36 protein-coding genes and 1 pseudogene (1 of these 37 running past the window's edge) are annotated in these 40,398 nt (G+C 50.0%); 25 read left to right on the top strand and 12 right to left on the bottom strand.

Annotated features, from left to right (window positions below; translation table 11 throughout):
- Positions 1-165: 165 nt before the first annotated feature.
- On the top strand, positions 166-864 hold the full coding sequence (locus GBAG_RS20625) for a FadR/GntR family transcriptional regulator (RefSeq protein ID WP_034499908.1): 699 nt from the start codon (positions 166-168) through the stop codon (positions 862-864).
- A gap of 42 nt (positions 865-906) precedes the next feature.
- Positions 907-2,289, top strand: coding sequence for a multidrug transporter subunit MdtD (gene mdtD, locus GBAG_RS20620; protein WP_034499906.1), 1,383 nt, complete (start codon positions 907-909; stop codon positions 2,287-2,289).
- Here the strand turns inward: mdtD and rbsR are convergent.
- The 7 genes from rbsR to kup all read right to left on the bottom strand — a co-directional run bounded on the left by rbsR (position 2,286) and on the right by kup (position 10,164).
- Entirely contained in the window at positions 2,286-3,278 is a 993-nt protein-coding gene (gene rbsR / locus GBAG_RS20615) for a ribose operon transcriptional repressor RbsR (RefSeq protein WP_034499902.1), read from the bottom strand. The two genes, mdtD and rbsR, sit on opposite strands and share 4 nt — an antisense overlap.
- A 2-nt stretch (positions 3,279-3,280) precedes the next feature.
- Positions 3,281-4,210, bottom strand: a complete 930-nt coding sequence (gene rbsK / locus GBAG_RS20610; protein WP_034499900.1) for a ribokinase — start codon at positions 4,208-4,210, stop codon at positions 3,281-3,283.
- A gap of 72 nt (positions 4,211-4,282) precedes the next feature.
- Complete coding sequence (gene rbsB, locus GBAG_RS20605) at positions 4,283-5,170, bottom strand: ribose ABC transporter substrate-binding protein RbsB (RefSeq protein WP_034460716.1); 888 nt, start codon at positions 5,168-5,170, stop codon at positions 4,283-4,285.
- Positions 5,171-5,198: 28 nt separating this feature from the next.
- Complete coding sequence (gene rbsC, locus GBAG_RS20600; protein ID WP_034499898.1) at positions 5,199-6,164, bottom strand: ribose ABC transporter permease; 966 nt, start codon at positions 6,162-6,164, stop codon at positions 5,199-5,201.
- The gene (gene rbsA, locus GBAG_RS20595; protein WP_034499896.1) at positions 6,161-7,675 is read right to left on the bottom strand and encodes a ribose ABC transporter ATP-binding protein RbsA; all 1,515 of its coding nucleotides are present in this window, start codon (positions 7,673-7,675) and stop codon (positions 6,161-6,163) included. The genes rbsC and rbsA overlap by 4 nt, the downstream gene beginning before the upstream one ends.
- A gap of 7 nt (positions 7,676-7,682) precedes the next feature.
- Complete coding sequence (gene rbsD, locus GBAG_RS20590; protein ID WP_034499893.1) at positions 7,683-8,102, bottom strand: D-ribose pyranase; 420 nt, start codon at positions 8,100-8,102, stop codon at positions 7,683-7,685.
- Positions 8,103-8,295: 193 nt separating this feature from the next.
- The gene (gene kup / locus GBAG_RS20585) at positions 8,296-10,164 is read right to left on the bottom strand and encodes a low affinity potassium transporter Kup (protein ID WP_034499891.1); all 1,869 of its coding nucleotides are present in this window, start codon (positions 10,162-10,164) and stop codon (positions 8,296-8,298) included.
- 225 nt (positions 10,165-10,389) lie between these two features.
- Between kup and ravA the strand changes: the two genes are divergently transcribed.
- The gene (gene ravA / locus GBAG_RS20580; protein ID WP_034499925.1) at positions 10,390-11,883 is read left to right on the top strand and encodes an ATPase RavA; all 1,494 of its coding nucleotides are present in this window, start codon (positions 10,390-10,392) and stop codon (positions 11,881-11,883) included.
- Positions 11,883-13,334: an ATPase RavA stimulator ViaA gene (viaA, locus tag GBAG_RS20575; RefSeq protein ID WP_034499890.1), complete on the top strand. Its 1,452-nt coding sequence runs from the start codon at positions 11,883-11,885 to the stop codon at positions 13,332-13,334. The genes ravA and viaA overlap by 1 nt, the downstream gene beginning before the upstream one ends.
- Positions 13,335-13,337: 3 nt before the next feature.
- Here the strand turns inward: viaA and asnA are convergent, their stop codons facing one another.
- Positions 13,338-14,330: an aspartate--ammonia ligase gene (gene asnA / locus GBAG_RS20570; RefSeq protein ID WP_034499889.1), complete on the bottom strand. Its 993-nt coding sequence runs from the start codon at positions 14,328-14,330 to the stop codon at positions 13,338-13,340.
- 156 nt (positions 14,331-14,486) lie between these two features.
- Here asnA and asnC point away from each other — a divergent pair, with 156 nt between their 5' ends.
- The 13 genes from asnC (at position 14,487) to GBAG_RS20505 (ending at position 25,942) form a co-directional block, all read left to right on the top strand.
- Positions 14,487-14,945, top strand: coding sequence for a transcriptional regulator AsnC (asnC, locus tag GBAG_RS20565; protein ID WP_034499887.1), 459 nt, complete (start codon positions 14,487-14,489; stop codon positions 14,943-14,945).
- 89 nt (positions 14,946-15,034) lie between these two features.
- A complete protein-coding gene (gene mioC, locus GBAG_RS20560; protein WP_034499885.1) occupies positions 15,035-15,484 on the top strand; it encodes an FMN-binding protein MioC in 450 nt (149 codons plus the stop codon).
- 372 nt (positions 15,485-15,856) lie between these two features.
- Positions 15,857-17,746, top strand: a complete 1,890-nt coding sequence (gene mnmG, locus GBAG_RS20555; protein WP_034499884.1) for a tRNA uridine-5-carboxymethylaminomethyl(34) synthesis enzyme MnmG — start codon at positions 15,857-15,859, stop codon at positions 17,744-17,746.
- A 59-nt stretch (positions 17,747-17,805) separates the two neighbouring features.
- On the top strand, positions 17,806-18,429 hold the full coding sequence (gene rsmG / locus GBAG_RS20550) for a 16S rRNA (guanine(527)-N(7))-methyltransferase RsmG (RefSeq protein ID WP_034499882.1): 624 nt from the start codon (positions 17,806-17,808) through the stop codon (positions 18,427-18,429).
- Positions 18,430-19,047: 618 nt separating this feature from the next.
- Complete coding sequence (atpI, locus tag GBAG_RS20545) at positions 19,048-19,428, top strand: F0F1 ATP synthase subunit I (protein WP_034499880.1); 381 nt, start codon at positions 19,048-19,050, stop codon at positions 19,426-19,428.
- Positions 19,429-19,436: 8 nt separating this feature from the next.
- On the top strand, positions 19,437-20,255 hold the full coding sequence (gene atpB / locus GBAG_RS20540; protein ID WP_034499878.1) for a F0F1 ATP synthase subunit A: 819 nt from the start codon (positions 19,437-19,439) through the stop codon (positions 20,253-20,255).
- Between the two features lie 48 nt (positions 20,256-20,303).
- Positions 20,304-20,543 carry a F0F1 ATP synthase subunit C gene (atpE, locus tag GBAG_RS20535; RefSeq protein WP_000429386.1) on the top strand — a complete coding sequence of 80 codons (240 nt, stop codon included), beginning with the start codon at positions 20,304-20,306 and terminating at the stop codon, positions 20,541-20,543.
- A gap of 61 nt (positions 20,544-20,604) precedes the next feature.
- Entirely contained in the window at positions 20,605-21,075 is a 471-nt protein-coding gene (gene atpF, locus GBAG_RS20530; protein ID WP_034499875.1) for a F0F1 ATP synthase subunit B, read from the top strand.
- Positions 21,076-21,089: 14 nt separating this feature from the next.
- Positions 21,090-21,623 (top strand): F0F1 ATP synthase subunit delta, encoded by a 534-nt coding sequence (gene atpH, locus GBAG_RS20525; protein WP_034499873.1) that lies wholly within the window; start codon positions 21,090-21,092, stop codon positions 21,621-21,623.
- A gap of 12 nt (positions 21,624-21,635) precedes the next feature.
- Positions 21,636-23,177 carry a F0F1 ATP synthase subunit alpha gene (gene atpA, locus GBAG_RS20520; protein WP_034499870.1) on the top strand — a complete coding sequence of 514 codons (1,542 nt, stop codon included), beginning with the start codon at positions 21,636-21,638 and terminating at the stop codon, positions 23,175-23,177.
- A 50-nt stretch (positions 23,178-23,227) separates the two neighbouring features.
- A complete protein-coding gene (atpG, locus tag GBAG_RS20515; RefSeq protein ID WP_034499867.1) occupies positions 23,228-24,091 on the top strand; it encodes a F0F1 ATP synthase subunit gamma in 864 nt (287 codons plus the stop codon).
- Between the two features lie 28 nt (positions 24,092-24,119).
- Positions 24,120-25,502 (top strand): F0F1 ATP synthase subunit beta, encoded by a 1,383-nt coding sequence (gene atpD, locus GBAG_RS20510; protein WP_034499864.1) that lies wholly within the window; start codon positions 24,120-24,122, stop codon positions 25,500-25,502.
- Between the two features lie 20 nt (positions 25,503-25,522).
- Positions 25,523-25,942: a F0F1 ATP synthase subunit epsilon gene (locus GBAG_RS20505; RefSeq protein ID WP_034499861.1), complete on the top strand. Its 420-nt coding sequence runs from the start codon at positions 25,523-25,525 to the stop codon at positions 25,940-25,942.
- A gap of 67 nt (positions 25,943-26,009) precedes the next feature.
- Here the strand turns inward: GBAG_RS20505 and GBAG_RS20500 are convergent, their stop codons facing one another.
- On the bottom strand, positions 26,010-28,187 hold the full coding sequence (locus GBAG_RS20500; RefSeq protein ID WP_034499859.1) for a right-handed parallel beta-helix repeat-containing protein: 2,178 nt from the start codon (positions 28,185-28,187) through the stop codon (positions 26,010-26,012).
- A gap of 338 nt (positions 28,188-28,525) precedes the next feature.
- On the opposite strand from GBAG_RS20500, the gene glmU reads away from it, so the two are divergent.
- Both glmU and glmS read left to right on the top strand, forming a co-directional pair.
- Positions 28,526-29,896 (top strand): bifunctional UDP-N-acetylglucosamine diphosphorylase/glucosamine-1-phosphate N-acetyltransferase GlmU, encoded by a 1,371-nt coding sequence (gene glmU / locus GBAG_RS20495; RefSeq protein WP_034499856.1) that lies wholly within the window; start codon positions 28,526-28,528, stop codon positions 29,894-29,896.
- A 241-nt stretch (positions 29,897-30,137) separates the two neighbouring features.
- Positions 30,138-31,967 (top strand): glutamine--fructose-6-phosphate transaminase (isomerizing), encoded by a 1,830-nt coding sequence (glmS, locus tag GBAG_RS20490; protein WP_034499854.1) that lies wholly within the window; start codon positions 30,138-30,140, stop codon positions 31,965-31,967.
- Positions 31,968-32,039: 72 nt separating this feature from the next.
- Here the strand turns inward: glmS and GBAG_RS20485 are convergent, their stop codons facing one another.
- Positions 32,040-33,311 (bottom strand): MFS transporter, encoded by a 1,272-nt coding sequence (locus GBAG_RS20485; protein ID WP_034499851.1) that lies wholly within the window; start codon positions 33,309-33,311, stop codon positions 32,040-32,042.
- A 319-nt stretch (positions 33,312-33,630) separates the two neighbouring features.
- On the opposite strand from GBAG_RS20485, the pseudogene rluF reads away from it, so the two are divergent.
- The 6 genes and pseudogenes from rluF to phoU all read left to right on the top strand — a co-directional run.
- A pseudogene (gene rluF, locus GBAG_RS20480) lies at positions 33,631-34,353 on the top strand (23S rRNA pseudouridine(2604) synthase RluF); the annotation flags it as partial.
- Positions 34,354-34,496: 143 nt separating this feature from the next.
- Positions 34,497-35,537 (top strand): phosphate ABC transporter substrate-binding protein PstS, encoded by a 1,041-nt coding sequence (pstS, locus tag GBAG_RS20475; protein WP_034499849.1) that lies wholly within the window; start codon positions 34,497-34,499, stop codon positions 35,535-35,537.
- A gap of 122 nt (positions 35,538-35,659) precedes the next feature.
- Positions 35,660-36,622 carry a phosphate ABC transporter permease PstC gene (gene pstC / locus GBAG_RS20470; RefSeq protein ID WP_034499846.1) on the top strand — a complete coding sequence of 321 codons (963 nt, stop codon included), beginning with the start codon at positions 35,660-35,662 and terminating at the stop codon, positions 36,620-36,622.
- On the top strand, positions 36,619-37,509 hold the full coding sequence (pstA, locus tag GBAG_RS20465) for a phosphate ABC transporter permease PstA (protein ID WP_034499844.1): 891 nt from the start codon (positions 36,619-36,621) through the stop codon (positions 37,507-37,509). The genes pstC and pstA overlap by 4 nt, the downstream gene beginning before the upstream one ends.
- A 47-nt stretch (positions 37,510-37,556) precedes the next feature.
- Positions 37,557-38,330 (top strand): phosphate ABC transporter ATP-binding protein PstB, encoded by a 774-nt coding sequence (gene pstB / locus GBAG_RS20460; protein ID WP_034499921.1) that lies wholly within the window; start codon positions 37,557-37,559, stop codon positions 38,328-38,330.
- A gap of 14 nt (positions 38,331-38,344) precedes the next feature.
- Entirely contained in the window at positions 38,345-39,070 is a 726-nt protein-coding gene (gene phoU, locus GBAG_RS20455; RefSeq protein WP_034499841.1) for a phosphate signaling complex protein PhoU, read from the top strand.
- Between the two features lie 48 nt (positions 39,071-39,118).
- On the opposite strand, the gene GBAG_RS20450 is transcribed toward phoU, so the two are convergent.
- Both GBAG_RS20450 and GBAG_RS20445 read right to left on the bottom strand, forming a co-directional pair.
- Positions 39,119-39,541, bottom strand: a complete 423-nt coding sequence (locus GBAG_RS20450) for a hypothetical protein (RefSeq protein WP_034499839.1) — start codon at positions 39,539-39,541, stop codon at positions 39,119-39,121.
- Between the two features lie 2 nt (positions 39,542-39,543).
- On the bottom strand, positions 39,544-40,398 hold the 3' portion of the coding sequence (locus GBAG_RS20445) for a hypothetical protein (RefSeq protein WP_034499837.1). It continues 312 nt past the right edge of the window; 855 of the gene's 1,167 nt are visible here — the last part of the coding sequence; its start codon lies beyond the right edge, outside the window; its stop codon occupies positions 39,544-39,546.

Genomic DNA, 40,398 nt, shown 5'->3' with positions numbered 1-40,398 from the left:
CCGGATGCTGACAAGTGTTTATTGCAAAAAAATTACCAAGCGTCTTTTTTTTCGCCAAAAGCACTGTAAAAGCCGCAGAACACGGGATATTTGCTGTTTTAAGCATCAGAAAAGTAGACCTGGTGGCATACTAATAAAAGAAACAAAGCTAAAGGAACTGCATTCATGTCTCTATCTGCACAACAACTCGCGGCGCAAAAGAACCTTTCCTATGTTCTGGCGGAGAAACTAGCACAAGGCATTCTCAGAGGTGAGTATGAAGCGGGCAGTATTTTGCCCGGTGAAATCGAACTGGGTGAACTCTTCGGTGTGAGTCGCACGGCTGTACGAGAAGCAGTAAAGACGTTAACCGCGAAAGGGATGGTTTTACCACGCCCCCGCATCGGGACTCGCGTTATGCCTCGCAGCCACTGGAATTTCCTTGATAAGGAACTACTAACCTGGTGGATGACAGAAGAGAACTTTAATGACGTGGTGGATTATTTCCTTGTTATGCGTAATAGCCTGGAACCACAAGCCTGTGCAATGGCCGCAATAAATGGCAGTGAAGAACAGAAAGCCACCCTTAATGAAATGATGGCTGAGATGGTAAAGCTAAAGGGTGAATTTGACCGTCAACGCTGGATAGAAGTCGATATGGCGTACCATGAGCAAATCTATGCAATGAGTGGTAACCCTTTCCTTTGTTCTTTCGCTAACTTATTCCGTTCTATTTATTACAATTACTTCACCGCAATAACTAATAACGAAGTTATTAAGCTCGACTTGCACCAGGCAATCGTTGATGCCATTACCCAGGGCGACAGCCAGGCTGCGTTAATCGCTGGTCAGACACTGTTGAAAGAACCGTTCGCTCAAGGGTAAAGACTCGCCTTCTCCTGGATGCGTTAAAACATCAGGATAAAAATGACCAAAACAGCTCGCAGTATGGCCGGGTTACCGTGGATAGCGGCGATGGCATTCTTCATGCAGGCGCTGGATGCCACTATTCTCAATACTGCATTACCCGCAATAGCTCATAGCCTTGGGCGTTCGCCGCTGGCAATGCAATCCGCGATTATCAGTTACACCTTAACCGTTGCGATGCTGATCCCTGTCAGCGGCTGGCTTGCTGACCGCTTCGGTACACGTCGCGTGTTTATGTTCGCCGTTTCCCTCTTCACTCTCGGCTCGTTTGCCTGCGCGATGTCCAACTCGCTGGGTGAATTAGTCGTGTTTCGTGTGATTCAGGGAATCGGCGGGGCAATGATGATGCCGGTCGCGCGCTTAGCATTATTACGCGCCTATCCGCGTAGCGAATTGCTGCCCGTATTAAACTTCGTCACCATGCCAGGGCTTGTTGGCCCAATCCTCGGCCCATTGCTCGGCGGCGTTTTAGTTACGTGGGCGAGCTGGCATTGGATTTTCCTCATTAATATACCTATCGGAATTCTTGGCCTTATCTACGCCCGCAAGTACATGCCAAACTTCACGACTCCACGACGCGGCTTTGATATGACAGGCTTTCTTTTATTTGGCTTGAGTCTGGTATGCATTTCTAGCGGGATGGAGTTATTCGGCGAACGCATTGTTGCCAGTTACATCGGTATTCTGACGATATTAAGTGGGCTTGCTCTGCTGGCAGCGTATATCTGGCACGCTCGTCGCCACCCGACACCGCTGATCGCTTTGCCGATGTTTCGCACCAGAACTTTCTCTATAGGGATCATCGGCAATCTTGCTTCGCGGCTGGGTACCGGCTGCGTACCCTTCCTGATGCCTTTAATGCTACAAGTCGGTTTTGGTTATTCTGCCTTGATTGCCGGATGCATGATGGCTCCAACCGCCATTGGCTCGTTACTGGCAAAATCGACCGTAACTCAGGTATTACGTCGCCTTGGCTATAGAAAAACGTTAGTCGGTGTCACGCTGGTGATCGGTTTACTGATTGGGCAATTCTCATTGCAGTCGCCAGGAATGGAAGTGTGGATGCTAATTTTGCCGCTGTTTATTCTGGGGATGGCGATGTCTACGCAGTTCACGGCAATGAATACGATTACGCTCGCCGACCTCACCGATGAAAACGCCAGTAGCGGCAACAGTGTGCTGGCCGTAACGCAACAGTTGGCGATCAGTCTTGGCGTGGCGGTAAGTGCAGCGGTGCTTCGGTTGTATGAAGGAGTAGAAAGCATTAATACCGTTGAGCAGTTCCACTACACCTTCCTGACGATGGGAGCAGTGACGTTGGTTTCCGCTCTGGTGTTCTTACTATTACGCCCTAAAGACGGGCGCAATATGATCAAGCGTTAAACGGAACCGCGCTCCACCAGCTCTGGCGTCAAAAATAGACGCTGCTGTTCAAGGGTGGGTTGCGCCATTCGATGTATCAATACATCAACGGCCAACTCACCCAGCTCATCTTTAGGCTGATGAATGGTCGTTAACGGTGGCGTCATATATCGCGCCAGTTCGATATCATCGTAACCCACAACCGCCATATCCTGCGGAACCTTCAACCCCGCCTGGTACAAAGCCTGATACGCCCCAACCGCCATGGCATCATTGCCAGTAAATACGGCATGTGGCGGTTGCTCCAGCGCAAGCAGCGAGTTCATCGCGGTGAAACCGCCCTGAAACTCAAAGTCACCGATGATTTCATAACCTTCATGAATTGTAAGCCCTGCGCGATTCATCGCGTTGCGATAGCCTTCAAGGCGTAAGCGCGCTGGTGTTTTATCTTGCGGACCAGTAATGCAGGCGATCCGGGTATAACCATTATCAATGAGATGTTGCGTTGCCGTGTCGCCGCCCAGCAAGGAGTTATCCTGAATGACGTCGCTTTCACCCTCAAAAGGAGACCAGTCCATCATCACCGTGGGAATAGAAGGATAGCGACTCATAATAGCGGGCGAAGGGAGATGAGTTTCGGTACATAAAAGAAGAAGACCATCGACGCGCTTTTGCAGCAGTGTTTCCAGATTGCGATTCATTCGCTGCTCGTCGCCTTCGGTATTACATAACACCAGGCTATAACCGCGCTCAAAACAACTGCGTTCAACACCACGCACCAGTTCAGAATAAAACGGGTTACTACTGGCGGTGATTAACATGCCAATAGTGTGTGTTTGGTTAAGCTTGAGACTACGCGCCAGTGCAGAGGGCGCATAGTTAAGAGTCTTGATTGCCGCATCGACCTTTGCGCGAACGGCATCACTCACAAAGCGGTCGTTATTAATGACGTGCGAAACGGTAGAAGTCGAGACCCCTGCCATCTTCGCGACGTCTTTCATGGTGGCCATGATTATCCTTGCTGTTGCAAAAACTCGTCGATTTCGTGACGCCACGGCACCGAAGGCTGCGCACCTTTACGTGTTACGGCAATTGCAGCGGCGGCATGAGCAAAACGAATTGCCTCATTCATCGGCTTATCTTCCAGCAATGCAGTAACCAATGCGCCATTAAAGGTATCGCCCGCAGCGATGGTATCCACAGCTTTCACCTTAAAGCCCGGAACACGCTGGCCTTTACCGTTTTCACTCAGCCAAACGCCACGGCTGCCGAGCGTAATAATGACGGTTTCAATACCTTTCGCATGCAGCGCCTGAGCTGCAACCGCCGCATCGTCATCATTTTCGACGCGCACACCTGTCAGTTTTTCCGCTTCGGTTTCATTTGGCGTGATCATGTCCACCAGCGCGAGCATCTCGTCTGATAATTCACAAGCTGGTGCAGGGTTGAGCACGACTTTAGTTTGGTTCTGATGCGCAATTTTCGCCGCAGCCAGCACGCTTTCCAGCGGCGACTCAAGCTGCATTAAAAGTGCCGAAGCTTCTGCAATTTTTTTATTCTGTTCTGCCACAAGCGTTGGCGTTAATGCTGCGTTCGCCCCAGCGTGAATACCAATCACGTTTTCTCCCGCACTATTCACGAAGATCAGCGCCACACCCGTTGCGGCATCTTTAATTGTGCTAATCGGGGAAGTATCGATGTTATCACTAGCCAATTGTTTACTAACGCGGCTGCCGGTGTCGTCGTCACCCACACAGGCGATAAAGGCAATATCCGCACCGCTGCGCCCGGCAGCAACTGCCTGGTTGGCCCCTTTTCCACCGAACGCGACCTGATACTCTTGCCCGGTAACGGTTTCACCTGGCGTCGGAAAATGTTCGAGGTTAAGGATATGGTCAGCATTAATGCTGCCAAGGACAACGAGCTTGCCTTTAGTTTTCATTTTTTATCAGTCCAGTTAATTGCGCCACCCCAGTACTGGAGTGGCGCGGTGCCCTGCTTTTCTATTGTTGTCTTATTTAGTAACCAGCTTCAGGTCAACCGGGATTTTAGAGTCGACTTTCTCGCCTTTCAGAACTTTGTCTGCGGTTTCTACACCAATAACGCCAATCTGATCGGCCATCTGGGCAACCGTCGCGCCCAACTTACCGCTTTCAACTGCTTTTACGCCGTCAGCAGTGCCGTCGAAACCAACCACCAGAACGTCAGATTTACCGGCAGTTTGCAGTGCACGCAGAGCACCCAGCGCCATTTCGTCATTCTGAGCAAATACCGCCTGCACGTCAGGATGGGCTGTCAGCAGGTTCTGCATGACGTTCAGGCCTTTAGTGCGGTCGAAGTCAGCAGGCTGGCTCGCCAGAACGGTAAATTTGTGTGCAGCAGTCGCTTGTTTGAAGCCTTCACCACGTTCACGCGCAGCAGATGCACCGGCGATACCTTGCAGTTCAATAACTTTCGCGCCTTCACCCAGTTTCTTAGCGATGAAGTCACCCGCCATTTTACCACCGGCAACGTTATCAGAAGCGATGTGACTCACTACGGTGCCCTGGTTTGCCATACGGTCGAGCGTAATTACAGGGATTTTAGCCTGGTTCGCCATTTTCACCGCATTGCCGACAGCATCGGAATCAGTTGGGTTGATAAGCATCAGCTTGGTGCCTCGAACCGTCAGATCCTGCACGTTCGCCAGCTCTTTCGCCGGGTTGTTTTGCGAATCCAGAACAATCAGGTTGTAGCCCAGTTTGTCGGCTTCTTTCTGCGCGCCGTCTTTCAGGGATACGAAGAATGGGTTATTCAGCGTGGATACAACCAGCGCGATGGTGTCTTTGGCCATCGCGTTTGCACTTACGGTGGCACTCAGTGCAACAGCAGAAACCAGAGTAGCCAGCTTTTTCATATTCATAGTCAGATGTCCTGTAGGGTTATGATTGTTACTGCTTTTTGTTGTCCACCAGCACCGCCAGTAAAATAACCACTGCTTTGACGATCATCTGGTAATAAGAAGAAACACCTAATAAATTCAGTCCGTTATTCAGAAAGCCTAAGATCAGCGCACCGATCAGCGTTCCAACGATTCGCCCTTTCCCACCAGCAAGGCTGGTGCCGCCAAGCACTACCGCAGCGATGGCATCCAGCTCATAGCCAGTACCTGCCGTCGGTTGCGCAGAAGAAAGACGTGCCACTTCGATGATCCCGGCCAAAGACGCCAGCAGACCGCAAAGTGAATAAACGATAATTTTAACTTTGTTAACGCTAATACCGGACAGACGCGTCGCCGCTTCGTTACCGCCCAGCGCATAGATATAACGACCCAGACGAGTGTGGTGCAGCATGTACCACGCAGCCAGGAAGACCACGCCCATAATCCACACCGGAGTAGGGATACCCAGCGGACGACCAATACCAAACCAGCCAAACACATCGGCGTTATCGGAGAAACCCGTGTTAACCGGGCTACCGTTGGTGTAAACCATGGTCACGCCGCGCAGAAGGAGCATCATCACCAGTGTTGCGATAAATGCCTGCACTCGCCCTTTCGCGACAATCACGCCAGTCACAGCACCGATTGCCGCCCCAAGTGCCAGCGCCCCGGCAACCGCCACCAGCGCATTCACCTCTAAGCCAACAATCGAGGCTGCTACCGCTCCGGTTAGCGCCAGTAAAGAACCGACGGACAGGTCGATTCCCGAAGTCAGAATAACCAGCGTCATCCCGACCGCCATAATGGCGTTCACAGAGGTTTGTTGCAGGATATTGAAAAGGTTATTGACGGTGAAAAAGTTCGGGCTAAGGCTCGATACAACTGCGATCAACACCAGCAGTGCAATCAGTGATTTTTGCTCTAACAGCCACGCTTTGGTGAACCAGCGACGGGTCGGAATAGACTGGGTACTCATTTTACAGACTCCTGATTCACGCGATTTAACTTGCCGACGGCCGCCGCCATCAATATTTCCTGGGTCGCTTCTTCACGGGTAAATTCCCCACCAGGATGCCCTTCATGCATCACCATAATTCGGTCACTCATACCGAGGACTTCCGGCATTTCTGACGAAACGAGAATGATGCTTAACCCATCGGCTTTGAACTGATTGATTAACTGATAAATTTCTTTTTTCGCCCCCACGTCAACGCCGCGTGTTGGCTCATCAAGAATCAACACTTTCGGGCGCGTCATCAGGCCACGGGCAATCGCCACTTTTTGCTGATTACCGCCAGAAAGCAGGCCAATCGGTTGTTCCATCGACGGGGTTTTCACGTTGAACAAACGGATGAAATCCTGCACCGCTTGCTGTTCATCTTTGTGCCGCAGGCTACCCACGTTATGGCTGAAATAGCGCAGCGCGGTCAGCGACATGTTCTCTTTTACCGACATGCCGAGCACCAGCCCGTCACGTTTACGGTCTTCAGAGATATAAACGATGCCGTTTGCCAGGCCATCTTGCGGTGAGCGCGTCACCACTTCACGACCATCAAGCGCAACATAGCCGCCGGTACGCGGCAATGCGCCATACAGCACTTTCATTAATTCAGTGCGACCCGCGCCCATCAAACCGGCAACGCCGAGGATCTCGCCTTTGCGCAAGTTGAAACTCACGTCATGCACGCCAGGCCCGGAGAGGTTATCGACGCGCAGCAGGATTTCACCGGGTTGCTTATGCAGACGAGGATATTGGTCTTCAAGTTTGCGCCCGACCATCATTTCGATAAGCGTATCTTCGGTCAGCGTCACCACTTCACGCTCGGCAATAAACTGCCCATCGCGGAACACGGTCACGTCGTCGCAAATCTCGAAGATTTCCTTCATACGGTGCGAGATATAAACGATGCCGCGCCCCTGAGCTTTCAGCTCGCGGATCACGCGGAATAAAGAGTCGGTTTCGGTATCGGTCAAAGCATCGGTTGGCTCATCCATCACAATGACTTTCGACTCAAAGCTCAGAACCTTGGCGATTTCGACCATCTGCTGATCGCCGATCGACAAATCACCCACCAGCTTTTGGCTGTTAAAGCGCAGGTTGAGTTTGGCCAGCAACTTGTCTGCTTCGGCATACATCGTTTTCCAGTCGATTTTGCCGAAACGGTTAACGAACTCACGGCCAAGGAAGATGTTTTCCGCAATGCTTAACTGCGGAATCAGGTTGAGTTCCTGGTGAATAATACCGATGCCCGCTTCCTGTGATGATTTCGGGCCATTGAACGTGGTTTCTTTGCCAAGCCACAACAGCGAACCCGCATCACGCTGATAAATGCCAGTCAGCACTTTCATCATGGTGGATTTGCCTGCGCCGTTTTCACCCACCAGCGCCATCACGCGCCCGGCGTATACATTCAACGCCGCCCCAGAAAGGGCTTTCACGCCTGGGAACGATTTATCGATCCCTTTTAATTGCAGTAACGGTTCCATGCCGGCCTCAGAAAGTTACGCCAGCACAGAGAATGATATTCGCATACGGGGAACACTCCCCGCTGCGAATAACCGCCTGGCTTTCAGCGGTGAGTTGCTTGAACTGCTCATGACTGATGTAACGAATAGAAATGGTGTTTCCCTGGTGTTGTTGCAGTTGCTCGATGTAACTAAGCAACGTTTCGTGGAGTTGGGGATTATGTTGTTTAATTTCCGAAGCTAAGACGGCAGCTTCAACCTGCATCTCTTGTGTTACGACTTCAACGACCTGCATAAAACCCGGTACGCCGTGAGTCAGTGCCAAATCTATACGCGGTGTATTGCGTGGAATGGGCAACCCGGCATCGGCAATCACCAGCGTGTCTGTGTGGCCAAGACGAGAAATAACAGACGAGATATCAGCGTTGAGAACAGTGCCTTTCTTCATTTTCTTACTCCACTAGCGAAACGTTTCGCTGAGGTAAAGTGTAGGAAATGTAGTGATGGGAAAACAACCAGCGCGTGACGAAAATGTGATCACCATCGAAACGTTTCGCTGTTCTGTTTCAAAAGGGAAGAAATGAGAGCGCGCACAATCAAAAAGACAAAAAAACGCCCCTTCGATTGAAGAGGCGTTGGGATTAAATCTCGACCTGGGTTCCTAACTCGATAACCCGATTTGGCGGGATTTCGAATTGGTCAGGTGCGCGCAAGGCGTTGCGTTGCAGTGCGAGGAACAGTTTGCCGCGCAGTCTCAGATACCACGGGCGTTTACCGATAATCAGTGACTCATGCGACATAAAGAATGATGTCTCCATCATTCGACAACTTAACCCTTCCAGGCCACAACGATGGAACACCTCTTCCACGTTTGGCGTTTCGCGCCAGCCATAGCTTGCGACTACGCGCCAGAAGGTTGGCGAAAGCTGTTCGATAGAAACACGACGTACATTATGAACGTACGGCGCATCTTCAGTTCTCAGCGTCAGCAGTACCACGCGCTCATGCAGCACTTTGTTGTGCTTGAGGTTGTGAAGCATCGCAAAAGGAATCACGTTCAGCGCACGCGACATATAAACAGCGGTGCCCGGAACACGTACTGGCGGTGATTTTTCCAGGGAGGCAATCATCGCTTCCAGTGAATTTCCGTGCTCATGCATACGACGCAGCAGGCGGAAACGCTCGCTTTTCCAGGTCGTCATAATGATAAACATCACCAGTGCCAGGCAAAGTGGCAACCAACCGCCGGAGAAGATTTTCACAACGTTCGCAGAGAACAGCGGAATGTCGATGCACAAGAATGCAAAGCCCATCAGCAACACAGCAACTTTGTTCCAGTGCCAGTTTTTGGTCGCGACAGTACAACAAAGAATGGACGTCAGGACCATCGTACCCGTTACTGCGATACCGTACGCTGCCGCCAGATTACTGGAATGCTCAAAGCTCACAATCACAATCACCACGGAGATATAGAGGAGCCAGTTAATTGCTGGCACATATATCTGCCCGGACTCCATTTCCGAGGTATGAATGATGCGCATTGGCGACAGATATCCCAGACGTACAGCCTGGCGAGTCAACGAGAACACACCGGAAATCACGGCCTGTGAGGCGATAACCGTGGCAAGCGTTGCCAGAATCATCAGCGGGATCAGCGCCCAGTCTGGAGCCAGTAAGAAGAATGGGTTCTTAATCGCTTCCGGCGTTTTGAGCAGCAGTGCGCCCTGGCCGAAATAATTCAGCACCAGAGACGGCAACACGACGGAAAACCATGCAATACGAATAGGCAATTTACCGAAGTGGCCCATATCGGCATACAGCGCTTCAACACCCGTAATAGAAAGAACGACCGCGCCGAGTGCGAAGAATGAAACGGTTTTATATTCCAGGAAGAAGTGCACAGCCCACGCCGGATTCAGCGCCTGAAGCACTTCCGGGTTGGCCATAATACTGCGTGCGCCCAACACGGCCAGCACCAGGAACCAAAGCATCATGACGGGAGCAAACAGCTTGCCCACCATACCCGTGCCGTGTTTTTGAATCATAAACAGCAGCGTCAGGACCACTATCGACAGCGGGACAATATAGGCATCGAGTTGCGGGGCAGCTATCTCAAGCCCTTCGATGGCCGACATAACCGATATTGCCGGAGTAATGACCACCTCGCCATAGAAGAAGCTGCCGCCGATCAATCCCATGATCACCAGCACAGAAGTCATTCTCGCCGAGGTATGACGCCCAGCCAAAGACATCAGCGTCAAAATACCCCCTTCGCCAGCGTTATCCGCACGCATAACAAAGGTCAGATACTTAACCGAGACGACTAAGATTAACAGCCAGAAAATCAGAGACAAAAAGCCAAATACGGCGTCGCGTTCTACGCCAAACCCAAATTGACCAGACAGACATTCACGAAGGGTATAAAGCGGGCTAGTACCGATATCACCGTATACCACCCCAATTGCAGCCAGCGTAATCGCAGGCAATGATTGTTTATTATCAGCGCTCATAGACTAATCTTTTGTTGGAATCCCGAAAGCGTGTGCTTAGTCCCTTGGCCCACAAAAAGGCGCACAGTATGCACGATAATCAAGGAAATCGTACCCCTAAATACAACAGGCTTAACTTATGTCAGGGAAAAAAGAGCCGCTCATCAATCCATTAACGATAATATAGATGAACGATATACTCGATTTTCTGAACTCTGGTAACCGCGTAAGGATGCAATGCTAATTATGGCTCAATCACATTTATTGGCTGAAAGAATTTCACGGCTTAGCCAGGCACTGGAAAAAGGGTTGTTTGAACGCCAACACGCGGTGCATCTTTGCCTGCTGGCAGCATTGAGCGGCGAAAGTGTTTTCTTGCTTGGCCCGCCTGGAATCGCCAAGAGTTTGATTGCCCGCCGTTTGAAGTTCGCATTCCAGAAGGCACGCGCCTTTGAGTACCTGATGACTCGCTTTTCCACGCCGGAAGAGGTGTTTGGTCCATTATCCATTCAGGCGCTAAAAGATGAAGGACGCTATGAACGCCTGACCGCCGGTTATTTACCAGAAGCGGAAATCGTGTTTCTCGATGAAATCTGGAAAGCTGGCCCTGCGATTTTGAACACCCTGCTGACTGCCATAAATGAACGCCGGTTCCGCAATGGCGCCAGCGAAGAGAAAATCCCCATGCGTTTGCTGGTGGCGGCATCCAACGAACTCCCCGAAGCCGACAGCAGCCTGGAAGCCTTGTATGACCGAATGCTGATTCGCCTGTGGCTCGATAAAGTGCAGGACAAAGGTAATTTCAGATCCATGCTCACCAGTCAGCATGATGAAAACGACAATCCGGTGCCGGAAAACCTGCAAGTTTCTGACGAAGAGTATTTTCAGTGGCAGAAAGAGATCGGCTCTGTTTTGTTGCCAGATGCTGTCTTTGAACTGATTTTCACTTTACGCCAGCAGTTAGAGAACGCGTCGGGTGCACCTTATGTTTCTGACCGTCGCTGGAAGAAAGCTATTCGCCTGCTGCAAGCCAGCGCCTTCTTTAGCGGCCGAAATGCTGTCGCACCAATTGATTTAATCCTTCTGAAAGATTGTCTGTGGCATGACACCGCGGCAATGAATTTGATGCAGCAACAGCTGGAAATATTGATGACCGGGCACGCCTGGCAACAGAATTCCATGCTCAGTCAATTAGCGGTTATCGTGCAGCGCAGGATTCAATTACAACAGCAGCACAGTGACCGTGAAGCTATTACGGTGACCAAACAAGGTGGAATGTTTACTCGTCGTCCACAGTACCAACTGCCTGACTATCTGACTGGCGAAACGCTGACATTACTGCTCCAGCAACCGCTGAAACTCCATGATATCGAAGTTCTCCACGTCTCTGTCTCTCGTGAAGCCTGTGCGCAATGGCTAATAAAAGGAGGCGAGTTACGCGGCAAACTCAACGGTATTGGTTTTGCCCAGGTGCTGAATATGGAAGTTGATAGTAGCCAACATCTGGTATTGCGCGATATCAGCTTGCAAGGCACACGCCTGATGATGCCGGGTAAACAACAGCAAGGGGTCCCTGAAGAGATCAAACAGCAATTTGACTCTCTTGAAGAGACCCTCCATCAGCAACATGAGCGTTTTAACGATCAGCAAAAATGCCTGTTTATCCACAACGAATGGCTCGGAAAGATTGAAGCCAGCCTGCAGGATGTGGCCGAACAAATTAAACAGGCGCGGCATTAATGCTCAGCGTTGAAGCTCTTGATGTCATCCTCGCGATCAGCGAGGGTGAATTAATAGAAAGCGTCATTATCGCGCTTTTAGCAGCACCGCAGCTGGCGCTGTTCTTTGAGAAATTTCCGCGGATGAAAAACGCGGTGACCAAAGATATCCCTCGCTGGCGCGAGCTGCTGAAATCCCGTCTGCACGATACCAACGTCCCGCAAGAGTTAGCCCGGGAAGTACAGTGTTATCAAGAAAGTCAGTTGCTCACCACCAGCCAGTTATCTGCAAAACTGCCGGAAATTTTACGCTTGCTGGAAAGCGTTGATTCACCCTTTTTTGCGCAAGCACAAAAGCTGGTGGCGGACACGCCTCGCCTGACAGCGGCACAACAAACGCTATTCCTGCAACGCTGGCGATTGAGTCTGGTCGTGCAGACTACCTCCCTGAATCAGCAATTACTGGAAGATGAACGTGACCAATTGCTGGCCGAAGTTCAGCAGCGCCTGGCGTTAAGCGGCCAACTCGAACCGGTTCTGGTCGATAGTGATAACGCTGCCGGGCGGCTTTGGGACATGAGCGCCGGTTCGCTTAAGCGTGGGGATTATCAGCTCATCGTGCAATACGGCGATTTCCTTGCCAGTCAGCCTGAACTGCTGAAAATTGCAGAGCAACTTGGGCGTTCAAAAGAAGCGAAAGCCGTACCCAGAAAAGATGCGCCGACCGAAATCTGGCGCATGCTAGTCCGCGAGCCTGCAACCGTACCAGAACAGGTTGATGGCCTTCAGCGCAGCGATGACATCCTGCGCTTGTTGCCGCCAGAACTGGCAACGCTTGGCATTAGCGAACTGGAATTTGAGTTCTACCGCCGGCTGGTGGAAAAGCAATTGCTGACTTACCGGTTACATGGCGATTCATGGCGCGAAAAAGTGGTTGAACGCCCGGTCGTGCATCAGGATTTCGATGAACAACCGCGCGGGCCATTTATTGTCTGCGTCGATACATCCGGTTCCATGGGCGGATTCAATGAACAGTGTGCCAAAGCCTTCTGCCTGGCGTTAATGCGAGTCGCACTTGCGGATAACCGCCGCTGTTTCATCATGCTGTTTTCCAGCGAAGTGGTGCGCTATGAAGTGTGCGGGCGAGATGGCATCGAACAGGCGATCCGTTTCCTGAGCCAGCGCTTTCGCGGCGGTACCGATCTGGCCAGTTGTTTTCGTGCGATCGCTGAAAAAATGCAGGGAAGTGAATGGTTTGACGCCGATGCAGTGGTGATTTCTGACTTTATTGCTCAACGTCTGCCAGATGATGTCGTGACGCAGGTTAAAGATCTACAGCGCAAGCACCTGCATCGTTTCCACGCCGTCGCCATGTCCGGACACGGAAAACCCGGCATCATGCGCATTTTTGACCATATCTGGCGCTTCGATACCGGGATGCGTAGCCGCCTACTGCGTCGCTGGCGGCGTTAATAATTACAACAGTGAATCAACTTTAGCGTGAAGTTCAGATGGCCATACGCCGCACTGAACCTGGCCAATATGCGGCTGTTGCAACATCAACATCACTAAACGAGACTGACCAATGCCGCCGCCGATGGTTTGCGGCATTTCGCCTTTCAGCAGTGACTGGTGCCACTCAAGTTGCAGACGATCTTCATCACCGGTAGTTGCCAACTGATGTTGCAATGCTTGTGCATCAACACGGATCCCCATAGAAGAAAGCTCAAAGGCATCTTCCAGAATCGGGTTCCACACCATAATATCGCCGTTCAGGCCTTTAAAATCACCCTGACTGACCGTTGACCAGTCATCATAATCTGGCGCACGAACATCGTGACGTTTACCGTCAGCCAGCTTACCGCCAATACCAATCAGGAACACCGCACCCAGCTCTTTAGCGATGGCACGCTCACGGCCTTTTGCATCCAGGTCCGGGAAACGAGCCTGGAGTTCTTCGCTATGAACGAAGTGGATTTGTTCAGGCAGGAAAGGCGTCAAAGCGTACTGCTCGCTCACTGCGGCTTCCGTAGCTTTCATCGCCGCCCAGATGCTTTCTACAGTTTGCTTGAGCGTACCAAGATGGCGCTCTCCATCACCCATTACACGCTCCCAATCCCACTGATCGACATACACAGAGTGGATCGGGGTCAAACGGTCTTCATCGGGGCGCAGGGCTTTCATGTGCGTGTAAAGCCCTTCGCCCGCGCTGAAGTCGTGCTGGCCGAGTGTTTTTCTTTTCCATTTAGCCAGCGAATGCACCACTTCAAACTGAGCATCAGGCAAGGTTTTCACCTTCACCTGCACCGCTTTTTCACAACCAGACAGATTGTCCTGAGTACCATCACCCACGCGGCTAAGAATTGGAGCCTGGACTTCCATCAGACCAAGCTTTTCTTCCAGCTGACGGGAGAAATGGGACTTAACAAAACTAATCTGGCGTTGTTTAGCGATGTAGGCAGTTTTCATGGTTTTCTCTTTATTGTGTTGTTTTACTGACGATGATTAAGCAACAAAAACGACACAACATTCAATAATCAACAATAAAAAAGCCTTTACTGTTTTTAATCGACGAATTTAAGGCTATAAAAGATGAACAATCGTTACTAATCATAGGAAAAAGTGATGGATAATTATCAGATCGACAATCTCGATCGCGGCATCCTTGACGCTTTAATGGCAAATGCACGTACGGCTTACGCCGAACTGGCAAAACAATTTGGCGTGAGTCCTGGCACAATTCATGTGCGCGTAGAGAAGATGAAGCAGGCGGGAATTATTACCGGAGCACGCATTGATATCAGCCCTAAACAGTTGGGCTACGATGTTTGCTGCTTTATCGGCATTATTCTGAAGAGCGCTAAAGACTACCCGTCTGCGCTGGCAAAACTCGAAAGTCTGGAAGAAGTCACCGAGGCGTATTACACCACCGGCCACTACAGCATCTTTATTAAGGTGATGTGTCGATCTATCGATGCGCTGCAGCAGGTACTTATCAACAAGATCCAAACAATTGATGAAATTCAGTCCACCGAAACACTGATCTCCCTCCAGAACCCGATCATGCGCACCATCAAGCCTTAGCCGCTAATTTTAATACCCATATTATCCACAGGTAGATCGCAGGCCTTACACAGCGTACAATGCCCATCGTTTCGAAAAGGTGGGCAGCAATGACAGACATTACTCTGATTAGCGGAAGTACCCTGGGCAGTGCCGAATATGTCGCTGAACATTTAGCTGAGAAGTTAGATGAAGCGGGTTTTTCTACCCAGACGCTTCACGGGCCACAGTTTGAAGAACTAGAAACCAGCGGAATATGGCTGATCGTATCTTCTACTCATGGTGCCGGGGATCTTCCTGACAACCTGCAACCGCTTTTTGACACTATAAATGAACAACGCCCGGATCTCAGTGCTGTTCATTATGGTGCAGTCGGTATTGGCAGTCGTGAATACGACACCTTTTGCGGTGCAATTGAAAAATTGGACACCCTTCTGACTGAATGCGGCGCTAAAAGAGTGGGCTCTTTATTGAAAGTGAACATCCTTGATCACGACATTCCGGAAGATCCAGCCGAGATTTGGGTCGGATCATGGAAGAATTTACTCCAGGATTTGTAAAGATCTGACTTTTATCTGTGTATAAGTATGCTTAAAACCTTGGGTTAAGCAGTAGTTATCCCAATAACAACTCCTGTTCACTTTTTGAGTTGTGCATAACTTCCACTTTTGATCCCAGCTTATACGTTCTGGGATCACCGATCATTCACAGCTAATGATCCTCCTTAATCACTTGATCTCTTTACCATAAAAACGGTTATCCACAGAACATGCCGATCCTAATAAGAGATCATAATAAAGAGATCTTTAAATAAAAAAGATCTTCTTTTAATTACCGACGATCCCAAGACTTTCTCGAAAGGCTAAAGTTAAGTTAGAATCGCCAACCCCGGGAATCAGTCATCCCCATTTGCAAAACCGCGAGGCAGTACCATGTTTTATCCAGATCCTTTTGACGTCATCATCATTGGCGGGGGTCATGCAGGCACTGAGGCTGCAATGGCCGCTGCACGGATGGGCCAACAAACCCTTCTTTTGACACACAATATCGACACTCTGGGACAGATGTCTTGTAACCCGGCAATCGGCGGTATTGGCAAGGGACATCTGGTTAAAGAAGTGGACGCACTCGGTGGTTTGATGGCCAAAGCTATCGACCATGCCGGTATCCAGTTTAGGATACTAAACGCCAGCAAAGGGCCAGCCGTACGGGCCACTCGTGCTCAGGCTGACCGCGTGCTGTATCGGCAGGCGGTGCGCACTGCACTGGAAAACCAACCGAACCTGATGATCTTCCAACAGGCGGTTGAAGATCTGATTGTCGAGAACGATCGCGTTGTGGGTGCTGTCACCCAGATGGGGCTGAAGTTCCGTGCCAAGTCCGTGGTTCTGACTGTCGGGACATTCCTGGATGGCAAAATTCATATCGGGCTGGATAACTACAGCGGTGGCCGTGCAGGCGATCCGCCGTCCATCTCCCTGTCTCGCCGTCTGCGAGAACTGCCACTGCGTGTCAGCCGTCTAAAAACCGGTACTCCACCTCGTATTGACGCTCGCACCATAGATTTCAGCGTACTTGCCCAGCAGCATGGGGATAACCCAATGCCGGTGTTCTCGTTCATGGGAAATGTGAACCAACACCCTGCGCAAGTGCCGTGTTACATCACGCACACCAACGAAAAAACGCATGACGTTATTCGTAATAATCTCGATCGCAGCCCGATGTATGCCGGTGTTATCGAAGGCATTGGCCCACGTTATTGCCCGTCTATCGAAGACAAAGTGATGCGTTTTGCCGACCGTAACCAGCATCAGATCTTCCTTGAGCCTGAAGGCTTAACCAGCAATGAAATCTATCCAAACGGCATCTCGACCAGCCTGCCGTTTGACGTTCAGATGCAAATTGTCCGGTCGATGGAAGGGATGGAAAATGCGAAGATCGTTCGTCCTGGTTACGCCATCGAATATGATTTCTTCGATCCTCGTGACCTCAAGCCAACTCTGGAAAGTAAATATATCCAGGGTCTGTTCTTTGCCGGACAAATTAACGGCACCACCGGTTACGAAGAAGCTGCTGCACAAGGTTTGCTGGCAGGTCTGAATGCCGCTCGTTTCTCTGCTGAGAAAGAGGGCTGGGCACCTCGTCGCGATCAGGCTTATCTGGGCGTACTGGTTGACGATCTTTGCACTCTTGGCACCAAAGAACCGTACCGCATGTTTACCTCTCGTGCTGAATACCGCCTGATGCTGCGTGAAGACAACGCCGATCTGCGCTTAACTGCAGCTGGCCGCGAAATGGGGCTGGTGGACGATGCTCGCTGGGCACGCTTTAACGAGAAGCTCGAAAGCATTGAGCTTGAGCGCCAGCGTCTGAAAGACATCTGGCTACATCCGCATTCTGAGAGCGTCGAAGAAGTGAATGCAAAACTCAGCGCACCGTTGTCTCGTGAAGCAAATGGCGAAGATCTGCTGCGTCGCCCAGAAATGACCTATGCTGAAATGATGCAATTATCGGTGTTTGCGCCAGGACTTGAGGATCCACAATCTGCGGAGCAGGTGGAAATTCAGGTTAAATACGAAGGCTACATTGCGCGTCAGCAAGAAGAGATTGAAAAACAGCAACGTAACGAGAATACGTTGTTGCCTGCAACGCTGGATTACCACCAGGTCAGCGGGCTTTCTAACGAAGTGATTGCCAAGCTTAACGATCACAAACCGGTTTCGATCGGGCAGGCATCGCGCATTTCCGGTGTGACTCCGGCAGCAATTTCAATCTTGCTTGTCTGGTTAAAAAAGCAAGGTCTGCTGCGTCGTAGCGCTTGATATAACATATTTCAGGGTCAGGATTTCCTGACCCGTTTTTTTTATGGGTATTTACCGTCGTGCTTAACAAACTGAATCGCCTGCTGGATAGCGCAGGCATTACGCTGCCAGAAAACCAGAAACAACAGTTGGTGGGTTATGTTGAACTGCTCCACAAGTGGAACAAAGCCTACAACCTGACCTCAGTGCGTCATCCTGATGAAATGCTGGTTCGTCATATTCTCGACAGTATCGTGGTTGAACCGCACTTGCAGGGTTCGCGTTTTATCGATGTGGGAACAGGTCCTGGTTTGCCGGGCATACCATTAGCGATTGTGCGCCCTGACTCGCATTTTACCCTGCTGGATAGTCTTGGTAAGCGGGTTCGATTCTTGCGACAGGTTCAGCATGAGCTGCATCTTGAAAACATCACGCCAGTGCAAAGTCGTGTGGAAGAGTTCCCGGCGGAGCCACCATTTGATGGCGTAATCAGCCGTGCTTTTGCATCGATGACCGATATGGTGACCTGGTGTAAGCACTTGCCCGCAGAGAATGGCCGTTTTTATGCGCTTAAGGGTCAGCGTCCGGATGAGGAAATCGCGGCACTGCCTGCTGAATTTAGCGTCGAAGAGGTTATCCGCTTGCAGGTGCCAGAACTGGATGGGGAGCGTCATCTGGTGATGATTAAGCCAAACAAAACTTAATATTTATCAAAAAAAAGCTAAAAAGGATTGTTTCGTTAAGGTTAAAAATACAAGGGGAAATGTCTGACATTTCTCGTTACATTTAACAATAGCTTAACTAGTGTTTGCATTGTTGTTAACTCTAAACGGCTTGTTGATTTTGAAAGTAGTCAACCCTGAAAATATAACCCTGCTAAATATTGTCTGGGTTTCATACTCAGAGGGTTGTTAAAATATTAATAAAAATGTCAATGAATTGTTTTAATGATGTTTCAGGCTATTTTAAATAGAGTAGACAGTAATCAGCTTATTTATCAGGCATCTGTGTTTCGCACTTTATGAGACAGACAAATGTATAATGGCTATGAGATGTTTTATTTGTGATCTGGTGCACGCTTTATTAGGCGGCTATTTCGGTTGTTTGAGGTTTTTAGCAAAATAGTCGGTATAACTCAAAAGTTGAAAAATAACTGTGCTGGAAAATATTTAAACATTTGTTCACCTTTTTGCTACTTATTGTTTGAAATCACGGGGCCGCACCGTATAATTTGCTCGCTTTTTGAGGCTTGACTCAAAGACCTAAAGGCAGTTTTATACCAGCGCGACATACCCCGAAGGGAGCAGGAGTTAGGATAAGCCATGTCTGTGTCGCTATTGAGTAGAAACGTTGCTCGTAAGCTTCTGTTCCTTCAGCTACTTGCAGTGATAGCAATTGGATTGCTGTTTTGCCTCAAAGACCCCGTGTGGGGTGCTTCTGCTTTTGGCGGAGGCCTGGCAGCCTGGTTGCCAAATGCAGTATTTATGAATTTCGCCTGGCGTCACCAGGTGCATACACCATCAAAAGGCCGCCTGGCCTGGACTTTCGCCATAGGTGAAGTGTTAAAGGTGATTGCGAGCTTTACCATACTGGTGGTGGCGTTAGCTGGTTTTAAGGCGGTATTGTTGCCGCTTATTGTGACGTGGGTTTCGGTGCTGGTTGTGCAGATACTCGCACCAGCTGTAATTAACAACAAAGGGTAAGAGGCATCATGTCTGCAGGAGAAATCTCTACACCGCAGGAGTATATAGGCCACCATCTGAATAACCTTCAGTTGGACCTGCGTACTTTCTCGCTGGTTGATCCGCAAAACCCCCCGGCCACCTTCTGGACGCTCAATATTGACTCCATGTTTTTCTCGGTGGTTCTGGGTCTGCTATTCCTGGTGTTATTCCGTAAAGTAGCCAAAACAGCGACGAGCGGCGTACCTGGTAAATTTCAGACTGCGGTTGAAATGGTTATCGATTTTGTTAATGGCAATGTCAAAGACATGTACCATGGCAAAAGCAAGGTCATTGCACCGCTGGCCCTGACTGTGTTCGTCTGGGTATTACTGATGAACCTGATGGACCTGTTGCCAATTGATTTCTTGCCGTTTATCGGCGAGCACATCTTCGGCCTCCCTGCCCTGCGTGTGGTGCCGTCTGCGGACGTGAATATCACCCTGTCCATGGCGTTGGGTGTGTTTATCCTCATTCTTTTCTACAGCATCAAAATGAAAGGCATTGGCGGCTTCACGAAAGAGCTGACGCTGCAGCCGTTCAATCACTGGGCATTTATACCGTTCAACTTAATCCTTGAAGGTGTAAGCCTGCTGTCCAAACCAGTATCACTGGGCCTGCGACTGTTCGGCAACATGTATGCCGGTGAGTTGATTTTCATTCTGATTGCTGGTCTGTTGCCGTGGTGGTCACAGTGGATTCTGAGTGTGCCTTGGGCCATTTTCCACATCCTGATTATTACGCTGCAAGCCTTCATATTCATGGTTCTAACGATTGTCTATCTGTCGATGGCATCTGAAGAGCATTGATTTTACTTACCACTACTGTGTTTTAACTGAAACAAACTGGAGACTGTCATGGAAAACCTGAATATGGATCTGCTGTACATGGCTGCCGCTGTGATGATGGGTCTGGCGGCAATCGGTGCTGCGATCGGTATCGGCATCCTCGGGGGAAAATTCCTGGAAGGCGCAGCGCGTCAACCTGATCTGATTCCTTTGCTGCGTACTCAGTTCTTTATCGTTATGGGTCTGGTGGATGCTATCCCGATGATCGCTGTTGGTCTGGGTCTGTACGTGATGTTCGCCGTCGCGTAGTAAGCATTGCTTAATATATCAAGCAATATCAGAACGTTAACTAACAAAGAGGCATTGTGCTGTGAATCTTAACGCAACAATCCTCGGCCAGGCCATCGCGTTTGTCCTGTTTGTTCTGTTCTGCATGAAGTACGTATGGCCGCCGATCATGGCTGCCATCGAGAAGCGTCAACAAGAAATTGCTGATGGCCTCTCTTCTGCAGAACGTGCCAAAAAGGACCTTGACCTTGCACAGGCCAACGCGACCGACCAGCTGAAAAAAGCCAAAGCGGAAGCTCAGGTGATCATCGAGCAGGCTAACAAACGCCGCTCTCAGATCCTTGAAGAAGCTAAAACCGAGGCAGAGCAGGAACGTGACAAAATCGTTGCACAGGCTCAGGCAGAAATCGACGCAGAGCGTAAACGCGCTCGTGAAGAACTGCGTAAGCAAGTGGCTCTGCTGGCTATCGCCGGTGCCGAGAAGATCATTGAACGTTCCGTGGATGAAGCTGCTAACAGCGACATCGTTGATAAACTGGTCGCTGAACTGTAAGGAGGGAGGGGCTGATGTCTGAATTTGTAACTGTAGCTCGCCCCTACGCCAAAGCAGCTTTTGACTTTGCCGTCGAGCACCAAAGCGTTGATAACTGGCAGCATATGCTGGGTTTCGCCGCTGAGGTGTCTAAAAACGAACAAGTAGCAGAGCTTCTTTCCGGCGCTTTAGCTCCGGATACTCTCTCTGCGTCGTTTATCTCCATCTGTGGTGACCAGTTAGACGCCAATGGCCAGAACCTGATTAAGGTGATGGCTGAAAATGGGCGTCTGAAAGTTCTTCCTGATGTTCTTGAGCAATTCGTTCAATTACGTGCAGCCCAAGAGGCTACCGTTGAAGTCGAAGTGACTTCTGCCAACGTATTAAACGAAGACCAGCTTTCGAAAATCAGCGCCGCGATGGAAAAACGTCTGTCACGCAAAGTTAAGCTGAATTGCAAAATTGACAAGTCTGTAATAGCGGGTGTCATTATCCGCGCAGGTGATATGGTTATTGATGGAAGCGTACGCGGCCGTCTTAATCGCCTGACAGACGTCTTGCAGTCTTAAGGGGACTGGAGCATGCAACTGAATTCCACCGAAATCAGCGAACTGATCAAGCAGCGCATTGCTCAGTTCAGTGTTGTGAGCGAGGCTCACAACGAAGGTACAATCGTTTCTGTAAGTGACGGTATCATCCGCGTACACGGCCTGGCCGATGTCATGCAGGGTGAGATGATTTCCCTTCCGGGAAACCGTTACGCCATTGCACTGAACCTCGAGCGCGACTCTGTTGGTGCAGTAGTAATGGGTCCGTACGCTGACCTTGCCGAAGGCATGAAAGTTAAGTGTACTGGTCGTATTCTTGAAGTACCGGTAGGCCGTGGCCTGTTGGGCCGCGTGGTGAACACCCTGGGTGCACCAATCGATGGTAAAGGTCCGCTTGAGCATGACGGTTTTGCTGCCGTTGAAGCGATCGCACCAGGTGTAATCGAACGTCAATCCGTAGACCAGCCTGTACAGACTGGTTATAAGTCCGTCGATGCCATGATCCCAATCGGTCGTGGTCAGCGTGAACTTATCATCGGTGACCGTCAGACAGGTAAAACTGCTCTGGCAATCGATGCCATCATCAACCAGCGTGATTCCGGCATCAAATGTATCTACGTTGCTATCGGCCAGAAAGCATCCACTATCTCTAACGTGGTTCGTAAACTGGAAGAGCACGGCGCACTGTCTAACACTATCGTTGTTGTTGCGACTGCATCAGAATCTGCTGCACTGCAATACCTGGCACCGTACTCCGGTTGCGCGATGGGTGAATACTTCCGTGACCGTGGTGAAGATGCACTGATCATTTATGATGACCTGTCCAAACAGGCTGTTGCTTATCGTCAGATTTCCCTGCTGCTTCGTCGTCCACCAGGTCGTGAAGCTTACCCAGGTGACGTATTCTATCTCCACTCCCGTCTGCTGGAACGTGCTGCGCGTGTTAACGCTGAATACGTTGAAGCATTCACCAAGGGTGAAGTGAAAGGCAAAACAGGTTCCCTGACTGCGCTTCCGATTATCGAAACGCAAGCGGGTGACGTTTCCGCGTTCGTTCCGACCAACGTAATTTCTATTACCGATGGTCAGATCTTCCTGGAATCAACACTGTTTAACGCCGGTATTCGTCCTGCGGTTAACCCGGGTATCTCCGTATCCCGTGTTGGTGGTGCTGCTCAGACCAAGATCATGAAAAAACTGTCCGGTGGTATTCGTACCGCTCTGGCACAGTATCGTGAACTGGCTGCGTTCTCTCAGTTTGCATCAGACCTTGACGATGCGACCCGTAAACAGTTGAGCCACGGTCAAAAAGTGACCGAGCTTCTGAAGCAGAAACAATATGCGCCGATGTCTGTTGCGCAGCAGTCTCTGGTTCTGTTCGCAGCTGAACGTGGTTACCTCGAAGATGTGGAACTGGCTAAAATCGGTAGCTTCGAAGCCGCTCTGCTGGCTTATGTTGACCGTGACCATGCTCCACTGATGCAAGAAATCAACCAATCTGGTGGCTACAACGACGAAATCGAAGGCAAGCTGAAAGGCATCCTCGATTCCTTCAAAGCAACTCAGTCCTGGTAAAGTCTGGCGGCTTGTCTTAGGGCAAGCCGCAAGGCATTGAGGAGAAGCTCATGGCCGGCGCAAAAGAGATACGTAGTAAGATCGCAAGCGTCCAGAACACGCAGAAGATCACCAAAGCAATGGAAATGGTCGCCGCGTCCAAAATGCGTAAAACGCAGGAACGCATGGCTGCCAGCCGTCCTTACGCAGAAACAATGCGTAAAGTGATTGGCCACCTGGCTTTAGGTAATCTTGAGTACAAACACCCTTACCTGGATGAACGCGAAATCAAACGCGTGGGCTACCTGGTGGTGTCCACTGACCGTGGTCTGTGTGGTGGCTTGAACACTAACCTGTTCAAAAAGCTGCTGGCTGACATGAAAGAGTGGTCCGATAAAGGCGTTCAAAGCGAAATCGCAATGATCGGCTCTAAAGGCGTCTCTTTCTTCAACTCTGTAGGCGGCAATATTGTTGCTCAGGTGACTGGTATGGGTGATAACCCTTCCCTGTCCGAGTTGATTGGCCCGGTGAAAGTGATGTTGCAGGCCTACGATGAAGGCCGTCTGGACAAGCTGTATGTTGTCAGCAACAAATTTATTAACACAATGTCTCAGGTTCCTACCCTTACCCAACTGCTGCCGTTACCGCCAGCAGAAGACGGCGAGTTGAAGAAGAAATCCTGGGATTATCTGTATGAACCTGATCCTAAAGCGCTGCTGGACACCTTGCTGCGCCGTTACGTGGAATCTCAGGTTTATCAGGGCGTCGTAGAAAACCTGGCCAGCGAGCAGGCCGCACGTATGGTGGCGATGAAAGCCGCTACCGACAATGGCGGCAGCCTGATTAAAGAGCTGCAGTTGGTTTACAACAAAGCTCGTCAGGCCAGCATTACTCAGGAACTCACCGAAATCGTCGGTGGCGCTTCCGCGGTATAACCAGGTTTACGTATTTAGAGGATTCGAGATGGCTACTGGAAAGATTATCCAGGTAATCGGCGCCGTGGTGGACGTCGAGTTCCCTCAGGATGCCGTACCAAAAGTGTACGACGCTCTTGAGGTTACAAATGGTAAAGACCGTCTGGTGCTGGAAGTTCAGCAACAGTTAGGTGGTGGCGTAGTGCGTACTATCGCCATGGGTACTTCTGATGGTTTGCGTCGTGGTCTGGAAGTTTCTAACCTCGATCACCCAATTGAAGTGCCAGTAGGTAAAGCAACTCTGGGCCGTATCATGAACGTCCTGGGCGAGCCTATCGACATGAAAGGCGATATCGGCGAAGAAGAGCGTTGGGCGATTCACCGTGCTGCTCCTAGCTACGAAGAACTGTCTAGCTCCCAGGATCTGCTGGAAACCGGCATCAAAGTAATGGACCTGATTTGCCCGTTCGCTAAGGGTGGTAAAGTCGGTCTGTTCGGTGGTGCGGGTGTGGGTAAAACTGTAAACATGATGGAGCTGATCCGTAACATCGCGATCGAGCACTCCGGTTACTCAGTGTTTGCAGGCGTGGGGGAACGTACTCGTGAGGGTAACGACTTCTACCATGAAATGACCGATTCCAACGTTCTGGACAAAGTATCACTGGTTTATGGCCAGATGAACGAGCCACCAGGTAACCGTCTGCGCGTTGCGTTGACCGGTCTGACCATGGCTGAGAAGTTCCGTGACGAAGGTCGTGACGTTCTGCTGTTCGTTGATAACATTTACCGTTATACCCTGGCCGGTACAGAAGTATCTGCGCTGCTGGGTCGTATGCCATCTGCGGTAGGTTACCAGCCAACTCTGGCAGAAGAGATGGGTGTTTTGCAGGAGCGTATTACCTCCACCAAAACTGGCTCAATCACTTCTGTTCAAGCGGTATACGTACCTGCGGATGACTTGACTGACCCATCTCCAGCAACCACCTTTGCTCACTTAGATGCAACCGTGGTACTGAGCCGTAACATCGCGTCTCTGGGTATCTACCCTGCGGTAGATCCACTGGATTCCACCAGTCGTCAGTTAGATCCACTGGTTGTTGGTCAGGAACACTACGACACCGCGCGTGGCGTGCAGTCTATTCTGCAACGTTACCAGGAACTGAAAGACATCATCGCCATTCTTGGTATGGATGAACTTTCTGAAGAAGATAAATTGGTTGTAGCACGTGCGCGTAAGATTCAGCGCTTCCTGTCTCAGCCATTCTTCGTAGCAGAAGTCTTTACCGGTTCTCCGGGCAAGTTCGTATCGCTGAAAGATACTATCCGTGGCTTTAAAGGCATCATGGACGGCGAATATGACCATCTGCCAGAGCAGGCGTTCTACATGGTTGGTACTATCGACGAAGCCGTTGAGAAAGCTAAAAAACTTTAACGCCTTAATCGGAGGGTGACATGGCAATGACTTATCACCTGGACGTCGTCAGCGCGGAGAGCCAAATGTTCTCCGGTCTGGTCGAGAAGATCCAGGTAACGGGTAGCGAAGGTGAGCTGGGTATTTTCCCTGGCCACGCCCCGTTACTCACCGCCATTAAGCCTGGTATGATCCGCATCGTTAAACAGCACGGACATGAAGAGTATATCTACCTGTCCGGTGGTGTGTTGGAAGTGCAGCCTGGCACGGTAACCGTGCTGGCCGATACCGCAATTCGCGGCCAGGATCTCGACGAAGCTCGGGCCCTGGAAGCGAAGCGTAAAGCGGAAGAGCGCATCCACAGCTCCCACGGTGATGTGGACTACGCTCAGGCTTCTGCTGAACTGGCTAAAGCGATCGCGAAACTTCGTGTTATCGAGTTGACCAGAAAAGCGATGTAACTACCTGCTTGAAAAGACAAATGCCAGCCAGGTTTCCCTGACTGGCATTTTTTTCGTCTGAACGTTTTTACTGCTTCGTCAGAAACTCGCCGGTTTTAAATGAACCATCGGCATTACGTTGCAAAGGCACGGGCAACGTCAGCGACTGATAATCTTTAACACTCAGTTGCTTCCCTTCGCTGTTCTCTGTTTTGCCATCACGAATGAAGTAATTACTGCCATCTACGCGCCCGGAAATGGCATCATCATATTTCCCGTCTGTACTGCGCAATGAAATGTTATCGGTGAACTTGCCCTGAGTTTCAGCACTTCCATAAGGGCTTGGACGGAAGATGTAGTTAAAGCGTTGGTTATCGACAGCGACATTATTTGCCACCACCAGCGCACCCGGATTGAAGTTATCGGTAAAGCCATCGAGGTGGTTACCAATAGCAATGCTGTTGTGGATTTCATGTGCGACAGGCTGCCCTTCCCCACCCAGTTTAAAACCGTTGCTGGTGTTGTTACGGGCAATTGAATTCTCGATCACCACAACGCCATTCGCGCCGTCTTCAATCTTGTTGAATAAATCATAGCCATCATCAATGTTGTCGTGCGCATAACAACCCTCAAGACGGTTGCCATCCCCGACACGCATTTTCACCGCGAATCCATCTGCGTTGATTTTGCCTGGGTCTTCATTATTGAAGGATTCAGAATTAACGACGCGGTTGTAGCTTGCCCAAAGTGGACGGCCTACATCGGCTGGCGAGGAAATCTGAATGCCGGTATCGTCATTTTTATAGGCGACGACGTTTTCGATAAGGTTGTTGCTACCCTGTACTCTCAAACTCTTATCGGTGACTTCAATGCCTTTAACATGCCAGTAGTTACCATCGAGCAATAAACCACGAACCACCACTTTGCCGTCAGCTTCCAGGGTTTTCAGTTTGCCTTTTAAACCGCTGTCAGGGGTTGGAATGGTAGTTTGTGGGTACTCACCACTACTCAGGATGATTTTTCCTCCAGGTTGGATGAGTGATATTGCGCTGGCCAAATCTAATGGTGCTTCTTTTGACCCCTGATTGCTTGAAACCCCATCTGGAGCGACATACAACGTAGCGCCATTCAGGTTTTTCACTTGCTCGACGTCAAAGCTCTGACTGACGGGCGTTTTGCTTTTTCCGCTGGTTGGGGTAAAAGTCACGGTAAAGCTGTTGCGCTCTTTCAGCGTGGTAGGCAGTGAGAACATTTCACCTGCTTTCGCAGCTTTTTCCTGACCGATCACAACTTCGTCCTGGCGTACGGTGAAGTTGCCGTCATAGTTAGCGCGTGCCTGTACCACGTATTCGCTGGTGGTGCTCTTTGGTGGCGAAGCAATTTGCATCACTACTGGCCACGCTTTTGGCTCGAACGCAGCTGAGGCAACAGTTTGCGCTGCGCTGGTTTCGAGCGACGCATCACTTACGGTAATTTTTGCATTCCTCGACGCAAAGAAGCCCACGTAATACTGGTTTTTATCCTGAGCGGTAATGATATCGGCGCGTTTTACATTTTCAGAAACCCATGTGTCGCTTCCGGCCGCAGCCCATGAAGTGATAAAACCTTCATTCGTACGCTCGAGTTTCATGCGGAAAGTCGGCATTTTTCTGAGCTCTACCGCTTCCTGATAGCTTTTACGTGAAATCGTTGAGCCAGTATTTCCCCACGGCTGCGAAATGCCATCACGAGTAATCGCCTGCATTTTCACGCGCGATGCATCTTTTTTATCCTGCGTCATAATGGCGTTCATCACCATGTTTGACGCTGCCGGGAACTCTTCGTAACCCTCTTTTAATGGCTCCTGGCGCGGGTTTCCTAATACATCCCTCACCAGTAAACCAGCACCTTCCTGAGCGGCTGGTTTGGCACCATTTTCAGGGCCAAACTGATCGACGGTCACCGTTGCCTGTAAGACAAAATTCTCACTGGCGGGCAGTGCGGTATAGAAGAAAGTGAGTCCATCGTGAGAGTTCGCAATTTTGCCGCCGCGGCTCTCAATGGTTATCGGTTTAGAAAGATCGGCGTTATCAGCGGTAGTGAGTTTTTTGCCATCGATCGTGACGTTATTTACGCCGACTTTTTCAGGCAATACGTTGGATGAAAAGTTAACATCTGTTGATTGCCCAAAAGCAATCGCATGCCAGATGGGCTGTTGCTGTGCTGTCGCCGGTAGCGATAAAGCTACGCCGCAAAGCGTGAGAGCCAGAGGTATTTTTGACGCCATTTTTATTCTCCTTATCAATGTCGGCGTCATTATGTATAAAAATGAAACATTGTTTCTTTTATGTTTATCACAAAGGCAGATTTTTAAAACACGAACTACCAATTATGTGGGGTAGCTTTGTTTCAATCTGAAAAGAAGTCTTAATCCATAGAGATATATGGCTTTTGTCATTTCAGAAGTACTTTTTGCGACCTTATCCACCTACAATTGAGCACATGGGCAACTAAAAATCACCGTCGAAGCCTGTTTTTTAGGCATTGCGTTTTTTGTTGCAAAATATGTAGAAATTTCAACGTGAAATCGTTTTACTTCTCTCACAAATTTAAGTCAGGACGCGTATGTCAAACAGTGCGATGAGCGTGGTTATCCTAGCCGCAGGCAAAGGGACCCGCATGTATTCAGACCTCCCGAAGGTGTTACATACCCTTGCCGGGAAACCGATGGTTCAGCATGTTATTGATGCAGCTAATAATTTAGGCGCACAACGCGTGCATCTGGTTTATGGGCACGGCGGTGACTTGCTTAAAAACACGCTCAGCGATGGTTCGCTGAACTGGGTCTTGCAGGCTGAACAGCTGGGCACTGGTCATGCGATGCAGCAAGCGGCACCCTTCTTTGCTGATGACGAAGATATTCTGATGCTCTACGGCGATGTGCCGCTTATTTCCGTTGAGTCCCTGCAACGCCTGCGTGATGCCAAACCGCAAGGCGGCATTGGTTTGCTGACAGTAAAACTCGACGATCCAACCGGTTATGGCCGTATTGCTCGTGAAAACGGCAAAGTTGTCGGTATCGTTGAGCACAAAGATGCGACTGACGAACAGCGCAAAATTGATGAAATCAACACCGGTATTCTGGTGGCTAATGGCGCGGATCTGAAGCGCTGGCTATCGAAGCTCGATAACAACAATGCGCAGGGTGAATTCTATATCACCGACATTATCGCCCTGGCACATCACGAAGGCCGCGAAATTACTGCCGTCCACCCGGATCGTTTAAGCGAAGTGGAAGGCGTGAACAACCGCCTGCAACTCTCCCGCCTTGAGCGCGTCTACCAGAGTGAACAAGCCGAGAAACTGCTTCTGGCTGGCGTTATGCTGCGCGATCCGGCGCGTTTCGATATCCGTGGTGAACTGACCCACGGGCGTGATGTGGAAATTGATACTAATGTCATTATTGAAGGCGTTGTGACATTGGGTAACCGAGTGAAAATTGGCACCGGTTGCGTGATCAAAAACAGCGTAATTGGCGATGACTGCGAAATCAGCCCGTATACCGTTGTGGAAGATGCCTCGCTCGCAGCGGCCTGCACCATCGGCCCATTCGCCCGTTTACGCCCCGGCGCTGAACTGGCAGAAGGCGCACACGTGGGTAACTTCGTGGAGATGAAAAAAGCGCGTCTCGGCAAGGGGTCTAAAGCTGGGCACCTGAGTTACCTGGGCGACGCCGAAATTGGCGACAACGTGAATATCGGTGCTGGCACCATTACCTGTAATTATGATGGAGCCAATAAATTTAAAACCATCATCGGTGATGATGTGTTTGTCGGTTCCGATAGCCAGCTGGTGGCTCCGGTCACCGTTGCGCGTGGTGCGACGATTGGCGCAGGGACGACGGTCACCCGTAATGTTGGTGAAGATGAACTGGTCATCAGCCGCGTGAAGCAAACCCATATTCAGGGTTGGCAGCGCCCGGTTAAGAAAAAGTAATTTTTGATTTTCCTTCTCCCTGAATGGGAGAAGGCTGGGGTGAAGGTTGTTCTCGAAAATGACCCGCCCCGCAGTACTACCAAAACTATAACCCCACTCTCTACAAGGCTCGGGGCCCCGGAATACGGGATATTTACCCAAAGAATTTCGTGCAATCAACGTATCTTTAGTGCGAAAGACGACGGGTAAAACAGGTCAGCGACAACACATGGCGTAATGCCATTATCAGGAATCTAATCTTATGTGTGGAATTGTTGGCGCGGTCGCGCAACGTGATATCGCTGAAATCCTTCTCGAAGGATTACGTCGTCTGGAATACCGTGGTTATGACTCTGCGGGCCTGGCTGTAGTAGATGAAAAGGGTCATATGACCCGTCTGCGCCGCTTGGGTAAAGTGAATAAACTGGCCGAAGCTGCCGCAGAAACTGCGCTGCATGGCGGCACCGGTATTGCTCACACTCGTTGGGCAACTCACGGCGAACCATCAGAAGTTAACGCACACCCGCATGTATCCGAACATATTGTGGTGGTTCATAACGGTATTATCGAAAACTACGAACCGCTGCGCGAAGCGTTGCAGGGTCGTGGCTACACATTCGTTTCACAAACCGATACCGAAGTTATTGCTCACTTAGTCCATTGGGAACTGGAGCAAGGCGGTACTCTGCGTGAAGCCGTGCTGCGCACCATTCCACAACTACGTGGCGCGTATGGCACCGTAATCATGGACACCCGTAATCCGGATGTTCTGCTGGCCGCTCGTTCCGGTAGCCCGATGGTTATCGGCCTCGGCATGGGCGAAAACTTTATCGCCTCCGACCAACTGGCACTGCTGCCGGTGACTCGTCGTTTCATCTTCCTTGAAGAAGGTGATATTGCGGAAGTGACTCGTCGTTCCGTTACCGTGTTTGATACCAAAGGTGAGCAGGTTAAACGCCCTGATATCGAATCCAGTCTGCAATATGACGCGGGCGACAAAGGTATTTATCGCCACTACATGCAGAAAGAGATCTACGAACAGCCGAACGCGATTAAAAATACCCTGACTGGCCGCATTAGTCATGGCGCTATCGATCTCTCAGAGCTTGGCCCGAAAGCTAACGAAATGCTGACTCAGGTTGAGCACATTCAGATTGTCGCGTGCGGCACTTCCTATAACTCAGGCATGGTTTCACGTTACTGGTTTGAATCGCTGGCGGGCGTTCCGTGCGATGTCGAAATCGCCTCTGAATTCCGTTACCGCAAATCCGCGGTGCGTCGTAACAGCCTGATGATCACCCTTTCCCAATCTGGTGAAACGGCAGATACCCTGGCTGCACTGCGTTTGTCTAAAGAGCTGGGCTATTTAGGTTCGCTGGCGATTTGTAACGTCCCGGGTTCTTCTCTGGTGCGTGAATCCGACCTGGCACTGATGACCAACGCGGGCACCGAAATCGGTGTGGCTTCGACCAAAGCGTTTACCACTCAGTTGACCGTTTTGTTGATGCTGGTGGCGAAACTGAGCCGCCTGAAAGGCGCTGACGCAGCAATCGAGCAAGATATCGTGCATGGTTTGCAGGCGCTACCAAGCCGTATCGAGCAGATGCTTTCCCAGGATAAACGCATTGAAGCGCTGGCCGAAGATTTCTCTGACAAACATCATGCGCTGTTCTTAGGCCGTGGCGATCAGTATCCAATCGCAATGGAAGGCGCACTGAAGCTCAAAGAAATCTCTTATATTCACGCGGAAGCGTATGCGGCGGGTGAGCTGAAACATGGCCCATTGGCGCTGATTGATGCGGATATGCCGGTTATTGTTGTGGCTCCAAATAACGAGTTGCTTGAAAAGCTGAAATCAAATATCGAAGAAGTGCGCGCGCGCGGCGGTCATCTGTATGTATTTGCAGATAAAGATGCAGGCTTCGCCAGCAGCGACAACATGCACATCATCGAGATGCCGCACGTAGAAGAAGTTATCGCACCAATCTTCTACACCGTCCCGTTGCAGTTGCTGTCTTATCACGTTGCGCTGATCAAGGGCACCGACGTTGACCAGCCACGTAACCTGGCGAAATCTGTTACGGTTGAGTAAGTCGTTTTAAGCTGTCATACAAAATGAAAAAGCCCGGTTGCGCTTAGCACAACCGGGCTTTTTATTGCTAAATCAATTCTCTTCCTGCGTCACCAGTTTTGGTTCTTCAGGTGATTTCAACAACACCCACAAGACAATCGCCCCGATAACATCAAACACCGAAAGCACGGCGAATAGCGGGCTGAAACCAACCGTGTCGGCCAGCGCACCCACAACCAGTGCAAACATGGTGCTGGCAGTCCACGCAGCCATGCCGGTGAATCCGTTAGCGGTAGCAACTTCGTTGGAGTCAAACATATCAGAAGAGAGTGTAATCAATGCGCCAGACAGTGACTGGTGAGCGAAGCCACCAACGCATAACAGTGCAATTGCCACCATTGGACTGCCGAACAAGCCGACCATCCCCGGCAGGATCATAAGCGCCGCACCCATCGTGACCACCAGCTTGCGTGACACAACAATATTCACACCAAACATCTTCTGGAACATACCCGGCAAATAACCCCCAATAATGCAGCCAAAATCGGCGAACAGCATCGGGATCCAGGCAAACATGGCGATATCTTTGAGGTTAAAGCCGTATGTGTGCACCATAAACAGTGGGATCCATGCGTTAAACGTCCCCCACGCAGGTTCAGCCAGGAAACGCGGTAATGCGATACCCCAAAACTTACGTTGTTTCAGCAGGCGGCCAATGCGGACTTTCTCAACCTTTGGTTTCTCAGGCTGCCCATCGGTTATATAAAGATACTCTTCCCGAGACAGTGATTTGGTTTTTGACGGGCGGTTATAGGTGAAATACCAACCCGCTGCCCACAGCACGCTGAAAACACCGACCATAATAAACGCCAGTCTCCAGTCCCTGATATAGATTGCCCACGCGACCAGCGGAGGTGCAATCACCGCGCCAATAGAGGAACCAACGTTGAAATAGCCCACAGCAACCGAACGTTCAGTATCCGGGAACCATTCAGTTACTGATTTCAAACCAGCAGGTATCATCGCACTTTCAGCGAAACCGCCGAGGCCACGGAACATTGCCAGACCTTTCCAGCCAGTCGCGAATGACGCGCCAATGCAGAACACGCCCCACATCAGGCCGAAAATGGTGTAACCCACCTTTGTACCCAATGTATCAAGCAGATAACCGGCAATAGGTTGTGCAATGGTGTAGCAGGCCGAGAATGTCGCAATAATGTAAGAATATTGCTGGGTGGTAATGTGCAGATCGCTCTGTAATGTTGGCGCTGCGGCAGAAATAGTATTTCGGGTTAAATAGCAAAGAATGGTGCCTAATGTCACCAGTGACAGCATAAACCAGCGCTTGTGGCCTGTTTTGCGCATAATGATTCCCCGTTTTACAAGCAATAAGTGGCCTGACCGCTGCAAGGCAGCAGGCAAATAAATAATTCAGAGGAGATAAAAATCAGCGGCGCTTCAGAAGACGTCGAGGATTCTGGTTTGGCCCATCCTGGACTTGTTTTTGTTATGTAGATCACACTATTCGTTGATAATGAACCTGTGTTTCACTTTTATTTGTGATTAATCTCAATTTTTTGTGTGTAATCTACCCCTAACGGGTAATGTATGTGACGTGCGTCACATTTCTTTAAGTAATGAGTTGATGGTAATTATGCAAAATATGAATGAGACGCGCCGTAAAATGCCCATCGATTCCCCGGTACGAATTAATAAATACATTAGCGATAGCGGTATCTGCTCTCGCCGTGAAGCCGATCGCTACGTCGAACAGGGCTGTGTTTTTATTAACGGCAGGCAGGTCGGTTTTGGTGCTCAAGTCTTGGCTGGCGATGTGGTGAAAGTGAATGACCAGCTTATTGAGCCGAGAGATGACAACGGCCTGGTGTTGATCGCGTTGAATAAGCCTGTTGGCATCATCACCACGATGAAAAAGAGCGTGCGAGGGAATATCAGCGCTCTTATTAACGGCGACCAACGTATTTCCCCGATAGGGCGTCTGGATAAAGATTCGCAGGGGCTCATTTTGCTGACCAATCACGGTGATGTGGTTAATAAAATTCTGCGCGCGGGCAACAATCACGAAAAAGAGTATGTGGTTAGCGTCAATAAGCCGGTGACTGAGGAGTTTATTACGGGTTTATGCGCGGGTGTTCCTATACTGGGTACGGTGACAAAACCATGTAAGGCGACGAAAGAATCGGACCAGATATTTCGTATTACTTTAGTTCAGGGATTGAATCGCCAGATTCGCCGAATGTGCAAATATTTCGGCTATGAAGTGACCCGACTTGAACGTATCCGCATTATGAATATCCATCTGGAAGGGCTACCGCTGGGGGAATCGCGCTACCTGAGCCGCGACGAACAGGACGAGCTACTGAAACGAATTGAACACTCAGAATCCTGAGTATGACAGCTGGAAATATGCCCCAAAGCGGCCTGTCATAAAACTGTCATAATTCGTACATTTAAATGTCACCAAACTGTCCTATTTTCTATCCTGCAACCACTAAACAACGATTTACGTTCACCTCTGCAGGAGACATTATGAAAGTTATGCGTACCACTGTCGCAACTGTTGTCGCCGCGACCTTATCCCTGAGTGCTTTCGGCGCGTTTGCTGCTGCAAGCCTGACTGGCGCTGGTGCAACCTTCCCTGCGCCGGTGTATGCCAAATGGGCAGATACTTACAATAAATCAACTGGTAACAAAGTGAATTACCAGGGTATCGGCTCCTCCGGTGGCGTTAAACAAATTATTGCTCACACCGTGGATTTCGGCGCATCTGACGCGCCATTGTCTGATGAAAAGCTGCAACAAGAAGGTTTGTTCCAGTTCCCGACTGTCATCGGCGGTGTTGTTCTGGCGGTCAACTTGCCAGGCGTGAAATCCGGCGAGCTGGTGCTCGACGGTAAAACCCTGGGTGACATCTACCTGGGTAAAATCAAAAAATGGGATGACGAAGCTATCGCTAAACTCAACCCAGGCATGAAACTGCCACAGCAGAATATTGCGGTTGTGCGTCGTGCTGACGGTTCCGGTACTTCCTTCGTCTTCACCAGCTACCTGGCGAAAGTGAACGAAGAGTGGAAAACTAAAATCGGTGCAGGCTCAACGGTAAACTGGCCGACGGGTCTGGGCGGTAAAGGCAACGACGGTATCGCCGCGTTTGTTCAGCGTCTGCCAGGTTCAATCGGTTATGTTGAATACGCTTACGCTAAGCAAAACAACCTCGCTTATACCAAACTGGTTTCAGCTGATGGTAAGCCAGTAGCGCCTTCTGAAGAGAACTTTGCAAATGCTGCAAAAGGTGCAGACTGGAGCAAATCATTCGCTCAGGATCTGACAAATCAGAAAGGTGACAGCGCTTGGCCAATCACGTCTACCACCTTCATTCTGGTTCACAAAGAGCAGAAAAACCCAGAGCAAGGCGCTGAAGTGCTGAAGTTCTTCGACTGGGCTTACAAAGACGGTGCAAAACAGGCGAGTGACCTGGATTACGCTGCCCTGCCAGACGCTGTGGTTGAACAAGTTCGTGCAGCATGGAAGACCAACGTGAAAGACAGCTCCGGTAAGGCGCTTTATTAATTAATGAAAATGGCGGATGGCGTGAATGCTTATCCGCCTTACAACTGCTTTTCGTAGGTCGGATTAGCGTAAGCGACATCCGACATGTTGTAAGAAATGTATTTAAACTTAAAGAGTAAGTTATGGCAGTGAGTAAGCCGGTGTTCAAAGCCCCTGGCAAACAAGGTGATGTCATTTTCAGCGCGCTGGTAAAACTGGCTGCGCTGATTGTGCTATTTCTGCTGGGCGGGATCATCATCTCCCTGGTCATCTCCTCCTGGCCAAGTATCGAGAAATTTGGATTCTCGTTCCTGTGGAATAAAGAGTGGGATGCTCCTAACGATATTTATGGTGCGCTGGTGCCGATTTACGGCACGTTAGTCACCTCGTTCATTGCGTTGTTAATCGCAGTACCTGTGAGTTTCGGTATCGCGCTGTTCCTGACGGAATTGGCACCCGGTTGGTTGCGCCGCCCGTTGGGTATCGCCATTGAACTGCTGGCGGCTATCCCAAGTATCGTGTACGGCATGTGGGGCCTGTTTATCTTTGCTCCGCTGTTTGCGAAGTATTTCCAGGAACCGGTCGGCAATGTGCTCTCTTCTGTACCCATTGTCGGTGAACTGTTCTCAGGCCCGGCGTTCGGTATCGGTATTCTTGCGGCTGGCGTTATTCTCGCCATTATGATCATCCCTTACATCGCTTCTGTAATGCGCGATGTATTCGAACAAACTCCTGTGATGATGAAAGAGTCGGCCTACGGTATCGGCTGCACCACATGGGAAGTTATCTGGCGCATCGTTTTGCCGTTCACCAAAAACGGTGTGATTGGTGGCGTGATGTTAGGTTTGGGTCGTGCTCTGGGTGAAACCATGGCAGTAACTTTCATCATCGGTAACACCTACCAACTCGACAGCGCTTCGCTGTATATGCCGGGCAACAGTATTACCTCTGCACTGGCGAACGAATTTGCTGAAGCGGAATCCGGCCTGCATACCGCAGCATTGATGGAACTCGGCCTGATCCTGTTTGTTATCACCTTTATCGTGCTGGCTATCTCTAAGTTTATGGTTATGCGTCTGGCGAAGAATGAAGGAGCGCGCTCATGACGACTATGGAAATGCAAAGTCGCGCGGCGTTAGCGGAATCACGCCGCAAAATGCAGGCTCGTCGTCGGTTTAAAAACCGCATTGCTCTGACACTTTCAATGGGAACCATGGCGTTTGGCCTGTTCTGGTTGGTGTGGATCCTGTTCTCTACGGTGACTCGTGGTATCGACGGTATGTCGATTGCGCTGTTTACCGAAATGACACCACCGCCGAATACAGAAGGTGGTGGCCTGGCTAACGCCCTCGCGGGTAGCGGCTTGTTGATCCTGTGGGCGACCGTGTTTGGTACGCCGCTGGGCATCATGGCGGGTATCTACCTGGCGGAGTACGGCCGCAAATCAGCGCTGGCCGAGGTTATTCGTTTTATCAACGACATCCTGCTTTCTGCGCCATCTATTGTTGTCGGCCTGTTTGTTTACACCATTGTGGTGGCGAAAATGCAGCACTTCTCCGGCTGGGCTGGGGTCATTGCGCTGGCGTTATTGCAGGTGCCGATTGTTATCCGCACCACTGAAAACATGCTGAAACTGGTACCAGACAGCCTGCGCGAAGCGGCATACGCATTGGGTACGCCAAAATGGAAAATGATTTCTGCAATTACGCTGAAAGCCTCTGTTTCCGGGATTATTACTGGCGTATTGCTGGCGATTGCACGTATCGCGGGTGAAACCGCCCCGCTGCTGTTCACGTCGCTTTCCAACCAGTTCTGGAGCACTGACATGATGCAGCCGATTGCTAACTTGCCAGTGACGATATTTAAATTTGCGATGAGCCCATTTGCCGAATGGCAACAGTTAGCCTGGGCTGGCGTTCTGATTATTACCCTTTGCGTACTGCTGCTAAATATTCTGGCGCGTGTGATTTTTGCGAAGAGTAAACACGGTTAAATTTTGCGGCGCGGCAAAGGCGGCGTCGGATGGAGATTAAGAAACAGATGAGTATGGTCGATACTACCCCAGACAAAATTCAGGTTCGTGATTTGAACTTCTATTACGGTAAGTTCCATGCCCTGAAAAACATCAATCTGGATATCGCTAAAAACCAGGTTACCGCGTTCATCGGCCCGTCAGGCTGTGGTAAATCCACCCTGCTGCGTACATTCAACAAAATGTACTCGCTCTATCCAGAGCAGCGCGCCGAAGGTGAGATTCTACTGGATGGGGAAAACATCCTCACTCAGAACCAGGACATCGCCCTGCTGCGTGCCAAAGTGGGCATGGTATTCCAGAAGCCGACGCCATTCCCAATGTCGATTTATGACAACATCGCGTTTGGCGTGCGCCTGTTTGAAAAGCTGTCACGCAGCGACATGGATGAGCGTGTGCAGTGGGCTTTGACCAAAGCCGCATTGTGGAACGAAACCAAAGATAAATTGCACCAGAGCGGATACAGTCTCTCCGGTGGCCAGCAGCAGCGTCTGTGCATTGCGCGTGGAATCGCGATTCGCCCGGAAGTGTTACTGCTTGATGAGCCATGTTCAGCGCTTGACCCTATTTCTACCGGTCGCATTGAAGAGCTTATCACCGAGCTGAAACAAGATTACACCGTGGTGATTGTGACCCACAACATGCAGCAGGCGGCGCGTTGTTCAGATCACACCGCGTTTATGTACTTGGGTGAGTTGATTGAATTTAGCGAAACTGACACGCTGTTTACCACACCCGCTAAAAAGCAAACCGAAGATTATATTACTGGCCGTTACGGCTGATCCGGGAGAATACAATGGATAGCCTCAATCTCAACAAACACATTTCCGGCCAGTTTAACGCCGAGCTGGAATATATCCGCACCCAGGTCATGACCATGGGTGGGCTGGTGGAGCAACAGCTTTCTGATGCGATCACTGCCATGCACAATCAAGATGGCGAGCTGGCAAAGCGCGTCATCGAAGGCGACCAGAAAGTTAACATGATGGAAGTGGCGATCGATGAAGCCTGCGTGCGCATCATCGCTAAACGGCAGCCAACCGCCAGCGACCTGCGCCTGGTGATGGCTATCATCAAAACGATTTCTGAGCTGGAACGTATCGGTGATGTCGCGGATAAAATCTGCCGCACGGCGCTGGAGAAATTCTCCCACCAGCACCAGCCGCTGCTGGTTAGCCTCGAGTCATTAGGCCGTCACACCGTGCAAATGCTGCATGACGTACTGGATGCGTTTGCGCGTATGGATCTCGACGAGGCGGTGCGTATTTATCGCGAAGATAAGAAAGTTGACCAGGAATATGAAGGCATCGTGCGTCAGTTGATGACTTATATGATGGAAGACTCGCGCACTATTCCAAGCGTGTTGACTGCGCTGTTCTGTGCGCGTTCTATCGAGCGTATCGGCGACCGTTGCCAGAACATCTGCGAGTTTATTTTCTACTTCGTTAAAGGGCAGGACTTCCGTCATGTCGGCGGCGACGAACTGGATAAACTGCTGGCGGGTAAAGACCCGAAAGAGTGATTTATCGGCCCTCTCTCACTTCGGGAGAGGGCTGGATAAGAGCTATATTCAGGGGTTAACCACTGTCAACGTATAGTCTTTACTGAAATAACTGCCAGGTGCGAACATATGCCCATACATGCCGCTGCTGATGTTGATTTTCAGTAGTCCCGGTTTTGTTGGGGTGCCGTATAACTCTACACAGTTATAATTATTACTATCCATCGGCTTCATATCTTTTATTTCTTCCTCAGGTAATTGGCAGTAGCGTACTGAAATACCAGAATCAGCAGGTATAATAGATCCAGCCTTTCTATCTACTCCTCTAAAAACAGGCCCTCCAAGAATATCAATTTTAAAACGATATGGAGTATTCACCGTTGCTTGTTTTAATACTTCATTTTCAGGAATGAACTCTGCTTTTGGGCTTAAAAAAGTACATGCAGATAAGCAAAAAAAACATGGAACAAAAATCAAGTGCAGCTTTGACATTTTTATTTTAGTGGTTTAAAAACCACCCCTCCAAAAAATCTTTTAATGAAAAAGAAAATGTCATTTCCTGGTTTTATCTGATCAGACATATACCCCCAGGAAAATAATTTCAAATGCACAGTTCTATCAGTTGCCTGTGTTACTGGCCCATCCCAGACAATCCAATGCGTAGGGTATGTTGTTCGTTCAGATGAACTACCCTTTAATAAACTGTCATTAATAAGTGAAACCACTTTATAACCTTTCTGTATATATTCATTTAATTCATTAACCCCCTGAATTCTTGCTTGGGTTATTCCGACGTTACTGAATACTTTTTCATATCCCGCTTTCTCAAACCATTCTGTCAGTGTGCCCCATAATGTTATACCGGCCAGTGGAGAATCGAGGTTGTCAAAACTCAACACTTTATTTTCCGAGTCTCTCAGCCCGGCAAGTGTCATCCAGTCGAGGCCAGATATATCACCATATAAATGACCCGTCGGATGACGGCAACCATCACTCGGCGTTATCTCAAGCTGACCAATTTTAGTTTTCCCAATTCTCCACAACTCCTGTGCAGCTTGTGTATACACATCGGGCCGATCTTTCTGCAGGCAGTAAAAAAATGCCGCAGGGCCACACAAACTCGCATTGAACTGGTTTGGGTAATCAACCTGATTAAATCGTCTGGTTATTTGCTGCTCGATAAGTGTTTTTTCAAAAGGATCCTGCGAACTGCCAATCGGATAATCCTTTGCAATAAAAGGCCGTTCCGGTCTGGATATGTTTATAACGGCAATATTATCCCCTTTACTTTCAAGCTTCGTCATTCCCGTCGATTGAAAATAACAGGGGTTTTCACGCTTAATCGATGA

The organism is Buttiauxella agrestis ATCC 33320 (assembly GCF_000735355.1).
Classification (GTDB): Bacteria; Pseudomonadota; Gammaproteobacteria; order Enterobacterales; family Enterobacteriaceae; genus Buttiauxella; species Buttiauxella agrestis.
This window is presented reverse-complemented; position numbering and strand designations above follow the sequence as displayed.

Excerpts from the sequence above, each read along its gene's own strand:
- GBAG_RS20505 (WP_034499861.1), top strand. The coding sequence starts at position 25,523 with ATGGCAATGACTTATCACCTGGACGTCGTCAGCGCGGAGAGCCAAATG.
- asnC (WP_034499887.1), top strand. The coding sequence starts at position 14,487 with ATGGATAATTATCAGATCGACAATCTCGATCGCGGCATCCTTGACGCT.
- GBAG_RS20450 (WP_034499839.1), bottom strand. The coding sequence starts at position 39,541 with ATGTCAAAGCTGCACTTGATTTTTGTTCCATGTTTTTTTTGCTTATCT.
- pstB (WP_034499921.1), top strand. The coding sequence starts at position 37,557 with ATGAGTATGGTCGATACTACCCCAGACAAAATTCAGGTTCGTGATTTG.
- rbsB (WP_034460716.1), bottom strand. The coding sequence starts at position 5,170 with ATGAATATGAAAAAGCTGGCTACTCTGGTTTCTGCTGTTGCACTGAGT.
- phoU (WP_034499841.1), top strand. The coding sequence starts at position 38,345 with ATGGATAGCCTCAATCTCAACAAACACATTTCCGGCCAGTTTAACGCC.
- rbsA (WP_034499896.1), bottom strand. The coding sequence starts at position 7,675 with ATGGAACCGTTACTGCAATTAAAAGGGATCGATAAATCGTTCCCAGGC.
- viaA (WP_034499890.1), top strand. The coding sequence starts at position 11,883 with ATGCTCAGCGTTGAAGCTCTTGATGTCATCCTCGCGATCAGCGAGGGT.
- glmU (WP_034499856.1), top strand. The coding sequence starts at position 28,526 with ATGTCAAACAGTGCGATGAGCGTGGTTATCCTAGCCGCAGGCAAAGGG.
- atpE (WP_000429386.1), top strand. The coding sequence starts at position 20,304 with ATGGAAAACCTGAATATGGATCTGCTGTACATGGCTGCCGCTGTGATG.
- pstA (WP_034499844.1), top strand. The coding sequence starts at position 36,619 with ATGACGACTATGGAAATGCAAAGTCGCGCGGCGTTAGCGGAATCACGC.
- mioC (WP_034499885.1), top strand. The coding sequence starts at position 15,035 with ATGACAGACATTACTCTGATTAGCGGAAGTACCCTGGGCAGTGCCGAA.
- rbsR (WP_034499902.1), bottom strand. The coding sequence starts at position 3,278 with ATGGCCACCATGAAAGACGTCGCGAAGATGGCAGGGGTCTCGACTTCT.
- atpA (WP_034499870.1), top strand. The coding sequence starts at position 21,636 with ATGCAACTGAATTCCACCGAAATCAGCGAACTGATCAAGCAGCGCATT.
- kup (WP_034499891.1), bottom strand. The coding sequence starts at position 10,164 with ATGAGCGCTGATAATAAACAATCATTGCCTGCGATTACGCTGGCTGCA.
- atpB (WP_034499878.1), top strand. The coding sequence starts at position 19,437 with ATGTCTGCAGGAGAAATCTCTACACCGCAGGAGTATATAGGCCACCAT.
- atpI (WP_034499880.1), top strand. The coding sequence starts at position 19,048 with ATGTCTGTGTCGCTATTGAGTAGAAACGTTGCTCGTAAGCTTCTGTTC.
- pstS (WP_034499849.1), top strand. The coding sequence starts at position 34,497 with ATGAAAGTTATGCGTACCACTGTCGCAACTGTTGTCGCCGCGACCTTA.
- glmS (WP_034499854.1), top strand. The coding sequence starts at position 30,138 with ATGTGTGGAATTGTTGGCGCGGTCGCGCAACGTGATATCGCTGAAATC.
- mdtD (WP_034499906.1), top strand. The coding sequence starts at position 907 with ATGACCAAAACAGCTCGCAGTATGGCCGGGTTACCGTGGATAGCGGCG.
- atpH (WP_034499873.1), top strand. The coding sequence starts at position 21,090 with ATGTCTGAATTTGTAACTGTAGCTCGCCCCTACGCCAAAGCAGCTTTT.
- ravA (WP_034499925.1), top strand. The coding sequence starts at position 10,390 with ATGGCTCAATCACATTTATTGGCTGAAAGAATTTCACGGCTTAGCCAG.
- atpG (WP_034499867.1), top strand. The coding sequence starts at position 23,228 with ATGGCCGGCGCAAAAGAGATACGTAGTAAGATCGCAAGCGTCCAGAAC.
- GBAG_RS20500 (WP_034499859.1), bottom strand. The coding sequence starts at position 28,187 with ATGGCGTCAAAAATACCTCTGGCTCTCACGCTTTGCGGCGTAGCTTTA.
- GBAG_RS20625 (WP_034499908.1), top strand. The coding sequence starts at position 166 with ATGTCTCTATCTGCACAACAACTCGCGGCGCAAAAGAACCTTTCCTAT.
- rbsC (WP_034499898.1), bottom strand. The coding sequence starts at position 6,164 with ATGAGTACCCAGTCTATTCCGACCCGTCGCTGGTTCACCAAAGCGTGG.
- GBAG_RS20485 (WP_034499851.1), bottom strand. The coding sequence starts at position 33,311 with ATGCGCAAAACAGGCCACAAGCGCTGGTTTATGCTGTCACTGGTGACA.
- atpD (WP_034499864.1), top strand. The coding sequence starts at position 24,120 with ATGGCTACTGGAAAGATTATCCAGGTAATCGGCGCCGTGGTGGACGTC.
- asnA (WP_034499889.1), bottom strand. The coding sequence starts at position 14,330 with ATGAAAACTGCCTACATCGCTAAACAACGCCAGATTAGTTTTGTTAAG.
- rbsK (WP_034499900.1), bottom strand. The coding sequence starts at position 4,210 with ATGAAAACTAAAGGCAAGCTCGTTGTCCTTGGCAGCATTAATGCTGAC.
- pstC (WP_034499846.1), top strand. The coding sequence starts at position 35,660 with ATGGCAGTGAGTAAGCCGGTGTTCAAAGCCCCTGGCAAACAAGGTGAT.
- mnmG (WP_034499884.1), top strand. The coding sequence starts at position 15,857 with ATGTTTTATCCAGATCCTTTTGACGTCATCATCATTGGCGGGGGTCAT.
- rbsD (WP_034499893.1), bottom strand. The coding sequence starts at position 8,102 with ATGAAGAAAGGCACTGTTCTCAACGCTGATATCTCGTCTGTTATTTCT.